General features: G+C 71.3%; 45 protein-coding genes (2 of these 45 cut by a window edge). 30 read left to right on the top strand and 15 right to left on the bottom strand.

Annotation, left to right across the window (positions count from 1 at the left end; all coding sequences use genetic code 11):
• Positions 1 to 610, bottom strand: the 5' portion of a protein-coding gene (locus tag IB242_RS12800; RefSeq protein WP_192279891.1) for a phosphomannomutase. It extends 737 nt beyond the left edge of the window; only the first 610 of its 1,347 coding nucleotides appear in the window; it begins with the start codon at positions 608 to 610; its stop codon lies off the left edge, out of view.
• Between the two features lie 129 nt (positions 611 to 739).
• Between IB242_RS12800 and IB242_RS12795 the strand changes: the two genes are divergently transcribed.
• Both IB242_RS12795 and IB242_RS12790 read left to right on the top strand, forming a co-directional pair.
• A complete protein-coding gene (locus IB242_RS12795; protein ID WP_192279889.1) occupies positions 740 to 1,462 on the top strand; it encodes a CoA transferase subunit A in 723 nt (240 codons plus the stop codon).
• A gap of 141 nt (positions 1,463 to 1,603) precedes the next feature.
• Complete coding sequence (locus IB242_RS12790; protein WP_192279887.1) at positions 1,604 to 2,233, top strand: CoA transferase subunit B; 630 nt, start codon at positions 1,604 to 1,606, stop codon at positions 2,231 to 2,233.
• Between the two features lie 53 nt (positions 2,234 to 2,286).
• Here IB242_RS12790 and IB242_RS12785 read toward each other — a convergent pair whose 3' ends face one another.
• A complete protein-coding gene (locus tag IB242_RS12785; protein ID WP_192279885.1) occupies positions 2,287 to 3,939 on the bottom strand; it encodes an electron transfer flavoprotein-ubiquinone oxidoreductase in 1,653 nt (550 codons plus the stop codon).
• A 147-nt stretch (positions 3,940 to 4,086) separates the two neighbouring features.
• Between IB242_RS12785 and IB242_RS12780 the strand changes: the two genes are divergently transcribed.
• On the top strand, positions 4,087 to 4,695 hold the full coding sequence (locus IB242_RS12780) for an alpha-ketoglutarate-dependent dioxygenase AlkB (RefSeq protein WP_192279883.1): 609 nt from the start codon (positions 4,087 to 4,089) through the stop codon (positions 4,693 to 4,695).
• Positions 4,696 to 4,731: 36 nt separating this feature from the next.
• Here IB242_RS12780 and IB242_RS12775 read toward each other — a convergent pair whose 3' ends face one another.
• Genes IB242_RS12775 through IB242_RS12760 form a run of 4 tightly spaced genes read right to left on the bottom strand, consistent with a single transcriptional unit; the run spans position 4,732 to position 8,256 of the window.
• On the bottom strand, positions 4,732 to 5,412 hold the full coding sequence (locus IB242_RS12775; protein ID WP_192279881.1) for an ABC-type transport auxiliary lipoprotein family protein: 681 nt from the start codon (positions 5,410 to 5,412) through the stop codon (positions 4,732 to 4,734).
• Positions 5,409 to 6,332, bottom strand: a complete 924-nt coding sequence (locus tag IB242_RS12770) for an MlaD family protein (RefSeq protein ID WP_192279879.1) — start codon at positions 6,330 to 6,332, stop codon at positions 5,409 to 5,411. Before IB242_RS12770 ends, IB242_RS12775 begins: the two co-directional genes overlap by 4 nt.
• 3 nt (positions 6,333 to 6,335) lie before the next feature.
• Positions 6,336 to 7,136 carry an ABC transporter ATP-binding protein gene (locus IB242_RS12765; RefSeq protein ID WP_192279877.1) on the bottom strand — a complete coding sequence of 267 codons (801 nt, stop codon included), beginning with the start codon at positions 7,134 to 7,136 and terminating at the stop codon, positions 6,336 to 6,338.
• A gap of 1 nt (position 7,137) precedes the next feature.
• On the bottom strand, positions 7,138 to 8,256 hold the full coding sequence (locus IB242_RS12760) for an MlaE family lipid ABC transporter permease subunit (RefSeq protein WP_225540557.1): 1,119 nt from the start codon (positions 8,254 to 8,256) through the stop codon (positions 7,138 to 7,140).
• Positions 8,257 to 8,342: 86 nt separating this feature from the next.
• Here IB242_RS12760 and IB242_RS12755 point away from each other — a divergent pair, with 86 nt between their 5' ends.
• Positions 8,343 to 9,596 carry a threonine/serine exporter family protein gene (locus IB242_RS12755; RefSeq protein ID WP_192279873.1) on the top strand — a complete coding sequence of 418 codons (1,254 nt, stop codon included), beginning with the start codon at positions 8,343 to 8,345 and terminating at the stop codon, positions 9,594 to 9,596.
• A 427-nt stretch (positions 9,597 to 10,023) separates the two neighbouring features.
• On the opposite strand, the gene IB242_RS12750 is transcribed toward IB242_RS12755, so the two are convergent.
• On the bottom strand, positions 10,024 to 10,449 hold the full coding sequence (locus IB242_RS12750) for an H-NS histone family protein (RefSeq protein WP_192279871.1): 426 nt from the start codon (positions 10,447 to 10,449) through the stop codon (positions 10,024 to 10,026).
• A 169-nt stretch (positions 10,450 to 10,618) separates the two neighbouring features.
• The gene (locus IB242_RS12745; RefSeq protein ID WP_192279869.1) at positions 10,619 to 12,313 is read right to left on the bottom strand and encodes a proline--tRNA ligase; all 1,695 of its coding nucleotides are present in this window, start codon (positions 12,311 to 12,313) and stop codon (positions 10,619 to 10,621) included.
• Positions 12,314 to 12,510: 197 nt separating this feature from the next.
• Between IB242_RS12745 and IB242_RS12740 the strand changes: the two genes are divergently transcribed.
• The gene (locus IB242_RS12740; protein WP_192279867.1) at positions 12,511 to 12,651 is read left to right on the top strand and encodes a hypothetical protein; all 141 of its coding nucleotides are present in this window, start codon (positions 12,511 to 12,513) and stop codon (positions 12,649 to 12,651) included.
• Positions 12,652 to 12,685: 34 nt separating this feature from the next.
• On the opposite strand, the gene IB242_RS12735 is transcribed toward IB242_RS12740, so the two are convergent.
• Positions 12,686 to 12,961: a DUF4124 domain-containing protein gene (locus IB242_RS12735; RefSeq protein ID WP_192279865.1), complete on the bottom strand. Its 276-nt coding sequence runs from the start codon at positions 12,959 to 12,961 to the stop codon at positions 12,686 to 12,688.
• A gap of 5 nt (positions 12,962 to 12,966) precedes the next feature.
• On the bottom strand, positions 12,967 to 13,347 hold the full coding sequence (locus tag IB242_RS12730) for a DUF4124 domain-containing protein (RefSeq protein WP_192279863.1): 381 nt from the start codon (positions 13,345 to 13,347) through the stop codon (positions 12,967 to 12,969).
• 101 nt (positions 13,348 to 13,448) lie between these two features.
• Between IB242_RS12730 and pssA the strand changes: the two genes are divergently transcribed.
• Genes pssA through rimI form a run of 3 tightly spaced genes read left to right on the top strand, consistent with a single transcriptional unit; the run spans position 13,449 to position 15,183 of the window.
• Complete coding sequence (gene pssA / locus IB242_RS12725; protein ID WP_192279861.1) at positions 13,449 to 14,222, top strand: CDP-diacylglycerol--serine O-phosphatidyltransferase; 774 nt, start codon at positions 13,449 to 13,451, stop codon at positions 14,220 to 14,222.
• A 5-nt stretch (positions 14,223 to 14,227) separates the two neighbouring features.
• Positions 14,228 to 14,680 carry an alanine acetyltransferase gene (locus tag IB242_RS12720; protein WP_192279859.1) on the top strand — a complete coding sequence of 151 codons (453 nt, stop codon included), beginning with the start codon at positions 14,228 to 14,230 and terminating at the stop codon, positions 14,678 to 14,680.
• The gene (gene rimI / locus IB242_RS12715; protein WP_192279857.1) at positions 14,677 to 15,183 is read left to right on the top strand and encodes a ribosomal protein S18-alanine N-acetyltransferase; all 507 of its coding nucleotides are present in this window, start codon (positions 14,677 to 14,679) and stop codon (positions 15,181 to 15,183) included. Before IB242_RS12720 ends, rimI begins: the two co-directional genes overlap by 4 nt.
• 202 nt (positions 15,184 to 15,385) lie before the next feature.
• On the opposite strand, the gene IB242_RS12710 is transcribed toward rimI, so the two are convergent.
• The 4 genes from IB242_RS12710 to IB242_RS12695 form a co-directional block, all read right to left on the bottom strand.
• Complete coding sequence (locus tag IB242_RS12710; RefSeq protein ID WP_192279855.1) at positions 15,386 to 15,925, bottom strand: isoprenylcysteine carboxylmethyltransferase family protein; 540 nt, start codon at positions 15,923 to 15,925, stop codon at positions 15,386 to 15,388.
• Positions 15,926 to 16,153: 228 nt separating this feature from the next.
• The gene (locus IB242_RS12705; RefSeq protein WP_192279853.1) at positions 16,154 to 19,000 is read right to left on the bottom strand and encodes a valine--tRNA ligase; all 2,847 of its coding nucleotides are present in this window, start codon (positions 18,998 to 19,000) and stop codon (positions 16,154 to 16,156) included.
• 277 nt (positions 19,001 to 19,277) lie between these two features.
• Complete coding sequence (locus IB242_RS12700; protein ID WP_192279851.1) at positions 19,278 to 19,703, bottom strand: DNA polymerase III subunit chi; 426 nt, start codon at positions 19,701 to 19,703, stop codon at positions 19,278 to 19,280.
• Positions 19,704 to 19,801: 98 nt separating this feature from the next.
• Positions 19,802 to 21,286 (bottom strand): leucyl aminopeptidase, encoded by a 1,485-nt coding sequence (locus tag IB242_RS12695; protein ID WP_192279849.1) that lies wholly within the window; start codon positions 21,284 to 21,286, stop codon positions 19,802 to 19,804.
• 111 nt (positions 21,287 to 21,397) lie between these two features.
• Here IB242_RS12695 and lptF point away from each other — a divergent pair, with 111 nt between their 5' ends.
• Positions 21,398 to 22,480 (top strand): LPS export ABC transporter permease LptF, encoded by a 1,083-nt coding sequence (gene lptF, locus IB242_RS12690; protein WP_192279847.1) that lies wholly within the window; start codon positions 21,398 to 21,400, stop codon positions 22,478 to 22,480.
• Complete coding sequence (gene lptG, locus IB242_RS12685; protein WP_192279845.1) at positions 22,477 to 23,577, top strand: LPS export ABC transporter permease LptG; 1,101 nt, start codon at positions 22,477 to 22,479, stop codon at positions 23,575 to 23,577. Before lptF ends, lptG begins: the two co-directional genes overlap by 4 nt.
• 342 nt (positions 23,578 to 23,919) lie before the next feature.
• Here the strand turns inward: lptG and IB242_RS12680 are convergent, their stop codons facing one another.
• Positions 23,920 to 24,402 (bottom strand): RDD family protein, encoded by a 483-nt coding sequence (locus IB242_RS12680; RefSeq protein WP_192279843.1) that lies wholly within the window; start codon positions 24,400 to 24,402, stop codon positions 23,920 to 23,922.
• 39 nt (positions 24,403 to 24,441) lie between these two features.
• Here IB242_RS12680 and xerD point away from each other — a divergent pair, with 39 nt between their 5' ends.
• The 20 genes from xerD to IB242_RS12580 form a co-directional block, all read left to right on the top strand.
• Complete coding sequence (xerD, locus tag IB242_RS12675; protein WP_192279841.1) at positions 24,442 to 25,419, top strand: site-specific tyrosine recombinase XerD; 978 nt, start codon at positions 24,442 to 24,444, stop codon at positions 25,417 to 25,419.
• Between the two features lie 598 nt (positions 25,420 to 26,017).
• Positions 26,018 to 26,815: a DsbC family protein gene (locus tag IB242_RS12670; RefSeq protein ID WP_192279839.1), complete on the top strand. Its 798-nt coding sequence runs from the start codon at positions 26,018 to 26,020 to the stop codon at positions 26,813 to 26,815.
• Positions 26,816 to 26,992: 177 nt separating this feature from the next.
• The gene (purL, locus tag IB242_RS12665) at positions 26,993 to 30,961 is read left to right on the top strand and encodes a phosphoribosylformylglycinamidine synthase (RefSeq protein WP_192279837.1); all 3,969 of its coding nucleotides are present in this window, start codon (positions 26,993 to 26,995) and stop codon (positions 30,959 to 30,961) included.
• 252 nt (positions 30,962 to 31,213) lie between these two features.
• Positions 31,214 to 32,380 (top strand): UDP-N-acetylglucosamine 2-epimerase (non-hydrolyzing), encoded by a 1,167-nt coding sequence (gene wecB / locus IB242_RS12660; protein WP_192279835.1) that lies wholly within the window; start codon positions 31,214 to 31,216, stop codon positions 32,378 to 32,380.
• A gap of 7 nt (positions 32,381 to 32,387) precedes the next feature.
• Positions 32,388 to 34,553, top strand: coding sequence for a cellulose biosynthesis cyclic di-GMP-binding regulatory protein BcsB (locus IB242_RS12655; protein ID WP_192279833.1), 2,166 nt, complete (start codon positions 32,388 to 32,390; stop codon positions 34,551 to 34,553).
• A gap of 5 nt (positions 34,554 to 34,558) precedes the next feature.
• Complete coding sequence (locus IB242_RS12650) at positions 34,559 to 36,691, top strand: glycosyl transferase family protein (protein ID WP_192279830.1); 2,133 nt, start codon at positions 34,559 to 34,561, stop codon at positions 36,689 to 36,691.
• On the top strand, positions 36,688 to 38,826 hold the full coding sequence (locus tag IB242_RS12645; RefSeq protein WP_192279828.1) for a hypothetical protein: 2,139 nt from the start codon (positions 36,688 to 36,690) through the stop codon (positions 38,824 to 38,826). Before IB242_RS12650 ends, IB242_RS12645 begins: the two co-directional genes overlap by 4 nt.
• 21 nt (positions 38,827 to 38,847) lie before the next feature.
• A complete protein-coding gene (locus tag IB242_RS12640) occupies positions 38,848 to 39,708 on the top strand; it encodes a hypothetical protein (protein ID WP_192279826.1) in 861 nt (286 codons plus the stop codon).
• 97 nt (positions 39,709 to 39,805) lie between these two features.
• Complete coding sequence (locus tag IB242_RS12635) at positions 39,806 to 40,672, top strand: glycosyltransferase family 2 protein (protein ID WP_192280565.1); 867 nt, start codon at positions 39,806 to 39,808, stop codon at positions 40,670 to 40,672.
• The gene (locus IB242_RS12630; RefSeq protein WP_192279824.1) at positions 40,669 to 41,511 is read left to right on the top strand and encodes a glycosyltransferase family 2 protein; all 843 of its coding nucleotides are present in this window, start codon (positions 40,669 to 40,671) and stop codon (positions 41,509 to 41,511) included. Before IB242_RS12635 ends, IB242_RS12630 begins: the two co-directional genes overlap by 4 nt.
• A 52-nt stretch (positions 41,512 to 41,563) precedes the next feature.
• On the top strand, positions 41,564 to 42,742 hold the full coding sequence (gene pncB, locus IB242_RS12625; RefSeq protein WP_192279822.1) for a nicotinate phosphoribosyltransferase: 1,179 nt from the start codon (positions 41,564 to 41,566) through the stop codon (positions 42,740 to 42,742).
• Positions 42,743 to 42,761: 19 nt separating this feature from the next.
• On the top strand, positions 42,762 to 43,184 hold the full coding sequence (locus IB242_RS12620; protein ID WP_192280563.1) for an OsmC family protein: 423 nt from the start codon (positions 42,762 to 42,764) through the stop codon (positions 43,182 to 43,184).
• Positions 43,181 to 43,732, top strand: a complete 552-nt coding sequence (locus IB242_RS12615; RefSeq protein ID WP_192279820.1) for an NADPH-dependent FMN reductase — start codon at positions 43,181 to 43,183, stop codon at positions 43,730 to 43,732. The genes IB242_RS12620 and IB242_RS12615 overlap by 4 nt, the downstream gene beginning before the upstream one ends.
• Positions 43,733 to 43,975: 243 nt before the next feature.
• On the top strand, positions 43,976 to 44,434 hold the full coding sequence (locus IB242_RS12610) for a cellulose biosynthesis protein BcsD (protein ID WP_192279818.1): 459 nt from the start codon (positions 43,976 to 43,978) through the stop codon (positions 44,432 to 44,434).
• A 14-nt stretch (positions 44,435 to 44,448) separates the two neighbouring features.
• Positions 44,449 to 44,886 carry a hypothetical protein gene (locus IB242_RS12605; RefSeq protein WP_192279816.1) on the top strand — a complete coding sequence of 146 codons (438 nt, stop codon included), beginning with the start codon at positions 44,449 to 44,451 and terminating at the stop codon, positions 44,884 to 44,886.
• Between the two features lie 104 nt (positions 44,887 to 44,990).
• Positions 44,991 to 47,138 (top strand): UDP-forming cellulose synthase catalytic subunit, encoded by a 2,148-nt coding sequence (gene bcsA, locus IB242_RS12600; RefSeq protein WP_192279815.1) that lies wholly within the window; start codon positions 44,991 to 44,993, stop codon positions 47,136 to 47,138.
• 44 nt (positions 47,139 to 47,182) lie between these two features.
• Entirely contained in the window at positions 47,183 to 49,492 is a 2,310-nt protein-coding gene (gene bcsB / locus IB242_RS12595; protein WP_192280560.1) for a cellulose biosynthesis cyclic di-GMP-binding regulatory protein BcsB, read from the top strand.
• A 2-nt stretch (positions 49,493 to 49,494) separates the two neighbouring features.
• Complete coding sequence (bcsZ, locus tag IB242_RS12590) at positions 49,495 to 50,664, top strand: cellulose synthase complex periplasmic endoglucanase BcsZ (RefSeq protein ID WP_192279813.1); 1,170 nt, start codon at positions 49,495 to 49,497, stop codon at positions 50,662 to 50,664.
• On the top strand, positions 50,646 to 55,133 hold the full coding sequence (locus tag IB242_RS12585) for a cellulose biosynthesis protein BcsC (protein WP_192279811.1): 4,488 nt from the start codon (positions 50,646 to 50,648) through the stop codon (positions 55,131 to 55,133). Before bcsZ ends, IB242_RS12585 begins: the two co-directional genes overlap by 19 nt.
• Positions 55,134 to 55,995: 862 nt before the next feature.
• Positions 55,996 to 57,671 carry the 5' portion of a TonB-dependent receptor gene (locus IB242_RS12580; RefSeq protein ID WP_192279809.1) on the top strand. Its footprint extends 1,462 nt past the window's final position, so 1,676 of the gene's 3,138 nt are visible here — the first part of the coding sequence; it begins with the start codon at positions 55,996 to 55,998; its stop codon lies beyond the right edge, outside the window.

Below are 57,671 nucleotides of genomic sequence, written 5' to 3'. Positions count from 1 at the left end.
TGCCGTCGGCCTCGTGGAAGACGCGGACGAACTCGAACGGCAGGTGCGGTGCGAGCAGGTCGACGATGGCGCCGGCGCCGCCGTTGCCGGCGTTGACCACCAGCTTCAACGGCTTCAGCGCGGCCACGTCGACGTAGCCGAGCAGGTGGGCGATGTAGGCGGACTTGTCGGTCTGCGCGCGCTCGCCGGCGGCCAGCGGCGCGGGCGGGGCGGTGTCGGCCTCGGCCACGTCGGAGATCGCGAACAGGCCGGTGTCCGAGGAGATCGGCCGGGCCTGTTCCTTGACCAGCTTCATCCCGTTGTAATCCATCGGGTTGTGGCTGGCGGTGACCATCACGCCACCGGCTGCGCCCAGGTGATCGACCTGGAAATAGACTTCCTCGGTGCCGCACAGGCCGATGTCGAGTACCTCGCGGCCCTTTCCGCGCAGGCCGGCCGACAGCGCCGCCTGCAGCGCCGGGCTGCTCAGGCGCACGTCGTGGCCCAGCACCACCGGGCCGGGGCCGAGCTGGTCGGCCAGGGCCGCGCCGATCCGGCGCGCCAGGTCCTCGTCAAGTTCGTCCGGCACGCGGCCGCGGATGTCGTAGGCCTTGAAGGCGGGCAGCGTCATCGGTTCTTCCTTGCCTGGGCGGATCGGCCGATTCTACCGGGTCCGGACGTGACGGCACTGAATCGGAAACCAGCGGTGCGTGTCGGCGATGGCACTAGAATGGAGCCCAACTTTGCACGGGAGAACAGCATGAGCGAGGCGACGGCGCGTGGTGCGAAGATCCGCCCTGATGCGGCCAGCGCACTGGCCGATGTGGTGGCCGATGGGCAGACCCTGGCGGTGGGGGGGTTCGGCCTGTGCGGCATTCCCGAGGCCCTGATCGGCGCGCTGCGCGATTCGGGGGTCAAGGACCTGACCGTGATCTCCAACAATGCGGGCGTCGACGGCTTCGGCCTGGGCCTGCTGCTGGAGACCCGGCAGATCCGCAAGATGATTTCGTCCTACGTGGGCGAGAACAAGGAGTTCGAGCGCCAGTTCCTGTCCGGCGAGCTCGAGCTGGAGTTCAACCCGCAGGGCACCCTGGCCGAGCGCCTGCGCGCGGGCGGTGCGGGCATTCCGGCGTTCTTCACCGCGACCGGCTACGGCACCGTGGTCGCCGAAGGCAAGGAAACCCGTAAGTTCGACGGCAAGCATTACGTGATGGAGACCGCGCTGGTTGCCGACGTCGCCCTGGTCAAGGCCTGGAAGGCCGACGCGGCCGGCAACCTGGTGTTCCGCCGCACCGCGCGCAACTTCAACCCGGCCTGCGCGATGGCCGGCAAGGTCTGCATCGTCGAGGTCGAGGAGATCGTCGAGACCGGCAGCATCGATCCGGACCAGGTGCACCTGCCCGGCATCTATGTCGACCGCATCGTGCTCAACGCCACGCCCGAGAAGCGCATCGAACAGCGCACCGTCCGACAGGGCGAGTGAATGCGTCTCTCCGGTGCCCTCCGGCACCGGTGGCATTCTCGAGCGCCCGGCCATGGATGGCCGGGCAGGGGCCGGATGCGCCGTGCTGTATCGCCATGGATGGCCGCCACGTCACTAAAACCCCCCTATGGAGATCTGCACATGGCCTGGACCCGCGACGAGATGGCGCAGCGCGCCGCCCGCGAGCTGACCGACGGCGCCTACGTGAACCTGGGCATCGGCCTGCCGACCCTGGTCGCCAACCACATTCCCGACGGCGTCGACGTGTGGCTGCAGTCGGAGAACGGCCTGCTCGGCATCGGCCCGTTCCCGACCGAAGACCAGGTCGACGCCGACCTGATCAACGCCGGCAAGCAGACCGTGACAGCGCGCGCCGGCGCCAGCTACTTCGGCAGCCACGATTCGTTCGCGATGATCCGTGGCGGGCACATCGACCTGGCGATCCTGGGTGCGATGCAGGTCACCGCCTCGGGCGATCTGGCCAACTGGATGGTGCCCGGCAAGATGGTCAAGGGCATGGGCGGTGCGATGGACCTGGTTGCCGGGGTCAAGCGCGTGGTCGTGCTGATGGAGCACACCGCGAAGAACGGCGAGCACAAGATCCTGCCCGAGTGCACGCTGCCGCTGACCGGCGTCGGCGTGGTCGACCGCATCATCACCGACCTGGCCGTGTTCGACGTGACCGCCGATGGCCTGGCGCTGGTCGAGGCCGCGCCCGGCGTGGACATCGCCGAGCTGAAGGACAAGACCGGCGTGCCGTTCGCGCACTGAGCGCGCGCAACGCGGCATGAGGACGGCCGGCTCCCGGAGCCGGCCGTCCCCGATCACATGTTCTGGTAGTTGGGTCCGGCGCCGCCTTCCGGCGTCACCCAGGTGATGATCTCGTACGGATCCTTGATGTCGCAGGTCTTGCAGTGCACGCAGTTGGCGGCATTGATCTGCAGGCGGCGCGCGCTGCCGCCGTCGGCGGTGGTCTCCTCGACGATCTCGTAGACGCCGGCCGGGCAGAAGCGGGTGCAGGGGTTGCCGTACTCGGCGGTGCAGCGTTCGACGCAGATCGAGGTGTCGGCGACCTTCAGGTGCACCGGCTGGTCCTCGTCGTGCTCGGTGGCGGCGAAGTACACGCCCTGCAGGCGGTCACGCGGCGCCAGGCTGCGCTCGATGTAGTCGCGCTTTGGCTGCTCGTGCTCACCGAGCTTGTCCAGCGAAGACCAGTCGGCGGTGTTCTTCAGCGTCCACGGTGAGGCGCCGCCCACCGCGGTTTCCCAGGCCGCGTTGGCCAGTGCGAACCACAGGCCCTTCTTGAAACCGGGCTTGATGTTGCGCACGCGCTTGAGCTCGGTCATCGCGTCGGACGCGCGCAGCTTCGCGTCGAAGCCGGACGGCGACAGCTGGCTGGCGGCCAGATGCTCTGCGGCGAGCATGCCGCTGCGGAACGCCTGGTGCGTGCCCTTGATCTTGGGCACGTTGAGCAGGCCGGCGGTATCGCCGATCAGCAGCGCGCCGGGCATCTCGACCTTCGGCAGCGACTGCCAGCCGCCCGTGACGATCGCGCGCGCGCCGGCCGAGAGGATCGTGCCGCCCTCGAGCAGCGGCTGCATCGACGGGTGGTTCTTCCACTGCTGGAAGGCCTCCCACGGCTTGTAGTCGGGATCTGCGTAGTCCAGGCCGCTGACGTAGCCAAGCGCGACCTGGTTGTTGTCCAGGTGATACAGGAAGCTGCCGCCGTAGGTGCGGCTGTCGGCCGGCCAGCCGATCGCGTGCACGATCTTGCCGGGCGTGGTGCGGCCTTCCGGCACCTGCCACAGCTCCTTGATGCCGATCGAATAGCTCTGCGGATCGCTGTCGGCGTCCAGCCCGAAGCGCTTGACCAGGCGCTTGGTCAGGTGGCCGCGCGCGCCTTCGGCCAGCACGGTGACCCTGGCATGGATGTCGATGCCGGCGGTGAAGCCGGGCTTGTGGCTGCCATCGCGGGCGATGCCCATGTCGCCGATGCGCACGCCGAGCACGGTGCCGTCGTCGGCGTGCAGGGTCTCGGCGGCGGCGAAACCTGGATAGATCTCCACGCCCAGCGCCTCGGCCTGCGGCGCCAGCCAGGCGCACAGGGCGCCGAGGCTGACGATGAAGTTGCCGTGGTTGCGCATGCCCGGCGGCACGATGGGAGCCTTGTAGCCGCCGGTCTTCGTCAGGTACCAGAACTCGTCCTCGCCGGCCGGCACGCAGACCGGAGGCGGCGCGTCGCGCCAGCCCGGCAGCAGCGCATCCAGCGGCGCCGGCTCGATCACCGCGCCGGACAGGATGTGCGCGCCGACGGTGCTGGCCTTCTCGATCACGCAGACCGTCAGTTCCGGGTTGAGCTGCTTGAGCCGGATCGCGAACGCCAGGCCGGCCGGACCGGCGCCGACGGTGACGACGTCGTACTCCATCACGTCACGCTCGATCTGCTCGGTGGCGGGCGCGTGGGCGGTCTCGGTCATCCTGGGCTCCGGTTGGCTCGTCTGGCTGGCTGCATTTTCGGGGTTTGCGCAGGGCGGGGCAAACGCCGCTCCACTGTGCCCGCCGGCGGGTGAGCGGTTCATCACTGCGCGCTGGCCGGCGTGCGCTGCCACCCGTAGCCTGTGCCGATGGACTGGATCGACTACCGCCTGCCCGATGCCGAGGTGCGCCTGCTGCCCGGCTGGCTCGACCGCGACCAGGCCGATGCGCTGCAGGCGAGCCTGCTGCGGGATGTGCCCTGGGGCGTGCACCGGATCCGGATGTTCGGGCGGCAGGTCGATTCGCCGCGGCTGAGCTGCTGGATCGGCGACCCCGGCACGGAGTACTGGTATTCGGGCACCCGCTTCGCACCGCATCCATGGCCGGAGCCGCTGCGCCCGCTGCGCGCACGGCTGGCGTCGGAGCTGGGCGTGGCGTTCGACAGCGTGCTGGCCAACCGCTACCGCGACGGACGCGATGCGATGGGCTGGCACAGCGACGACGAACCGGAGCTGGGGCCGGCACCGACGATCGCCTCGCTCAGCCTCGGCGCCACGCGGCGCTTCGTGCTGCGCCATCGCCACGACCGGACCCGGAAGCTGGGCCTGGAGCTGCCGCACGGCAGCCTGCTGTTGATGGCCGGGCCGACCCAGCGTTGCTGGCAGCACGCGCTGCCGCGCACCGCGCGTCCGGTGGGCGAACGCCTCAATCTCACCTTCCGCCGCGTGGGACCGGTGCCCGCAGGGACCGGCGGCTGAGCCGGCACGAGGTACCGGCGACGCACGGATGCGGCCTCAGTGCGCGCGGTGCTCCAGCGGCGGATGCAGCTGCGCGTCGTTCTGGCCCTGCTGCAGCGTCCAGCCGGCGATGTCGCGGGTGATCGTGGCCAGGGCCTGGTCGAAGGCCATCGCCACGCTGCCGATCTCGGTGCTGTCGGCCGGCTGCACCTGCAGGAAGGTGCGGCTGGCGACCACCCGCTGTTCGGCGTTGTGCAGCAGCTTGGCGTTGATCTCGATCGTCGCCGCCGGCAGCGTGCCGCCGTCGTAGTCGGCCTCGTAGCGGCGCAGGTCCATCGCCAGGCGGTAGTCGGCGCGCAGGCCGGTCGCCAGGCGGCCGACCGCGTCGATCCGGCCGGAGTCCTCCAGCACCCGCAGCACGGTGGCTTCGAGCATGTCGGTCGGCGGTTGCGACCACACCGCGCCGGCATAGACCTGGAGTTCGCCCGGCACCGGACGCACGCCGATCCGCGGGCTGTCGACCAGGCGCGCGGCGCTGGGCTTGGCCACCGCCAGCTGCCAGCGCACCTGCGGCCAGGCCGGATCGGCCTGCACGCGCGGCTGCGGTGCGTAGATGGTCACCGGATCGCGCTGCCCGCCGCCGAGGACCGAGCAGCCGGCCAGCAGCGCGAGCGCACCGGCGCAGAGCAGGGAAGCGATGGCGCGCGGCTGCAGGCGCTGGACGGGAATGAGGCTCATGGCTCGAACTCCTTCGGGCCGTCGCGGCCGAGCAGGTAGCGGGTCGGGTTGTTCTCGAGGCGGTCGCTGATCTGGCGCAGGTCGCGGATCAGGCCGCGCAATTCGGTCAGGGTCGGCCCGAGCTGGGCCAGCCCGTCGTTGGCGAAGCTGTTGATGGCCGCGCGGTTCTCGCCGAGGATCGCGTCGGCGTTGCCGGCCGCCGAGTCGAGCCGGGCCAGGGTGGAATCGAGCTTGGCGATGATCGCCGGCAGCTCGCGCACCAGATTCTGGTCCAGGCGCTGGATCGTGCCGTTGGTGGTCACCAGGGTCGCATCCAGGCTGCGCGCGGCATCGCGCGCGCTGACCAGCAGCGATTCCATGCCCTCGTCCTTGGACGCCAGCGTGGTGCTCATCCGCTCGATGTTGCGCAGGGTGGCGGTGATGCTGGTGACGTTCTCGTCGCTCAGCACCTGGTCCAGGCGCTCGACGATGCGGTTGGCGGTGTCGGTGATGTTCTGCAGCGCCGACGGCGTGGTCTGGATCACCGGGATGTCGCGCTTGTCCACGCTGGTCAGTGCCGGCGTCTCCGGCGAGCCACCGCTGAGCTGGATGATCGACGGCCCGGTCAGGCTGGTGATCGCCAGCTTGGCGCGGGTGTCGGTCTTGACCGGGGCGGTCGCGTCCACGCGGATCAGCGCGATCGCCCGGCGCGGGTCCTGCGGGTCCAGCGACAGGCGCGTGATCGAGCCGATCGCGATGCCGTTGTACTGCACCGGGCTGCCGACCGACAGGCCGGTGACGGCCTCGTCGAACACGATCTGGTACTGCTGCCAGCTGCGTTCGGACGAGTACTTCGCCGCCCACAGGCCGAACAGCAGCAGGGCGACCGAGATCACCAGGGTGAAAGCGCCGATGAGGATGTAGTTGGCCTTGGTTTCCATCGCTCAGTCCGTCTGTGCCGGAGTAGGGGCCTGGCCGCGTGCGGCACGTGCGCGCGGGCCGTGGAAGTAATCCTGGACCCACGGATGGTCGAAGCGCTCGACCTCGTCCAGCGGGGCGTTGACGATCACCCGGCGGTCGGCCAGCACCGCGACGCGGTCGCAGATGGCGTACAGGGTGTCCAGGTCGTGGGTGATCAGGAACACGGTCAGGCCCAGGGCTTCCTGCAGCGTGCGCAGCAGCCGGTCGAACGCGGCTGCGCCGATCGGGTCCAGGCCGGCGGTGGGCTCGTCCAGGAACAGCAGCGGCGGATCCAGCGCGAGCGCGCGGGCCAGGCCGGCGCGCTTGCGCATGCCGCCGGACAGCTGCGAGGGCAGCTTGGTGATCGCGTCGGCCGGCAGGCCGGCCAGCTTGACCTTCAGCAGCGCCAGCTCGTAGCGCAGGCGCTCGGACAGTTCGGGGTGGTGCTCCTTCAGCGGCACCTGCACGTTCTCGCCCACGCTGAGCGAGGAGAACAGGGCGCCGTCCTGGAACAGCACGCCGGTGTTGCGCTCGATGTGCTGGCGCTGGGCGCGGTCGTCGGACAGCGCATCGGCGCCGAGCACCTCGATCGTGCCGTCGACCGGCCGGTTCAGGCCGAGCAGGGTACGCATCAGCACCGACTTGCCGGTGCCCGAGCCGCCGACCACGCCAATGATCTCGCCGCGGCGCACGTCCAGGTCCAGCCCGTCGTGCACGACCTGGCTGCCGAAGCGGTTGACCAGCCCGCGCACCGAGATCGCGATGTCGTTCCCCAGCGTGCCCATCTCACCAGCCCACGTGCATGAACCACAACGCGGCCAGCGCGTCGAGGATGATGACCAGCGAGATCGTCTGCACCACGCTGGACGTGGTGCGTTCGCCGACCGACTGCGCGGTGCCCTCGACCTGCAGGCCCTCCTGGCAGCCGATCAGGCCGATCACCATCGCGAACACCGGCGCCTTGGCCATGCCGACCAGGAAATGCCGGACCTCCATGGTCTCGTGCATGCGCGCCAGGTACATCTGCGGCGGGATGTCCAGGTCGAACGCGCCCACCGTGATGCCGCCGGCCAGGCCGGCCATCATCGCCACGAAGGTCAGCAGCGGCAGCATCACCAGCAGCGCGATCAGGCGCGGGATCACCAGCAGGTCGACCGGGTCCAGGCCCAGGGTGCGGATCGCGTCGATCTCCTCGCGGCTCTTCATCGCGCCGATCTGCGCGGTGAACGCGCTGGCGGTGCGGCCGGCCAGCACGATCGCGGTCAGCAGCACCGCGAACTCGCGCAGGAAGGCGATCGACACCAGCTCCACCACGAAGATCTCGGCGCCGAAGTCGCGCAGGATGGTCGAGCCGAGGAAGGCGATCACCGCGCCGACCAGGTACGACAGCAGCGCGACCAGCGGCACCGCGTCCAGGCCGACCTGCTCCATGTGCGAGACGGTGGCGGTCAGCCGCAGCCGGCGCGGTTCGCGCACCATGCGCACCAGCTTGCTGAGGTTCTCGCCGGTGAAGCTGAGCAGGGCGACGACCTCGCGCGCGTTGGCGTGCACCGCGCGGCCCAGGCGCTCCAGCGCGGCACCCACGCCGTAGTCGCGCCGCCGGGGCGGGCGTTCGTCGGCCACGTCCTCGATCACGCGCACCAGCGCGACGTGCTCGTCGCGGAACGACAGCGCGTCGGGGGCGAGCGAGCGGCGGCCGGCGAACCGGATCAGCTGGAGCACGCCGGCCGAATCCAGGCGCCCGACCCCGGACGCGTCCATCCGCTCGACCGGCTCGGGCAGCTGCTGCAGCTGCTCGGTCACCGCCAGCGCATGCCGCAGCGTCCAGTCGCCGGACAAATGGATCGTCGCCGGAGTGTCCGGGTCCTGTTCCCAGCGTGGCGGCGTGGTGGCGTCGTCGGTCATGGGCATCCGCCGCCGAGGATACAGGCTCGCGGGGTGAGGGCGATGTATGACCTTCGGGACGCCGGCGATCGGGGATACTGTGCGGCATGTCCGTCGCCGCCCTGCACATGTCCAGTGCCACCTACGCCCAGCGCATCGCCTTCGTGTCGGAGATGGCCGCGCGCCTGCATCGTTACGGCACCACCGCGCAGCGCCTGGAGGCGGCGATCACCGCGCTGTCGCAGCGGCTGGACCTGGAGTGCGAGGCCTGGTCGAACCCGACCGGCCTGATCCTGAGCTTCAGCGACCCGGGCAAGACCCTGGGCAGCACCGACACCACCCGGGTGATCCGGCTGGCGCCGGGCGAGAACGACCTGCACAAGCTCAGCGAGGCCGACCGCATCGCCGAGGCCGTGGTCAACGGGCAGATGAGCATCGCCCAGGGCCATACCGCGCTGCGCACGCTCGACCATCCGCCCGCGCGCCGTACCCGGGTCCTGCAGGTGCTGGCGTTCGGCCTGGCCGCGGCCGGCGTCGCCGGCCTGTGGCGCCTGCCGTGGCTGGACATCGGCACCGCGGCGTTCACCGGGGTGCTGATCGGCCTGCTCGACCAGTACACCAGCCCGCGCCCGGCGTTGAAGGAAGCCGGTGACGCGCTGGCCGCGCTGACCGCCGGCGCGGTGGTCAGCCTGATCGCGGCCCTGGCCGGGCCGATGAACCTCAATACCGTGGTCATCGCCTCGCTGGTGGTGCTGCTGCCCGGCATGGCGCTGACCAACGCGATGAACGAGCTGGCCAGCCAGCACTGGGTGTCGGGCACGGTGCGCTTCGCCGGTGCGTTGACCACGGTGATGAAGCTGACGGTCGGCGCGATGGTCGCGGTGATCCTGCTGGACATGCTCGGCCTGCAGCCGCAGGTGCGCGCGCTGCGGCCGCAGCCCGAATGGGTCGAATGGATCGCGATGCTGGTGGCCGCGTTCGCGTTCGCGGTGCTGTTCAAGGCCAGCCGCCGCGATTACCCGTGGGTGATGGGCGCGGCGGTCACCGGCTACCTGATCGCCCGCTATGCGGGCCTGGCCTGGGGCAGCCAGATCGGCATCTTCATGTCGGCGCTGGTGCTGACCGCGGGCGGCAACGCGTTCGGGCGCTGGATCCAGCGCCCGGGCGCGATCATCCGCCTGCCCGGCATCATCATGCTGGTGCCCGGCAGCGCGAGCCTGCGCGGACTGCTGACCATGATCCAGCAGCAGGATGTCGATGCCGGCCAGAGCGCGCTGCTGGGCGTGCTCAACATCATCATGGCGCTGGTGGCCGGCCTGCTGTTCGGCAATCTGCTGTTTCCCGCCCGCAAGAATCTGTAGCCGCATCGGGTGCGACCGCGCGATGCCGGCGCTCCGCCGCGTGCAGTGGGCCGGGCATCGCGGCCGAGGCGCGACCGCTGCGGGGCCGTCGGTGCAGTGGGGGCGGCCGTGCTCCCGTCGAGTGCGTCGCGCATGGCGCGCCGCCGTGCGTGCGTCGATCGCGCGGGCGGGTAGTGATGGCGCGCTGGATGCGGGGTCGCGGGGTTCGTCGTGGAACCGCGTATCGTCACCGCGCGAATCCGCGTGGCGACACCGCCAGACAGCGCGGTGCCGGTATGCCGCGCTGGGCGTGCCGTTGCCCACCCCGGTCCGTCAGACCATCGCACCGCGACGGCACGCATGCGCAACCGGCCGCCCCAGTGATTCCAGTAAAAGAAAACGCCGGCGCAGGGCCGGCGTTCTCAATCGTCGCGGTGGGGCGGGCGGATTACTTCTTCGCCTTCTTGACCACGCGCTTCTTCGTGGCGGGCGCGCTCTTGGGCGTCAGCTTGGCCACGCCCGGAATCACGAACTCGCCCAGGTCGCGGCCCTTGGCGGTGAGAGCGGCCAGCCAGCGCGGCTGCTTGCCGCGGCCGGTCCAGGTTTCCTTCGCATTTTCCGGATTGCGGTACTTCGGCGCGACCTTGCCCAGCTTGCGGGTCGGTCTGGTGGCAGCGGCACTGCGGCTGCGGCCGGCCGGCGCGGCGCCGAACAGTTCCTCGATGGTGTAACCCTCGGCCTTGGCCAGGCGGGTCAGCTTGCTACGGACCTTGGCGATGGGCGCGCGCTTGGCCAGGGTGGCCTGACGCTTCTTTGCAGTGGTGATCAGGCTGCCAAGCTCTTTGGCGGACAGCGAGTTCAGGTCGATCGACATCGGATGGTTCTCCGGGTGGACAGGCAGGGGGCTTGCCTATCCTTGGCATCAAACGCGGCGAAGCGTAATGGAATAAAGATAATCCGGCAAATAAATTCCACGTGAAGAAAAGGGATTATGCCGCCGCATAATCCCCTTTCCCGCCGCGCCGCGATGGAATACCCGCTGCTCAGCCGGTCAGGCGGGCCAGCAGCGTGCCCCGATCCAGCGATTCCGCATCGCCGCCCTGGCGGGCCTTGTATTCGAAGGTTCCGGCGGCCAGGCCGCGTTCGGACACCACCACCCGATGCGGAACGCCGATCAGTTCGATGTCGGCGAACATCGCGCCGGGGCGCAGGCCACGGTCGTCGAGAACGGCATCGATGCCCGACGCGAGCAGCGTTTCCAGCAGTTCCTGCGCCGCCGCGTCGACCGCCGCGTCCTTCTTCGGATTGATCACGCACACCGCGACCGTCCACGGCGCCATCGGCGCCGGCCAGACGATGCCGGCCTCGTCGTGATTCTGCTCGATCGCCGCGGCGACGATGCGCGACACGCCGATGCCGTAGCAGCCCATCGCAGGCACGGCGGCCTTGCCGTTCTCGTCGAGCACGGTGAACTTCATCGCCTCCGAATACTTGCGGCCGAGCTGGAACACATGGCCGACCTCGATGCCGCGCGCCAGGCGGATCTCGCCGCCATCGGCGGCGCGGTCGCCCGGCACCACGTTGCGGATGTCGGCGACCACGTCCGGCTCGGGCAGGTCGCGGCCCCAGTTGACGCCGGCGAGGTGGAAGCCGGGCTCGTTGGCGCCGACCACGAAATCGGCCATGGCCGCGACCTCGCGGTCGGCGACGACGCGGATCGGCTGCTTCGGGCCGACCGGGCCGAGGAAGCCGGGCTGGCTGCCGAGATGTCCGGCGATCTCGGCTTCGGTGGCCGCCCGGTAGTCGGCCAGGCCGGCGACCTTGCCCAGCTTGATCTCGTTGACCATGTGGTCGCCGCGGACCAGCGCCAGCACGAACCCGTCCTCGCCGATCACCGCCACCGACTTGACCGTGCGCTGCAGGGCGATGCCGAGCAGGGCGGCCACCTCCTCGCAGGTCTTCTGGGTGGGGGTGTCGACCTTGCGCAGCGCTTCGCCCGCCGCCGCACGCGGGCCCGGATCGGCGGCCTGCGCGGCTTCCACGTTCGCCGCATAGTCCGAGCCGGTGGAAAAGGCCAGCGCGTCCTCGCCCGACTCGGCCAGCACGTGGAATTCCTGCGAGGCATCGCCGCCGATCGCGCCGGAGTCGGCCTGCACCGCGCGGAATTCCAGGCCCAGGCGGGTGAACACGCGGGTGTAGGCGGCCTTCATGTTCTCGTATTCGCGCGCCAGGTCGGCATCGCTGGCATGGAACGAATAGGCATCCTTCATCAGGAACTCGCGCGCGCGCATCACGCCGAAGCGCGGGCGGATCTCGTCGCGGAACTTGGTCTGCACCTGGTAGAAGTTGACCGGCAGCTGCTTGTAGCTGGACAGCTCCTGGCGCGCGAAATCGGTGATCGCTTCCTCCGCGGTCGGGCTGTAGCAGTACCCGGCTTCCTTGCGGTCGCTGATCTTCAGCAGCTGGCCGCCGAACTTCTCCCAGCGCCCGGTCTCTTCCCACAGCTCGCGCGGCTGGATCGTCGGCAGCTGCAGTTCAACCGCGCCGGCGCGGTTCATCTCCTCGCGGACCACGGTCTCGACCTTGCGCAGCACGCGCAGGCCCAGCGGCGACCAGGTGTAGAGGCCGGCGGCGAGCTTGCGGATCATGCCGGCGCGCAGCATCAGCTTGTGGCTGACCAGCTCGGCGTCGGCAGGGGTTTCCTTGGTGGTATGCAGGTGGAAGCGGGACAGGCGCATTGGATGACGGCCGGCTGGTGACGGAGAAGGGCGGACATTCTGCCAGTACCGGCCGTCCGCTGCCGTTGCCGGTGCGATGCCGCTCCCCGCCCGGCGCGTGGACGGGGCGGCCCACCATGGCCGTCGCGCGGCGCTTGCCGGCGCAGGAAACGCGATCCTCGTCCAGAATGCGCGTCCTATCCATCGCAGGCCAGGGCATGACCGGCAGAAAACCGCCGTTTTCCGGAAAAGGGCAGGGCTACCTGGGCAGCCAGCTGCGCATGACGGCGATGGGGGCAGGCCTGATCCTGCTGCTGGTCGGTCTGTACGAACTGGCCGACTGGCTGGGTCTGGTCTAGAGCACGCCCACGCGTCGCCGCCGCGGAACCGCGTTCAGCGGCTGGCGTCGACCTGGATGCCCGGGGCCGGCTCACGCGCGATGCGCTCGTACGGAACGCCCTTTGGCGGCGTGTCGGTGACCTGCAGGGTGCCGTCCGCATCGCGCCACCGGTAGAGCGCGGGGATGGCGTCGGTGGCCTGCGCCGCGGCTGCGTCGGCGGCGCGCTGGCGTGCCTCGGGCGAGCGCGTCGGCGCCTGGTCGCGGCCCAGCCACCAGGCCAGGCCGCCGCCGATGGCCAGCCCACCCAGGATCGCCCACGCCGCGCGCATGCCGCTCAGCCCGCCGGCGGGCAGTAGGCCTTGATCGCCGCCTCGGCCAGGTCCTTCTGCGCGCTGCGCTCCTCCGGGCTCAGCGTGCGGTCGGGCTTGCCGTCGCCATCGCTGTCCTGCTGGATCGCGCCACTGCCCTGCAGCACGGTCAGGTTGGCGCGCGCGGTGGTGCACTGCGGCGACTCGACCGACGTCGCCGGCGCGGCGGTCGCCGCGGTGCCGGGCTGCTGGTCGATCCGCCGGGTCTGGTAGGCCTGGCCTGCCGGTGGCTTGTCCGAGGAGTGGGTCACGCCGCGGGCGTCCTTCCACTGGTAGACGGTGCCGGCCGCGGCGGTGCCGGCCAGGGAGGCCGCCAGCAGCAGGCAGCAGAGAGGAACGGTGCGCATCGGCGATCTCCGGGCATGGACCGGGCGATTGCAGCACCGCGGCGGCGCAGTGGCAAGCCGGCGGTGTCGCGGCCTGCGGCGTCTGGCCCTACACTGGCGCGATGGACCAAGACCGCCCACCACCGCGCTCGCGCGGGATCTACCTGCTGCCCAACCTGTTCACCACCTGCGGCCTGTTCGCGGGCTTCTACGCGATCATCGCCGCAGCCAACAGCCAGTTCACCGCCGCGGCCATCGCCGTGTTCGTGGCCGGGCTGATGGACGGCATCGACGGCCGCGTGGCGCGCCTGACCGGCACCAGCAGCGAGTTCGGCGTGCAGTACGACTCGCTGGCCGACCTGGTCAGTTTCGGCCTGGCGCCGGCGCTGGTGATGTACCACTGGGCGCTGTCTGCGCTGAAGTTCGACGGCGGCACGATGGGCAGGGTCGGCTGGGCGGTGGCCTTCCTGTATGCGGCCTGCGCCGCGCTGCGCCTGGCCCGCTTCAATACCCAGGTCGGCGTGGTCGACAAGCGCTGGTTCGTCGGCCTGGCCAGCCCGGCTGCGGCCGGCCTGATGATGTCCTTCGTGCTGGCGTTCGCCGATGGCGAACTGGGCTGGAGCGGCGAGGAGCTGCGCTACGTGGCGCTGGCGGTGACCCTGCTGGCCGGCCTGCTGATGGTCAGCCGGATCCGCTACTGGAGCTTCAAGGGCAGCGGTGAGGGCGGCGCGCGCGCCGACCGGATTCCGTTCGCGGTGCTGGCGATCGTGCCGGTGGTGATCGCGGTGCTGTTCATCGATCTGCCGCGCGTACTGTTCGCGATCGGCGTGCTGTACGCGCTGTCCGGCCCGGCGATCGCGCTGTGGCTGCGCTCGCGCAGGTCCGCAGGCGCCTGATGCGCATGCCGGAGGCGACGCTGCTGTGGGCGGCGCAGCAGGGCCAGTGGCTGCAGGCGCTGGGCTATACGGTCTATCGCCTGGGCGATGCGCCGGAGCCCGAGCCGGTGCAGGCCACCTCCGCGCCGCGTGCGGTCGAGCCGGCGATGGACACCCATCCGGTCCGCACCGCCACCGTGCCGGCACCCGAACCGCAGCGGTCGGCGCCGCCCCCGGTCCGTTCCACGCCCGACACCCAGGCCTCGGCGCCGGCGCGCGCAGCTGGCGGCATGCGCCGCCCGGCGCTGCCGGACAGGCTGCAGCTGGCGATGCTGCGTGTGTCCGGGCTGGATCCGTCCGATCCGGCCACCCAGGCCCTGATCGAGCGCTGGCCGATGGCCGAGCTGCGCGGCAACGGCGCGGCCAAGCGCGCGTTCTGGCCGACCCTGCGCGCGCTGCGCAAGGCCGCCAGGCGATGAGCGTCGCGGCCTATCGCGAGGTCGCGCCTGCGTGGCGCCTGCGTCCGATCCGCGAGGGCGACCTCGACGCGGTGATGGCGATCGAGGTGCGCGCGTATCCGTTTCCGTGGACGCGCGGGATCTTCCGCGACTGCCTGCTGGCCGGCTATCCCTCGCTGCTGGCGCTGGAGGACGACCGTCCTGCCGGCTACGGCCTGCTCAGCATCGCCGCCGACGAGGCGCATCTGCTCAACCTGTGCACCGCGCCGGAGCGCCAGTCGCGTGGTCTGGGCCGGCACCTGCTGCGCGCGCTGGTACGCAGTGCGCGCGACCGCGGCGCGCAGCGCATCTTCCTCGAGGTGCGGCCGTCCAATCCCGCGGCCATCGCGCTGTACGACAGCGAGGGGTTCAACGAGATCGGCCGCCGGCCGCGCTACTACCCGGCGCACAACGGCCGCGAGGACGCGATCGTGATGGCGATGGAACTGGTCGCCGACGACGTGCAGCGGATGCCGCCCCTGTAGGGACGGGCTGCATCGCGCGGGTGTTCCAGGCGCTCCGCAGGGAACCGCTCTGACGGCGTCCTTCATGCGTGGTGGGACAGTGTTCAAGGCGACCGCCATCGTTCCATCCCGGCCGGTGTGTCCCTTCAAGCATGGTGGCAGGCAGGGCGTGCTGACCCCTGAAGGCAATACGGGCGCAGGCCTGAAGCCGGGAGCTTGAAGCTCACAGCCAGCGGCGGACGCGTGCGGCGTAGTCCACGTAGCGCCGGCCGAAACGGGCGCGCAGCGCACGCTCTTCGGGAACGATCTGGAAGCGGGTGACACAGGCGACGTACAGAGGGACGGCGGTCAGCGCGACCGCGTTGCGCAGCAGCAGCGCGATGCCGACCAGGATCAGCGCGTGGCCCAGATACATCGGATTGCGCGACCAGCGGTGCAGGCCGTGCACGACCAGCTGCGTGCTGCGTTCCGGGGCCAGCGGGTTGACCGTGGTGCCGGCGCGGCGGAAGGCGAGTTTCGGCAGCAGGTTCAGCGCGAGGCCGGCTGCGACCGCGGCGATGGCGGACCAGGTCAGACCAGCTGACGCGGACACGGCGGCCGCGGCGGCGACGCACGACAGCAGCCACGCCAGCGCCGCGCAGGCCAGCAGCACCAGCGGCGGTGGAATGCGTGCCTCCAGTCGCCGCAGCAGCGCCGGCAGCGATTGCGCCCCAGGTGGCAGCTGCCGGGATGCAGCCAGGTCCGGGGCGTGGTCTCCACGCATGCGGCGGCGGTGTGCCGCATGCGATGACTGCAGAGACGGGGCCCGCCGCGGCTGCGATGCATCCGGCCCGGCCGGTGCACCGACAGATGCCGTGGTCGCTGATGCGGGGATGGCGTCGGCCCGCGACGTCGTGTGCCAGGTCGCAGGCGGGCCATCCGGCACGCCCGCGTCCGCATCAGTGCGTGTCGTCGACTCCGGTGGAATGGACGGCACCCGCGCTCCGTGTGATCAGAGCTTGCCGCGCTGCTCGCGCAGGCCGGTCAGCTGCGCGGTCCAGTCGGCCAGGCGCGCACGCTCCTGCTCGACCACCGCCGCCGGCACCTTGTCGCTGAACCTGGCCAGCTTGGCCTCGCTCTTCTCCAGCTCGGCGGCGACCTTGGCGATCTCCTTGTCCAGGCGCACGCGCTCGGCATCCAGATCGACCAGGCCTTCCAGCGGCACCAGCAGACGCAGCTCGCCGACGATCGCGGTGGCCGCCGGCGGAGTGACCGCATCGGCGGCCAGCCATTCGATCCGTTCCAGCCGCAGCAGGAAGCCTAGCTGTGCGGCGAAGCGTTCGATCCGGCTGCGGTCGCTGTCCTGGCCGCCCTGCAGCAGCAGGCCGACCTGCTTGCCCGGCGACACGCCCAGCTCGCTGCGCACGCGGCGCAGCGCGCTGACCATGGCCTTCAGCCATTCGACGTCGGCCTCGGCGCCGGCATGGCCGCTGCCGCCGAAATCGCCCGGCTGCGGATAGGCCTGCAGCGAGATCGACGCCGCATCGAGGCCCAGGCGCGGGCCGACCTGACGCCACAGTTCCTCGGTGATGAACGGGGTCAGCGGGTGCAGCAGGCGCAGCAGCGCCTCCAGCACGTACAGCAGGGTGTGGCGGGTGCTGGCCGCGGCCGCGGCGTCGCTGCCCTGCAGCGCCGGCTTGGCCAGCTCGACGAACCAGTCGCAGAACTCGTTCCAGGCGAACTCGTACAGCGCCTGCGACAGCAGGTCGAAGCGGTAGCCGGCGAACTGCGCCTGCGCTTCGGCGCTGACCTTCTCCAGCCGCGCCAGGATCCAGCGCTCGGCATCGGTGACCGGCTGCGGCGCGCCGCTGAAACTGGCGCCCTCGGTGTTCATCAGCACGAAGCGGCTGGCGTTCCACAGCTTGTTGCAGAAGTTCTTGTAGCCCTCGGCGCGGCCGAGGTCGAACTTGATGTCGCGGCCGTGGCCGGCCAGCGCGGCGATGGTGAAGCGCAGCGCGTCGGCGCCGTGCGGAATGATGCCGTCCGGGAACTCCTTGCGCGTGGCCTTCTCGATGCGCTCGGCCAGCTTCGGCTGCATCAGGCCGCTGGTGCGCTTGGCCAGCAGGTCGTCCAGCGAGATGCCGTCGATGATGTCCAGCGGGTCCAGCACGTTGCCCTTGGACTTGGACATCTTCTGGCCCTGCGCATCGCGGATCAGGCCGGTGATGTAGACGTCCTTGAACGGCACTTTCCCGGTGAAGCTGTCGGTGGCCATGATCATGCGGGCCACCCAGAAGAAGATGATGTCGAAGCCGGTGACCAGCACGTCCGACGGCAGGTAGCGGTCGAAGCCGCGTTCGGCCATCGCCTGCTCGTTCGGCCAGCCCAGCGTGGAGAACGGCCACAGCTGCGAGGAGAACCAGGTCTCCAGCACGTCGCTGTCCTGGGTGAGCACGACATCGTCGGCGAGCCCGGCGCGCGCACGGGCTTCGGCCTCGTCGCGGCCGACGTAGCAGGTGCCGGCGGCGTCGAACCATGCCGGGATGCGGTGGCCCCACCAGAGCTGGCGGCTGATGCACCAGTCCTGGATGTTCTCCATCCAGTGGCGGTAGGTGTTGATCCAGTTCGGCGGGACGAACTGGATGTCACCCGGCTTTCCATCGACGCCTTCGACCAGCTCCAGGCCGCGCTTCGCCAGCGCGTCCATCTTCACGAACCACTGGTCGGTCAGATACGGCTCGATCACCTGGCCGGTGCGGTCGCCACGCGGCACCTGCAGCTTGTGCGGTTTCGTCTCGACCAGCAGGCCGAGGTCTTCCAGCTCGGCCAGCACCAGCTTGCGCGCGGCATAGCGGTCCAGGCCGCGGAAGCGTTCGGGCGCGTTGTCGTTGAGCGCGGCGACCGGGGTGAACAGGTTGATCATCGGCAGGCTGTGACGCACGCCGACCTGGTAGTCGTTGAAATCGTGCGCCGGGGTCACCTTTACCACGCCGGTGCCGAACGCGCGGTCGACGTAGTCGTCGCCGATCACCGGCACGCGGCGGCCGGTCAGCGGCAGCACGACCTCCTTGCCGATCAGCGACGCGTAGCGCGGATCCTCCGGGTGGACCATCGCGGCGGTATCGCCGAGCATGGTTTCCGGGCGGGTGGTGGCGACGATCAGGTAGTCGCGGGTCTCGCGCAGCGTTTCCACGCCGTCGGCATCGACCTCGACGTGCTCGTAGCTGACGCCATCGGCCAGCGGGTAGCGGATCGACCACAGGAAGCCGTCTTCCTCGACGCTTTCCACTTCCAGGTCGGAGATCGCGGTCTTCAGCACCGGGTCCCAGTTGACCAGGCGCTGGCCGCGGTAGATCAGGCCCTGCTCGTGCCAGCGCACGAAGGCCTCGACCACGGCCTCGGACGGCTGCGGGTCCATCGTGAAGGTGCTGCGCGACCAGTCGGCCGAGGTGCCGAGGCGGCGCATCTGCCGTTCGATGGTGTCGCCGGAGTGCTGCTTCCACTCCCAGACCTTGTTGATGAAGCCTTCGCGGCCCAGCGAATCGCGGGTTTCGCCCTTGCCCTCGATCGCCAGGTTGCGGCTGACCACCATCTCGGTGGCGATGCCGGCGTGGTCGGTGCCGACCTGCCACAGCGTGTCGTAGCCGCGCATGCGGTGGTAGCGGATCAGCGCGTCCATCAGGGTCTGCTGGAAGGCATGGCCCATGTGCAGCGTGCCGGTGACGTTCGGTGGCGGCAGCAGGATGGTGTAAGGCGTGCCGTTGCCCGAGGGACGGAAGCAGCCGCCGGCCTCCCATTCGGCGTACAGCCGGGTCTCGAAGGTCTTGGGGTCGTAGCCGGAGGCGAGGGTGTTGGTCATGGTCTTCTTCTGGTTCCGCGACGGGCGGGACGCTGGTGTTCGGGTGTGTCGACGGTCGGACGGGGCGGGCTGCACGGCGCGGAGTGCGCTCATCCGCCCTTCGGGCACCTTCTCCCGCGTGCGGGCGAAGGGTGGAACCGCCGCGATGTTCGGCGGCGTGGTGCGGAGCGCTTTGCCGGCGAGCGCGCCCTGCCTCGATCCACTTCGCGTCGCGCGCCCGGCGGGCGGGTCGCGCTGCGCGTGGCAGGTGACGCGGCGACGGGCGCGCGACCCGCGATTACATGTCGTGCTTGTTCACGTCGTAGCCAAGCGCCTTGTACTGCTTCCAGCGCTCGCGCAGCGGGTCGCGCGCGGCCGGGTCGGCCGGCACCACTTCCAGCACGCGCTGGCAGTCGGCGGTCCAGGCCGCATCGCGCAGGTTGATCGCCATCGGCCGCGGCGCGGTCTCGGTGCCGGGGACGACGATCAGCACCGGCGCCTCGTCGTCGTCCTCGTCGCTGCCGGCGATCTGGTGCGGGATGTAGGCCTCGTCGTCGAACGACCACAACAGGTCGTCCAGTTCCTCGGCCTGGGCCGCGTCGCGGGCCAGCACCAGGGTGGGCTGGCCGCTGTCGCAGGCACGGCGGGCCAGTTCGCAGACCAGCAGCAGCGGCTGGGCGGCGAAGCGGGGCTTGGCGATCAGGTAGAAGTCGGCTCTTGGCATGGAAGGGTCAAGAGTGAAGCCGCGTGCTGCGCACGCTGTGAAGGGAGAAGGGCGCAGACGCTCCGATCACCGCTTCACAGCCCGCGCAGCGGGCGACGTCACCGTTCGCCGCTCCTGTCCAGCAGCCACTGGCTCAGCAGGCCGACCGGGCGGCCGGTGGCCATGCCGCGCTTGCCTTCGTCGCTGGCCGAGCCGGCGATGTCCAGGTGCGCCCAGCGCTGGCCCTCGGTGAAGCGGGCCAGGAAGCAGCCGGCGGTGATCGCGCCGCCCCAGCGGCCGCCGATGTTGTAGACGTCGGCGAAGCTGGAATCGAGCAGGGTCTGGTACTCGTCCCACAGCGGCAGGCGCCAGGCGCGGTCGAACACGTGCTCGCCGGCGGCCAGCAGTTCGCCGGCCAGGTCGTCGTGCTTGCTCATCAGGCCGGTGGCGAACTTGCCCAGCGCGACCATGCAGGCGCCGGTCAGGGTGGCGACGTCGACCAGCGCGGCCGGCTCGAAGCGCTGCGCGTAGGTCAGCGCGTCGCACAGGATCAGGCGGCCTTCGGCGTCGGTGTTGCCGACCTCGATGGTCTTGCCGGCCATCGAGGTGATCACGTCGGACGGACGGTAGCTGTTGCCGTCGATCGCGTTCTCCACCGCCGGGGCGATGACCACCAGGTTCAGCGGCAGCTTCATCTTCACCGCGGCGACGAAGGTGCCCAGCACGCTGCCGGCGCCGAGCATGTCGTACTTCATCTCCTCGATGCCGCCCTGGGTCTTCAGGTTGACGCCGCCGGTATCGAAGGTGATGCCCTTGCCGACCAGCACGTAGGGCTTGGTCGAGGCATCGGCGGCGCCGTTCCACTTCAGCACCACCAGGTGCGGGCGGTTGGCCGAGCCGCGGGCCACGGCCAGCAGCGAGCCCATGCCCAGCGCGCCCATCTGGTGCTCGTCCAGGATCTCGGCCTCGGCGCCGTCGTGGGCGTCGGCGAACTGCTGCGCCTGCTGGGCCAGGTAGGCCGGGTTGCAGATGTTCGGCGGCAGGTTGCCGAGCTCGCGGGTGAAGGCCACGCCGGCGGCGATCGCCTCGCCCTGGGCCAGCGCGGTGGCGTCCTCGCCAGCGATGGCCAGGCTGCGCAGGCCGGCCTCGTCGGTCTTCTTCTTGCCGAAGGTGGCGGTGTAGCGGTAGGCGGCATGGTCGGCGGCGATCGCGGCCTGGCGGATCGCCCAGGCGGCGTCGCGGCCGGGCACGGCCAGCTCGCTCAGGGTGAAGAGCGCATTGCCGACCGGGCCGGTCTTCAGCGCGCGGACCGCATCGGCGACGGCCTTCAGATACTGCGGGACGGCGAACTTGGCCGGCTCGCCCAGGCCCAGCACCAGCACGCGCGGGGCGGCGACGCCCGGCAGATCGTGCAGGACCACGCTGGCGCCGGTGCGGCCGCTGAGGTCGCCACGCTCGAGCAGGGCGCGCAGGCGGCCGCCGCTGGCGTCGTCGATGGCCTGGCCCGCGGGCGTGAGGGTCTTGTCGGCGTAGGCGCCGACCACGACGCAGTCGAAGGTGGCCGCGGCAGCGGCCTCGCGGTTCAGGGTGAATTGCAGTGCCATTGATCAGATTCCCGGTACAGGTTCCGTACAATCGCGGATCCGCGCTGCCGCGGCCCCTGGCCCCGACGGCGTTCCGCAAGCGAATCCGAGAGTTTAGAACAAGCCCGCCCGATGCCGAAGCTCGACCGATACCTGCTGCGCGATTTCGTCCAGAGCATCCTGGCCACGCTGATCGTGCTGCTGGCGGTCAGCATGGGCGGCGTGCTGGTGGACGTGCTGGGTGAAATCGCCGATGGCGGCATCCCGGCGCGGTTGCTGCTGTCCCAGCTGGGCCTGCAGCTGCTGGTCTACCTGCCGCTGGTGCTGCCGCTGGCGCTGATGCTGGGGCTGATGCTGGCCGTGGCCCGGCTGTACCGGGATTCGGAGATGGCCGTGCTCAACGCGGTCGGGGTCGGTCCGAAGCGCCTGCTGCGCCCGCTGCTGATGGCGGTGCTGCCGGTGGTCGCGCTGGTCGGGCTGTGCTCGCTGTGGCTGGGCCCCTGGGCCGAGCGCACCGGCGTGTCCATGGTCGAGCAGGCCAACCGCAGCCTGATCGTGGCCGGACTGGAGCCGGGCCGGTTCACCTCGCTGTCCGGCGGTGGCGTGGTCTACATCGACGGCATGTCCGAGGACGGCCGCACCCTGCAGCGGATCTTCATGCAGCGCGAGCGCGAGGGGCGGCTGGACGTGGTCACCGCCGCCACCGGTGGCCTGCAGCTGGAAGGCGAGCGCGACCGCTACCTGGAGCTGCGCGATGGCCACCGCATCGAAGGACCGCTGGACCAGGGCCTGGATTTCCGCCTGATGCGCTACGCCACCAACGAGGTCGCGCTGCCGGACCGCGCCGCCAGCCGCGACGAGAACGATCCGGCGCTGGCCTCGACCCTGGACCTGGTCGGTGACGGCCGGCCGGAGGCCGTGGCCCAGCTGCACTACCGCCTGGCGCCGCCGCTGCTGGCGCTGGCGTTCGCGCTGATGACCGTGCCGCTGGCGCGCAGCGCGCCGCGGCAGCAGCGCTACGGGCGGGCGATGCTCGGCTTCCTGGCCTACATGGTCGGCCTGAACATGATGTTCGTCGGTCGCGGCATGCTCGCCGATGGCGACCTGCCGGCCGCGGCGGGCCTGTGGTGGCTGACCGTGCCGCTGCTGGTGCTGGCGGTCTGGCTGTACCGGCGCGATGGCCGCCTGGCCCGTCCGCGGAGGGTCGCGGCATGATCCTGCGTCCGCGCCTGCACGACCTTTACGTCGGCCGCGTCGTCCTGGCCACGGTCCTGCTGACCTGGTCGGTCCTGGTCGGCCTGGACGTGATGCTCACGCTCTCCAACGAGCTGGGCAACATCGGCACGGGCCGCTACGACTTCGGCACCGCGCTGGCGGTGGTCGCCTACTCGGTGCCGCGCCGCGCCTACACGATCTTCCCCTACGCGGCGGTGATCGGCTCGCTGCTCGGCCTTGGCCAGCTGGCGGCCACCTCCGAGCTGACCGCGCTGCGCGCGCTGGGCCTGTCGCGGCGCAGGTTGAGCCTGTCGGTGGCCATCGCGCTGTCGCTGCTGACCGGGGCGATGGTGGTCAATGGCGAGACCCTGGCGCCCTGGGGCCAGCGCCAGGCCGACGGGCTGAAGCTGATGGCCCGCACCAACAACGTGGCCATGGCCCGCTATTCCGGGCTGTGGGCGCGCGAGGGCGACACTTTCCTCAACGCGCAGGACGGCGAGGAGCGGATCGAGGGTGGCAGGCGCGTGCTGGAACTGCGCGACGTGCGCCTGTACCGGATGGATGCCGACGGCCGCCTGCTGTCGCTGACGCGGGCCGCGGTGGCGGTCCATGAGGACGCCGGCTGGATGCTGCGCCAGGTGCGGCAGATCGACTTCGGCGACGAGACCGCCACCGAGCAGCGCCTGGACGAGCAGCGCTGGGAGTCGGAGCTCGACCCCAACGCGCTGGCCGCCGGCGTGACCCGGCCGCGCAACCTGTCGGCCGCCGACCTGCATGCCAGCATCGAATACCGGCAGCGCAACGGGCTGGACGCGCGCGACTACGAGGATACCTACTGGAGCCGCTGGTTCTATCCGCTGAACGTGCTGGCGCTGTGCCTGGCCGCGGTGCCGTTCGCGTTCGGCAGCCTGCGCAGCGGCGGCATGGGCAAGCGCCTGTTCCTGGGCATCCTGTTCTCGCTGGGGTTCCTGCTGCTGCAGATGCAGTTCGGCCGCCTGGCCGGCGCGTTCCGGTTCGACTACCGGATCGCCTACGCGCTGCCGCCGGTCATGATGCTGGCGACCTCGTGGTGGCTGTTCCGGCGCAAGTCGGGCTGAGGGCGGCGCGAAGCGCCTGCCGGCACCGCCTTCCGCGGGCGGCCGGTCGCGTCGGCGGCAGGCTCCGACAGACCGCCGGAATCATGGTGATGTCGAGTGCGGCGGCGGATGCCGCCGGGGCGCGTCCGACGGCGCCGCCATCGGCTCCCTTCCCCGGTTTTCTCGACATGCCGTCGTCGCGGTGACTGCCGTGCCGCGGCGATGTCCTGGCCGCGCCGCGACGCGGCAGGTCGCAGGCACGTCGATCACGGCCGGGCCGACCTGCAGGGCGGTGCCCGGCGCAGCCATCAGGCCGCATCCGACCGGACGATGCAGGCCGCGGGAGCGGACGCTCCGCGCCTGCTACGGTTTGGGGAGGCGTTCGATCCGGGTGCCGCTGAGCCGGTCGTGCCAAGCCAGGCCGTCGCGGTCGATCCAGGCCCACCAGAATCCCAGGCCGCCGGCCAGCAGCGACAGATGGCCGGCCAGGAAGCGCAGCCACAGCCTGCCCAGCGGCGCGGCGCCGCCATCGGGCGCGCGCACCCGCAGCCGCCAGGGCCGCATCCCCAGGGTCTGGCCGCCGCGGCGCCAGCTGGCGGTCGCGTACAGCCCGCTGACCAGCCAGCAGCAGCACCACAGCAGCCAGGCCAGCGCGCTGTAGGGGGCGATGTTCTCGCGCTCCGGGTGCTGGCCCAGATAGGTGTAGCCGACGGTGAACGCCGCGGAGATCAGCAGCCACAGCGCCAGCACCGGCCACAGGTCGTAGAACAGCGCCAGCAGACGGGTCAGGACCAGCACGGGGCTGCGGGCGGGGCGGTCGGACGTGGCGGCGGTGTCGGTCTGCATCGGCACAGGATAGCGGCAGCCGCCGGCTATCCTGTGCCGATGTCCGTTCCCGCCACGCCTGCCGACCGCCGCCGCGCCGCCAACGCCCTGCCTCCGCTGCGCGATGCCGATGCCGCCGCGATCCAGACCTTTCTCGACGGCGCCTGGGCCGAATCGGGCCTGGCCCGGCACAGCCTGGACGCCTACCGCCGCGATCTTGAACTGCTGGCGCGCTGGCGCGACGGGGCCGGTGGCGGACTGGCCGGTGCCGATCGCGCGACGCTGTTCGACTACCTGGCCTGGCGCAGCGCGCAGGGCTACGCGCCACGCAGCACTGCGCGCCTGCGCTCGACCCTGCGCGCCTTCTACGGGCATCTGGTGCGGCGCGGCGTGCGCGGCGACGACCCGGCGGCGCTGATCGACCCGCCCAGGCTGCCGCGCTCCCTGCCCAAGGCGCTGTCGGAGCGCGAGATCGAGGCCCTGCTCGGCGCCCCGGACGTCGAGACCGCCGAGGGCCTGCGCGACCGCGCGATGCTCGAACTGATGTACGCCGCCGGCCTGCGCGTCAGCGAACTGGTCGAACTGCCGGCCAATGCGGTCAACCTGCGCCAAGGCGCGCTGCGGGTGACCGGCAAGGGCAGCAAGGAGCGGCTGGTGCCGCTGGGCGAGGAGTCGCAGCACTGGCTGCAGCGCTATCTGGACGGCGCGCGGCCGCAGCTGGCCGCGGGCCGGCCGGTCCCGGCCGATGCGCAGGGGCGGGTGCCGCTGTTCCTCACCGACGCACGCCAGGCACCGACCCGGCAGGCCTACTGGCTGGCGTTGAAGGGCTACGCCGCTGTGGCCGGGATCGACCCGCGCCGGGTGACTCCGCACGGCCTGCGCCACAGCTTCGCCACCCACCTGCTCAACCACGGCGCCGACCTGCGCGCGCTGCAACTGCTGCTCGGCCACGCCAGCCTGTCGACCACCCAGATCTACACCCTGGTCGCCCGCGAACACCTCAAGCGCCTGCACGCCCACCATCACCCGAGGGGGTGAGCCAGCCCGCTTGCGCGGCACTATCACGCGGGCTGGTGAACGCCGGACCCGGCTGTCCGGGCCGGGCGATCCGGAGGTCAGCCAGGTTGCGTCAGGGATGGCAGCGGGAGGTGCATCGAGGCGCATGCCGCGGATGGGCGAACGCCTGGACATGGGCGATGCCGCGGCGGTGGCGAAGCATCGCCCCGCGCCGCGGAGGAGCGACCGCCGCGCGGCGTCGGGCTGGCGACCGGCCGGGTCCCGCGAAACGCTGCCGGATCGCCCTCCGGGAACGGCTGCGAACGGGATCGCCATCCCGGATGGAGAGGGCGCCGGACAGGACGGATTCGACCGACGCCCCCCTTGAATCGTCGGCCCCGACGATCCGGCACCCCGAGCCAGCGTGCGCCCACCGGCGCAGATGGCGGGGCTCCCGCGTTGCCGTCGGCTGGATCGGGGCGTGGTGACGTCCGTCGGACGCCGGTCCGCCTCCACGGCGCGGCGCGCCGCCGCAGCCATCCGCCCTCGACCGCGCGCCGCGCCACACCGGGACCGCCACGGCCGCTTCGAGCCCAGTGTGCGAAAATGCGCGCCTTCGCCTCCCACCACGGATTCCTGCATGTCCCGCATCGCCGTTGCCGCCCTGCTTGGTGCACTGAGCCTCAGTGCATGCGCCCAGCCTTCGCCGTCGGGGCAGGCGTCCACCCAGGGCAAGGAGGCGCCGGCGAACCAGGCGTCGGGGAAGGAGGGGGCCGACGCGACGGTCCGCGAGGCGCTGCAGGCGCTGGCGCCGGGCATGCAGGCCGACTACGTCGGTGCCGCGCCGTTCGCCGGCTTCCGCGAGGTGCTGGTCGGTGGCCAGGTGCTGTACGTGTCCGACGACGGGCGCTTCCTGATGCAGTCGCAGCCGTTCGACCTGCAGGAGCGTCGGCCGGCGACCAGCGAAGGCCTCAAGGCCTTCCGCCGCGAGCGCATCGCCAGCATCCCCGAGCAGGACCGCATCGTGTTCGCGCCGCCGAATCCGAAGCACACCATCACCGTGTTCACCGACATCGAGTGCGGCTACTGCCGCCGCCTGCACGAGCAGATCGGCGAGATCAACCGCGCCGGCATCGCGGTCGAGTACCTGGCCTTCCCGCGCATGGGCATGGGCAGCGACGACTTCCGCGACATGGTCTCGGTGTGGTGCTCGGCCGACCGCAAGCAGGCGCTGACCAGCGCCAAGGCCGGCAACGGCGTGGCCAAGAAGGACTGTTCCAACCCGGTGGCGATGCAGTACACCCTGGGCCAGCAGGTGGGCGTGACCGGCACCCCGGCGATCTTCGCCGCCGACGGCTCGCAGCTGGGCGGCTACCTGCCGCCGGCGCAGTTGCTGGAAGCGCTGGAGAAGACCGCCGCCGGCGCCGGTTCGCGCTGAGCCACCCCGCGTTGCGCCGGCCGGGCCCAGGGGCCCTGGCCCGGCGTGCGCCGACGGTCCCGTCCGCGCACGGACCGGGCCGTCCGCCTCTGCCGTGACCCGGCGAGGCGGCGCATCCGGCGAAGGGCCGGGCCGCTCCGGTACAATGGACGGCCTTTCCCCAGCGACCCGCCGGACATGATCGTCCTCGAGGGCGTCAGCGCCCTGTCGCCGTTCCGCCTGCAACGGCTCGAAACCCGCCTCCAGTCCGTCGTGCCCGCCCTGCGCATCACCGGCGCCTGGCACGTCTACTTCATCGATACCGACGCCGGCCACGCGCCCGCGCTGCCGACCCTGCGCCGCATCCTGCAGGCCGAGGGCGAGCCGGTCGCTGCCGATGCCGGCACGGTCAGCCGCTTCGTCGTGCCGCGCCTGGGCACGCTGTCGCCGTGGTCGAGCAAGGCCACCGAACTGGTCCGTGGTGCCGGGCAGCCGATCCGCCGGGTCGAGCGCGGTACCCGCATCGATCTGGCCGGCTGGCCGCAGGACGCCGCCAGCCAGGCCGCGCTCGCCAGGCTGCTGCACGACCCGATGACCCAGTCGCTGCTGGAGACGGCCGAGGCCGCGCAGGCGCTGTTCACCGCGCTGGAGCGCGGCCAGCTCGAGCGCATCCCGCTGGCGGATCTGGAAGCGGCCAACGTGCGCCTGGGCCTGGCCCTGGCCCAGGACGAGATCGACTACCTGCGCACCCGCTTCGGCGAGCTCGGCCGCGATCCGGCCGACGTCGAGCTGATGATGTTCGCGCAGGCCAATTCCGAGCACTGCCGGCACAAGATCTTCAACGCCAGCTGGACCATCGATGGCCGCGAGCAGGACCGCTCGCTGTTCCGGATGATCAAGCACACGCACCAGCAGACGCCGGAGCACACGCTCAGCGCGTACAGCGACAACGCTGCGGTGATCGAAGGCCATCCGTCCGCGCGCTACCGCCCCGATCCGCACACCGGCCGGTACCGCAGCGAAGCGGTGGTGCCCAGCGCGTTCCAGATCAAGGTCGAGACCCACAACCACCCGACCGCGATCGCGCCGTTCCCGGGCGCGGCCACCGGCGCCGGCGGCGAGATCCGCGACGAGGGTGCGACCGGCCGCGGCGGCAAGCCCAAGGCCGGTCTGACCGGTTTCTCGGTCTCGCACCTGCGCATCCCGACGCTGCCGCAGCCGTGGGAGGCGCCGCGCGCGCTGAACCCGCGGATGGCCCCGGCGCTGGAGATCATGCTCGACGGCCCGCTCGGCGGCGCCGCGTTCAACAACGAGTTCGGCCGTCCGAACCTGCTCGGCTACTTCCGCAGCTTCGAGCTGGCCGAAGAAGGCATCGCCCGCGCCTACGACAAGCCGATCATGCTGGCCGGCGGCCTCGGCGCGATCGACCGCAACCAGGTCGACAAGATCCGGCTCAAGGACGGCGACGCGGTGATCGTGCTCGGCGGCCCGGCGATGCTGATCGGCCTGGGCGGCGGCGCGGCCAGTTCGGTGGCCTCCGGCGAGAGCGCCGAGGACCTGGACTTCGCCAGCGTGCAGCGCGACAACCCGGAGATGGAGCGGCGCGTGCAGGAGGTCATCGACCGCTGCGTGGCGCTGGGCGCGGACAACCCGATCCAGTTCTTCCACGACGTCGGCGCCGGCGGCCTGTCCAACGCGATTCCCGAGCTGCTGCACGACTCCGACGTCGGCGGCGTGATCGACCTGGCCAAGGTGCCGACCGACGATCCGTCGCTGTCGCCGCTGGAACTGTGGTGCAACGAATCGCAGGAGCGCTACGTGCTCGGCGTGCCGGCCGACCGGCTGGCCGAGTTCGCCGCGATCTGCGAACGCGAGCGCTGTCCGTTCGCCGCGGTCGGCGTGGCCACCGCCGAGGAGCGTCTGGTGGTGGGATACGGTGCGACGGTGGAATCCGTCTACGGCACACGTCCCACGTCGGGTACATCCGGCCCGGCGCAGCACGCCGGGCGTTCGGACGCGCCGCGCGGCAGTGCCGCGCAAGCGGCGCATCCTCACCCAATCGACCTGCCGATGGACGTGCTGTTCGGCAAGCCGCCGAAGATGCACCGCGACACCGCGCATCCGGCCGCGCCGCGCTGGCCGGCGCTGGCCACCGACGGGCTGGACCTGCGGGAGGCCGGCCTGCGCGTGCTCGCGCATCCGACCGTCGCCTCGAAGAACTTCCTGGTCACGATCGGCGACCGTAGCGTCGGCGGCCTGACCGCGCGCGAGCAGATGATCGGCCCGTGGCAGCTGCCGCTGGCCGACTGCGCGATCACCCTGGCCGGCTTCGACGGATTCGCCGGCGAGGCGATGTCGATCGGCGAGCGCACCCCGCTGGCGCTGCTCGATTCGGCCGCGGCCGCGCGCATGGCGGTGGGCGAGGCGATCACCAACCTGTGCGCCGCGCCGGTCGATTCGCTGGACACGGTCAAGCTGTCGGCCAACTGGATGGCCGCCTGCGGCCACCCGGGCGAGGACGCGCTGCTGTACGACGCGGTGCACGCGGTCGGCATGGAACTGTGCCCGGCGCTGGACATCTCGATCCCGGTCGGCAAGGACTCGCTGTCGATGCAGGCGCAGTGGCAGGCCGATGGCACCACGCAGAAGTCGGTGTCGCCGGTGTCGCTGGTGATTTCGGCGTTCGCGCCGGTCGCCGACGCGCGCGGCCAGCTGACCCCGCTGCTGCAGCGCGAGGACGACAGCGAGCTGTGGCTGATCGGCCTCGGCGGCGGCAAGCAGCGCCTGGGCGGCTCGGTGCTGGCCCAGGTGCACGCCGGCGACGAGGCGTTGCCCGCGTTCGGCGGCGAAGTCCCGGACCTGGACGATCCGCAGCGCCTGCGTGCGCTGTTCGACCTGATCTGCGATGCGCGCGAGGCCAACCTGCTGCTGGCCTATCACGACCGCAGCGACGGCGGCGCCTTCGCCGCGCTGTGCGAAATGGCCTTCGCCTCGCGCCAGGGCCTGGACATCACCCTGGACGCCTGGGGCGACGACGCCTTTCGCAGCCTGTTCAACGAGGAACTCGGCGCGATCGTGCAGATCGCCTCCGAGGACCGCGCCGCGTTCGCCGACCTGGTCGAGCGCCATGCGCTGACCGAGTGCGCGCAGCGCATCGCGCGGCCGACCAACCTGCCGCGGATCCGGGTCGGCAATGCCGGCCGGACCCTGGTCGAGTGGCGCTGGGAAGAACTGTTCGATGCCTGGTGGTCGGTCACCCATGCGCTGCAGAAGCTGCGCGACAACCCCGACAGCGCCGACGAGGAGCGTGCGGTCGCGCGCGACTTCGAGGCGCCCGGGCTGAAGCCGAAGCTGGTGTTCGACCCGGCCGAGGACGTGGCCGCGCCGTTCATCGCCACCGGTGCGCGGCCGAAGGTCGCGATCCTGCGCGAGCAGGGCGTCAACGGCCAGATCGAGATGGCCAACGCCTTCGAGCGGGCCGGGTTCGAGGCCTACGACGTGCACATGAGCGACCTGATCGCCGGTCGCGTTGCGCTGGACGGCTTCACCGGCCTGGCCGCCTGCGGCGGCTTCAGCTACGGCGACGTGCTGGGCGCCGGCCGCGGCTGGGCGACCTCGGTGCTGGAGCGCAGCGCGCTGCGCGATGCCTTCGCCGCGTTCTTCGCGCGCAGCGACACGTTCTCGCTGGGCGTGTGCAACGGCTGCCAGATGATGAGCCAGCTCAAGGACATCATCCCGGGTGCCGAGCACTGGCCGCGCTTCCTGCGCAACCGCAGCGAACAGTTCGAGGCGCGCACCGCGCTGCTGGAAGTGGTGGAGTCGCCGTCGGTGCTGCTGCGCGGGATGGCCGGTTCGCGGATCCCGGTGGCGGTGGCGCATGGCGAAGGCCGTGCCGAGTTCGCCAGTGCGGTCGACCAGGCCACCGCGCGCGTGGCGCTGCGCTACGTCGATGGCAACGGAGAGGTCGCCAGCCGCTATCCGCTCAATCCGAACGGGTCGCCCGACGGCATCACCGGCCTGACCAGCGTCGACGGACGCGCGACCATCCTGATGCCGCACCCCGAGCGGGTGGTGCGCAGCATCAGCATGAGCTGGCATCCGTCCGGCTGGGGCGAGGACTCGCCGTGGATGCGGATGTTCCGCAACGCGCGGGTCTGGGTGGGCTGACCTCCTGCGACCGCAGTCCTGAAACGGCGCCCCTCGGGGCGCCGTTTTTCTTTGTGCGCGTGGCCGGCCGGCGGGGTCGCGCCACACCGGCCGGGATGTGACGCGATGCGTCACCTAGCGTCGCACTGCGGCGCGTGAGGATTTGAAATGTGATGAGAGTCATCTTTGAAATGAGGCATTTCGACGGATTGGCCTGATTCTTGTTGCAAGGGAGCCATTGGGGCGCGAGCTCCGCTGGATCCGCGAGCCGCCTTGAAACTTCTCTCCGTGTTCGGAACCCGCCCCGAGGCGATCAAGATGGGGCCCCTGGTGCGCGCGCTCGCGCAGGCGCCCGGCATCGAATCCCGGGTCTGCATCACCGGGCAGCACCGCGCGATGCTCGACCAGGTGATGGACCTGTTCGGGATCGTGCCCGACCACGACCTCGACCTGATGGTCGGCAACCAGACGCTCAACGGCCTGTGCACGCGTCTGCTCGAGACCCTCGATGCGCTCTACGCCCGGGTCCAGCCCGACCGCGTGCTGGTCCACGGCGATACCACCACCGCGATGGCCGCGGCCCTGGCCGCCTTTCATCGCCGGATCCCGGTGGCCCACGTCGAGGCCGGCCTGCGCACCGGCGACCTGCAGCGGCCGTGGCCGGAGGAGATGAACCGGCGCTTCGTCGATGTCGTTTCCGACCTGCTGTTCGCGCCGACCGCCAGCGCGGCGGCGAACCTGTCGGCCGAGCATCTCGGCGGCCGCGTGCTGGTCACCGGCAACACCGTGATCGATGCGCTGGCGCAGACCGTGCGCCGGCTCGAGAGCGATCCGGCGCTGTGCGCGCTGCTGGATGCGCGCTTCCCGTTCCTGGCCGGCAACCGCAAGCTGGTGCTGGTCACCGGCCACCGCCGCGAGAGTTTCGGTCAGGGCTTCGAGGACATCTGCCGCGCGCTGGTCGCGCTGGCCCACCGCGACGACGTGGAGATCGTCTATCCGGTGCACCTGAATCCGAACGTGCAGGCGCCGGTCCACGCCCATCTCGGCGGGCTGGCCAATGTCCATCTGCTGCCGCCACAGGACTACCTGGGATTCGTCCGCCTGATGCAGCGCGCCCACCTGGTGCTGACCGACTCGGGCGGCGTGCAGGAAGAAGCGCCTGCACTGGGCCGCCGCGTGCTGGTGATGCGCGAGGTGACCGAGCGCCCCGAAGCGGTCGCGTCCGGCGCGGTGCGCCTGGTCGGCACCAGCGTCGACAGCCTGCTGGCCGAGGCCGCCGTCGCCTGCGACGCGCCGGTGCGGCCGGCCGTCTTCGATCCCCATGCCAGCCCCTACGGCGATGGGCGCGCCTGCGAGCGCATCGTCGCCGCGCTGACCGGTCAGCCGGTCGACGCCTTCGTCCCCGCGGCTGCCTCGCCGCTGCTTGCCACCGCCTGTTGAGCCCACGATGACGACCTTCTCTTCCCGTTCCGCCGCCCGCCGCTGGCGCTGCCTGCCGCTGGCCGTGGCGCTGTGTGCGTCGTTTGCCGCGTCCGCCGCCGAAACCGTCGCCGGCCAGTTCGCCGAGTGGAGCGGCAGCCGTCCACTGGAGCGTCAGATCAGCCTGCGCGAGCTCGGCTTCGCCCAGCCGCTGGTGCTGGCTGGTCGCGACGATCGCCGCGAGCTGTACCTGCCGGTGCCGGCGGGCGTGCCGACACATGGCGCCGAACTGCAGCTGGAGGCGCGCTACCTGCGCGGCCATCCCGGACGCAGCGCGCTGCAGCTGGCGGTGGACGGCGATCCGGTCGCGGTGCGCGCGATCGCCGACGAACAGGGCGACGCCGGCCAGCTGGTCGGCATCGACGGCCTGCCGCGCGACAGCGGCTTCGTCCGCGTCGGCATCGGCTGGTGGTCGATGGTCTCCGATGACCGCTGCGCCGACCAGAACGCACCGGCCAACACCCTGCGCGTCTCGCCGGACAGCCGCTTCCGCTACAGCGTCGATGGCGCGGCGATCGACACCGTGGCCAAGGCCTGGGGCGCGCTGCCCGGGCAGGTGCGCGTGCTGGTCGCCGGCCGCGGTCTGGCCGCGCCGGCCTACGACGCGGCCTGGCGGGTCGGTGCGGTGATCGAGAAGGCCGGACGGCAGGTGTCCATCGTCGCCCTGCCGGCGGTCGGCGACACGATCGCGGTGCCGGCGCTGGACGTACCGGCGAGCCTGCGCGGCATTCCCGCCTACGCGGCGCTGTCCTCGGCGGGGGCGCATCGCATCGCCGGGCCGGCCGAACTCGGCGCGCTGCTCTCGCTCGGTGCCGCAGGCCCGCTGGCTGCCGACGTGGTGATCGCCGACGACGCACTGCGTACCGCGGTCGCGCAGGCGCTGGACGCGCTGGCCGCCGAGGTCGCCACGGCAGGCCCGGAAGCCACCGCCGCGTTCGCCCGCTGGCGTGCGGCCGGGATGTCGGCGTTCGCCGCCGGCGATGGCGACCTGTCGGTGGCGCAGCTGGGCGGCGGGCCGGTGCTGGTGGTCGCAGCGACGGCAGGCGCGCGCGCGGCGGGCCTGCTCGACGCGCAATGGCGTGCGTACGCGGTGGGCCGCTCGCTGCGGATCGCCAGTGCCGGGCCGGTGCGGCCGGAGCAGGGGCGGATCCTGCTGGACAGGTTCGGCCCGATGTCGGGCAGTGTCGACGTGGCGGTGCGCGCGGACCGCAGCATGGCGTTCGACCTCGGCGCGATCGCGGACGGCGCCGGCCTGCCCGAGGAGCTGGTGCTGGACCTGGCCGGCGCCCCGGACGCGGCCGGCGATGGCGTGGTGGTCTCGGTGTTCCTCAACGATGTGCTGCTGGGCGCGCGCGTGCTCGACCGCAATGCCAGGGCGGAGCGTGTGCGCGTTCCGGTGCCGCGGCACGCGCTGGCTGGCCGCAACGAGGTGCGGGTGAGCTTCCTGCGCCAGCCCACGCGCCAGCACTGCCACGATCCGGTGACCGCCTATCCGGTCACCGTGCTGCCTGGCAGCCACATCCGCCTGGGCCGCGGCCGTGTCGATGGCTTCGCCGCGGCCGCCGTGCAGCTGTCCGGTCCCTATCAGCTGCGCCTGCCGGCGTCCTGGCTGGCCGATGCGCCGGTCTCGCTGTCCAAGGTGATCCGTGTCGCCAACGCGGTCGGCGCGTCGCCGCTGCAGGCCGAACTGGCGGTCGGTGCAGGCGACGCGGCCGGTGCGTCCCTGTCGTTCCTGGAGGCGGCCGAAGGCGGTGCGGACGCGGCGCGCCTGACCCTGGCCGCGGATGGGCGCACCGTGCTCGATCTGGCCGGTCTGCAGGACGCGGCGGTGGTCGAGGTGGTCGAGCAGGGCGGACACACCGGCGTGCGCTATCGCGAGTTCGGAGAGCCGCGCATCGTCTCGCCGCTTCGCCTGGTGCGCGGCAGCGTGGCCCTGCTCGACGCGCGTGGCGTCGTGCAGGACTACGACGTGCGCGATCCGTCCGGCGCACGCCTGGCGCAGGACGCCGACCCGACCCCGGCCGCGCAGCGGCACATGGTCTGGCTGGTGGCGCTGGTGGTGGTGATCGCCCTGATGCTGCTGGCCGCACGCGTGGCCCAGGTACGCCGTCGCCGCGCCGGCAGGGAGCACTGACCCCGGTGGACGCGCTGCAGTGGAACATCCACCTGGCCAACTACTACGCCGCCATCGAGCAGGTGGCGGTGGTGGTCGCGGTGCTGATCCTGATCTCCAGCCTCGACGACCTGTTCGTCGACGCCTGGTACTGGATCCGCGAGACCTGGCGGACGCTGACGCTCAAGCGCCGCCAGGACTATCGCCCGCTCAGCGCGGAGGAACTGCAGCGCCAGCCCGAGCAGCCGCTGGCGATCATGGTGCCGGCCTGGCTGGAGTACGACGTCATCGCGCAGATGATCGAGAACATGGTCGATGTGATGGACTACCGCGACTACGTGGTGTTCGTCGGCACCTACCCCAACGACGCGCGCACCATCGCCGAGGTCGAGCGCATGCGCCGGCGCTACCGCCGGCTGCACCGGGTCGAGGTGCCGCATCCCGGCCCCACCAGCAAGGCCGACTGCCTGAACTGGGTAATCCAGGCGATCTTCGCCTACGAGCAGCGGCATGAGACGGAATTCGCCGGCGTGGTCCTGCACGACAGCGAGGACGTGCTGCATCCGCTGGAGCTGAAGTTCTTCAACTACCTGCTGCCACGCAAGGACATGATCCAGCTGCCGGTGGCCTCGCTGGACCGCGAGTGGTTCGAGCTGGTCGCCGGCACCTACATGGACGAGTTCGCCGAGTGGCACGGCAAGGATCTGGTCGTGCGCGAAAGCGTGTCCAGCACGGTGCCGTCGGCCGGCGTCGGCACCTGCTTCTCGCGGCGCGCGCTGCTGGCGCTGTGCGGGAGCTCGCAGAACCAGCCGTTCAACACCGACAGCCTGACCGAGGACTACGACATCGGCGCGCGCCTGGCGGCGATGGGCATGCGCTCGATCTTCGCCCGCTTCCCGGTGCAGTTCCGGGTGCGGCGCCCGTCGTGGTTCGGCTGGGGGCCGGTGCGCGAGCGCACCCAGCGCATGGCCCTGTGCGTGCGCGAATATTTTCCCGACAACTTCCGCGCCGCCTACCGGCAGAAGGCGCGCTGGACCCTGGGCATCGGCCTGCAGAGCTGGGAGACGCTGGGCTGGCGCGGCCCGCTGACCACCAAGTACCTGCTGTTCCGCGACCGCAAGGGCATCGTGACCGCGTTCGTCAGCATCCTGGCCTATCTGCTGTTCCTGCAGTTCCTGCTGTTCTGGGCGCTGGAGGCGGCGGGGATCTGGACGCTGCGCTTCCCGACCGTGTTCCAGGCCGGCAGCTGGCCGATGGCGGTGGCGCTGTTCACCACGGCTGCGCTGGGGATGCGGGTGGTGCAGCGCGTGTACTTCGTCAACCGCCTGTACGGCTGGGAGCACGCGCTGATGTCGGTGCCGCGCATGGTCGTGGGCAACGTGATCAACTTCATGGCCGCCGCGCGTGCCTGGAAGATCTTCCTGGCCTACCTGCTGCTCGGCCGGCGCATGGTTTGGGACAAGACCATGCACGATTTCCCCTCGCAGGAGCAGCTGGTGCAGACCCGGCGCCGCTTGGGCGAGCTGCTGGCGCTGTGGCAGGCGGTGGAGCCGGACAAGATCGACCGTGCGCTGGAGGAACAGGCCGGCAAGCCGCAGCCGCTGGGGCGGATCCTGCTCGCCCATGGCTGGCTCGACGACGAGACCCTGGCCGAGGCGATCGCCTACCAGTACGACCTGCCGCGCGCGGTGTTCGCGCCGGACTGGCAGGCGACGCTCGCGCGCCCGGCGCTGCCGGACGACCTGTGCGTGGCGGCGCGCGTGCTGCCGTTGCCCGGGCCGGAGGGCGAGCTGCACGTCGCGGTCGGCAGCCCGCTGCCGGAGGCCACGCTGGAGGCGTTGCGGCAGTCGACCGGCGTGGCGCGCGTGCGCCAGTCGGTCGCCCGCGAGAGCGAGATCAGCGCCGGCCTGCGCCAGTTGCGCGGCGGCCGGCCGCTGCCCGCGCATGCGCCGCTGCTGGGCGACCTGCTGGTCGAACTCGGACTGGTGCAGCGCGCCGCCTTCGAAACGGCGATGGCGGCCTACCGCCCACAGCGTCACGGCCGCATCGGCGAGTACCTGGTGCGCGAGGGCGTCGCCACCCACGAGGCCATCGCCGAGGCGGTGGACGAACAACGGCGCCGTGCCCAGGCCGCGCCGCAGACGGTGCTGCCCGCATGACGCCCACTCCCGCCGTGCTCGCCTGCGCCCTGCTGGCGTGCCTCGCCGTGCCGGCCGCCGCGCATGCAACGGACGCGCCGCCGCCGCTCGCCGGCGCGGCCTATCGCATCGCCGAGCAGGCCTACGCCGCGCATGCTCGCGGCGACCATGAACGCGCGCGCGATTACGCGCGAGAGGCGGTGCGGCTGCGCCCGGACCTGCCGCAGCTGCGGACACTGCTGGCCGAGACCGAACGCGCCGCCGCGGCCGTGCCCGCTGCGGCACCGGCGATGCCCGGCGCGCGCAGGGCCGCCATGGCCGGCACGTCCACCGGTGCGGTCGACTGGAACACGCGGCTGCATCGGCTGCAGGCGGCGGGTGCCTGGACCCAGGCCTGGCAGGTCGTGGAACAGGCGCTGCGCGTGCGGCCGGATGATGCGGACCTGCGCGCACGCCGCGGCGTCATCGCCCGCCAGCTGGCGGACGATGCGCTGCGACGCGCCTGGGCGGCCACGGGCGGCGGTGCCGCGGACGTCGCAACGGCCGCGACCGACGAGGCGCTGCGGTTCGCCCCCGATCTGACGGCCGCGCACCTGCTGCGGATCCGCCAGCAGCTGGACCTCGGCGATGTCGACGCGGCGATCGACGCGGCGCGGCGTGCGACCGCGCAGGCCGGGCAGGATCCGGCGTCGTGGCTGGTGCTGGGGGCGCTGCTGCAGCAGCGCGACGGCGACACGAGCCGGGCGCGTCAGGCCTGGCGCGATGGCCTGCAGCAGGTGCCGCCAGCGACCGCTGCGCGCCTGCGGATCGCGTTGGCCGATGCCGCCCTGGTCGATGGCGACCTTCAGCAGGCCCGCCAGTGGCTGCAGCGCGGCGAAAGCGCCGCCGATGCGGCGCTGCAACCGGCCCTGGCGGAACGGGACCGGCTCGTGGAGGCCATCGCCAGCGGCGGCGTCGCACCGGCGCTGGTCGCGTCGTTGCCTGCGGAGCGCGTGGTGATCGCCTGCGGCGAGGACCATTTCGGCATCTACTGTGGACTGCCGTCGCCGGCGCTGCCGTCCTACCGCCTGGCCGAGCAGGCGCAGCGGCAGATGGCGGCCGATCCCGTGGTGGCGCTGGCCCTGCTGGACGGCGCCGCGATGATCGCCGCGGATGGCGCGGCCCCACGTCGCCAGGCCGATGCGCTGCGTGCCGACCTGGCCTACCGCGCGCTCGCCGCCGGCGACGCCCCCGCCGCACTGGCGCTGATCGCCGACCTCGATGCCGCCGGCGCGTTGCCGGACACGATGCTCGCCGATGCCGCCTACGCCTCGCTGCGGGTCGATGCGCGCACGCGCGCGGCCGGCTATTTCCACCGCAGCCTGGATGCGGCCGATGCCGGGACCCTGCCGCTGGCGCCACAGCCGCGCTTCGGCATCCGCCGCGCGCTTTCCGAACTCGAGCGCGACCGTGGCTTCATCGCGTCGGCCAGCTACCGCGGCGACAGCCGCCTGGCCGGCCTGGGCGGCACCCGCCTGCCCGGCGATGCCCTGCAGCTGGGCTGGGAAGGGTATCTGCGTCCGCAGGCGCTGCAGCGGCAGGGCCGATATCTCGAACTCCACGCGCGGCTGACCGGCAATGCGTGGAGCCAGGACGGTGCGGTCACCGGTGGCGACAGCCTGCAGGCCGCCTTCGGCGTGCGCGCACGGCCGCTGCGCAGCCAGAACCTGGTGCTGGCGGTCGAACGGCTGCAGCACGTCGGCGACGCGGCGATCGACGACTGGTTGCTGCGCGCGGCCTGGTCGCACGGTCGCGGCACCGACCTGCGCATGGACGTGCCGGCATGGTGGAGCGGCCAGCTCTACCTGGAGGCCGGACGCTATCTGGACCACGGCTGGACCTACGCGATCGGCGAAGGCCAGGCCGGACGCACCTGGCGGCTGGGCCAGACGACCCTGCTCACTCCGCATCTGGCGATGGTGGTCGAGCACAACGAGGCCTTCGCGCGCGCCGATGCGGCCGGTGCCGGGCCCGGCCTCGGCGTGCGCCGCTGGTTCCGCGAGGACGCCCACCACGCGCCGCGCTCCTGGATCGAGCTGTCGGCGCAGTACCGCCTGCGCCTGGCCGGCGATCCGCGCGCCGAGGGCTGGTTCATCCGCGCTACGCTCGGCTACTGATCCCGCCGCCTCGATCCACGCATGCGCTGTGTGCCGAACCGCCCGCTGATGCGCGCCTGCCTGCTGGGGCTGGCGCTCGCGTCGGCCGCTGCCGCACAGGCGCGCGATGCGGCACGCATCGAGGGCATCTTCTGGCAGCCCGATGCCGCTACCGTGCGCCCGCAGGGCAGCTGGCAGCGGCTCGGCGCACGGACCCTGGTCGTGCAATGGAGCCAGGCCGGCCCGCACGGCTTCGTGGCCGGCTGCGGAACGCCGCCGGTGGACGCGGGCCTGCCCGACTGGGCGCGCATCGCGGACGAACCGTGGGCGCGCCAGGTCATCCTCGGGCTGGCCGGCGACTACGACGAGGCACGCGCGCGCGGCGAGGTCGCCGCACTGGTCGAGCGCTCGCGGTGCGTGATCGCCCACGCGCCGCCGGTCAACGTGGTGGCCTGGTACTTCCCGGTCGAGATCGATCCCGGCTGGACCGATGCGCCGGCCATGGCCGCGCAGCTGGCGGCGCTGCCGCGTCCGTTGTGGGTGAGCGTCTACGACAACCACAACATCGGCGGTGCGGCGCTGGCGGCATGGCTGCAGGCGTGGCTGCCGGACGATGTCGGCGTGCTGTTCCAGGACGGGGTCGGGCTGCATACCCGCCAGCCGCAGGTCGCGGTCGACTACCTGGCGGCGCTGCGGTCGGCGCTGGGCCGGGATCGGGTGCGCCTGGTCGTCGAAGCGTTCCGTCCGGACCCGGCCGGAGGCTTCCGCGCCGCCACCACCGGCGAGCTGGTGGCCCAGTTGCGCGCGTACCGAGGCGAGGGCGTGTACCTGTTCGAGGGCCCGCACTACCTGGACCCGGCCGCGGTCGAGGCGCTGCGGCGGGCGCTGGCGCGCCGCCGCTGAGGCCGGTGTGCGCGTGCCTGCCAGGCGCCGGGCAGGCGGCCGGCCGCATGCCCGGCCCTGATAAAGTCCGCATGTCCGAAGACGAGTCCGCGTCCCCATCGTGAGCGACCTACCCATCGTGCTGCTGCCGCTCGGCGCCGACGAGGATGCACTGGATGCCTGCCTGGCCGCGCTGGAGGCCGGCACGCCGGCGGGCACCCCCGTCTGGCTGGCCGACGACGCCTGCGCGGGCCCGCGCGGCATCGCCATCGTCGAAGGCTGGCTGGCGCGGACCCGGCTGCAGGCCGAGTACACGCGCCGGCCGCGCGGCATCGGCCAGGTCGCGCACCTGCAGGAAATGCTGCTGGCCTGCGGTGGCGCCGACGTCGTGGTGCTGTCGGCCGATGCGCGGCCGCTGCCGGGCTGGCTGGTCCAGCTTGCGGCCTGCCTGGCGCGCGATCCGGCCGTGGCCACGGCGACCCCATGGTGCAACGCCGGCGAAACCGCCGCCTGGCCGCGGCTGGGCGAGGTGATGCCGCCGCCGGCCGAGCCGGCGCTCACCGCGCAGGCCTGCGCGGCCATGCCGCCGCTGCACCCGGAGCTTCCGGCCGCGGTCGCGCACGCGGTCGCCATCCGTGGCAGCGCCCGTCTGCGCGCCGGTGGGCTGGATGTCGACAGCTTCGACTCCTGGTACGCGGCGCTGATCGACCTGTCGCTGCGCCTGAGCGGGCTCGGCTGGCGCAACGTGCTGTGCGAGACCGCCTATGTCGCCCGCGGCGGCGAGGGTGGCCCGTCCGATGGCGACATGGACGCGCTGGCCGCCCGCTGGCCGACCTGGCATGCGCGCCTGGCCCGCTTCCTGATGGACGATCCGCTGCATGCGCAGCGGGGTGAGCTGCAGACGCTGCACCGGAGCCTGCGCCAGGTGGCCCAGGACGACCTGTTCCAGCCGCCGGCCGGCCACGTCGCGGGAGAGTCGGCATGAGCGCGACCGGCATCGCCGCGGTGGTGGTCAGCTACCGCAGCGCCTCCACGCTGGACGACTGCCTGGCGCGGCTGCGCGCCGCCGAGGATGTGGTCCAGATCCGGGTGGTCGACAACGGCTCGGATGACGGCACCCTGGAGATCGTGCAGCGGCACGCGGTGGCCGACCCGCGGCTGCGCTTCATCGCCAATCCCGACAACCCCGGTTTCGCGGTGGCCTGCAACCAGGGTGCCGCCGACTCGGACGCGCCCTGGCTGGCCTTCGTCAATCCGGACCTGCGGGTGCATCCGGATTCGCTGCGGCGCCTGCGCCTGCACGCCGACGCACTGGGTGGCCGTGCACTGGTCGGCGCCGACCTGCGCGACGAGGACGGCATCGCCGACGGCGCCGCGCGCCGGCGCGATCCGGATTTCGCCGCGATGCTGCGCGCGCCCGCGGCCGGCGCGCGGCTGGACGTGGCCGCCGACCCGGCGTGCGTGCTGCAGCCGGTCGAGGCCGTGTCCGGTGCGCTGATGCTGGTGCCGCGCGCGGTGTTCGAGGCGATCGGCGGCTTCGACACCGGCTACCGGCTGCATGCCGAGGACCTGGACCTGTGCCGGCGCGTGCGCGAGGCCGGGGCGGTGGTCGCGGTGGCCAACGACGTCAGCGTCGTGCACATCCGCGGCGTGTCCAGCCGGTCCAGGCCGGTGTTCGTCGAATGGCACAAGCATCGCGGCCTGTGGCGCTATTTCAGCCGATTCGAGGCGGCGCGGCGCGGGCCGGTCACGCGCGGCCTGGTCTTCGCGATGATCTGGGCGCATTTCGGTGCCGTCGTCCTGCGCCGGCACCTGCGCCCGTGAGCCTCCCTTCCGCCTGGCGCCGCACGCGCCGGCCGTGCCCTACGGAACACCGATGATCATCCAGTCCCTGCTCGACACCGACCTCTACAAGTTCACGATGATGCAGGCGGTGCTGCACCAGCACCCCGGCGCGATCGTGCAGTACCGGTTCAAGTGCCGCACGCCCGGCATCGACCTGGCGCGCTGGATCGACCAGATCAACGCCGAGATCGATCATCTGTGCAGCCTGCGCTTCTCGGCCGAGGAGCTGGACTACATCCGCGGCCTGCGTTTCGTGAAGCCGGACTTCGCCGATTTCCTCGGTCTGTTCCACCTGGACCGCAAGTACATCGACCTGCGCCCGTCGTCGACGGTGCCGGGCGAGATCGAGCTGGACATCAGCGGGCCCTGGCTGCACACGATCATGTTCGAGGTGCCGCTGCTGGCGATCATCAACGAGGTCTGGTTCCGCAACACCAGCGCGGCCGACTTCGCCGAGGGCGAGCGCCGGCTGCGGGCCAAGACCGCGTTGCTGCGCGACGCGCCCGGCTTCGAGCAGTGCCGCATCGCCGACTACGGCAGCCGCCGCCGTTATTCGCGGCACTGGCACGGGCACATGCTGCCGTTGCTGCGCGAGCAGCTCGGCGACCAGTTCGTCGGCACCAGCAACGTGCATTTCGCGCGCCTGTACGGCATGACCCCGCACGGCACGATGGCGCACGAGTACCTGCAGGCGTTCCAGGCGCTGGGCCCGCGCCTGCGCGACTCGCAGGTGGCCGCGCTGGAGTCGTGGGCACGCGAGTACCGCGGCGACCTCGGCATCGCGCTGTCGGACGTGGTCGGGCTCGAAGCCTTCCTGCGCGATTTCGACATGTACTTCTGCAAGCTGTTCGACGGCGTGCGGCACGACTCGGGCGACCCGTTCGCCTGGGGCGACCGCATGCTGGCGCACTTCCGCAGCCGCCGGGTCGATCCGGTCAGCAAGATCCTGGTGTTCAGCGACGGCCTGGACATCGACAAGGTGATGCGCCTGTACGACTACTTCCGCGGCCGCTGCCAGACCGCGTTCGGGGTCGGCACGCACCTGACCAACGACCTGGGCCCGACGCCGCTGAACATCGTGATCAAGATGGTCCGCTGCAATGGCCAGCCGGTGGCCAAGCTCAGCGATTCGCCAGGCAAGAGCATGTGCGACGACCCGGGCTATCTCTCCTACCTGCGGCAGGTGTTCGGCCTGCCGCCCGAGCTGTGAGCACGCATCGATGAGGACCATCTCCCGCGTCGGCATCGTCGCCTCCGGCCCCGACCATCGCCACGAGCTTCAGGCCGGTGGCCATGCGCTGGTCGCCGACGAGCCGGCCAGCGCCGGTGGCGGCGATGCCGGTCCCGCGCCCTACGACCTGGTGCTGTCCGGGCTGGCCGCCTGCACTGCGATCACGCTGCGCATGTACGCGCAGCGCAAGGGCTGGGACCTGGGCGGTTTCCGTGCCGAACTGACCCTGTTGAAGGACGCCGACGGCGCGGTCCGCATCGAGCGCGTGCTGCACGCCGGCGGTGCGCTCGACGATGCGCGGTGGGACCGGCTGCTGGACGTGGTCCAGCGCACGCCGGTGACGCTGACCCTGCGCCAGGGCGCGCGCATCGTGTCGCGGCGCGCGGACCGGATCGACCACTGGACGGGAGACACCGCATGACCCGCATCCTCGGCATGTCCGGCAGCCTGCGCGCCGGCTCGCTCAACACCGCGCTGCTGCACGCGGCCGCCGGCCTCGCGCCGGCCGGCATGGAGCTGGAGGTCGTCACGCTGCACGGCATCCCGCTCTACGACGGCGACCTGGAGGCCGGGCAGGGGATTCCGCCGGCAGTCGAGGCGCTGAAGGCGCGGATCCTGGCCGCGGACGGTCTGCTGCTGGCCACGCCCGAGTACAACAACGGCATCCCGGGCGTGTTCAAGAACGCCATCGACTGGCTGTCGCGCCCGGCTGCCGGGATTCCGGCGCTGTTCGGCGGCCGGCCCGTGGCACTGATCGGCGCCTCGCCCGGCAGGTTCGGCACGATCCTCGCGCAGGACGCGTGGCTGCCGGTGCTGCGGACCCTGGGGTGCGACCTCTGGGCTGGGGGCAGGGTGCTGGTGTCGCTCGCGGGGCAGGCGTTCGATGCCGACGGACAACTGCAGGATGCGCGCACCCGCGCGCAGATCGAGGCCTTTCTGGCCGGATTCCAGCAACGGCTGGAACGCTGAGCGGTACAGCGACCGCCTTCCCAGCTTCGCGGTGCGGCCCTTGGAACCGGCCGCAGCCCCCGGTATCGTGGATGACGCAGTGCGTCATTTTTTGACTGGGTGCGCACTTTTCGACTGGAGCGACGGTTCGCGGGAAGCGATATGGGATGGAGTTCTCATATTTTCCCGGGTGTCGATTTTTTGGCACCGATCTTGCTTCCACTTCGATGCCCCCCACGGACCGGTCTGCCTCCGGACACACGGATGACCCCTCCCGACCTGCTCGACTATCACCGTTCCCACGCCTGCGCCGCGCAGTGGCGCGGCTTTCTGCGCGCGCTCGGCGAGGAGTTCGAGCACGCGCTGCCGGAAGCGGACCTGGCCCGGCTGATGGCCCGCATCGGCGAGCGCTTCGCCCAGGCCCAGCCGCTGCCCGGCGCCGCGAGCCTGGACGCGCTGGAAGGCGCGGCCAACACGATGTGGTCGACCCTGGACTGGGGCTTCGTCGCGTTCGAGGAGCGGCCCGACCAGGTGCTGATCCGGCATGCCGCATCGCCGCTGTCGGCGGCGCTCGGCGTCCGCGCCAGCTGGGCGGCCGGATTTCTCGAAGGTGTCTACCGCGGCTGGTTCCGCGCCGCCGGCATGGCGGCCGGGCTCGATGTCCGCATCGCCGACGCCGGGTCGCAGGACCTGACGACCTTCGTCCTTTCACGCGTGTCCTGACCCGTCGAGACGTCATGAGCAAGCACAAGACCCCCTCCACCGCCGACCACGACGACATCGCCGGCCTGTTCCAGCGGCTGGACGGACGTGGCGACAACGGCGGCTACCGCGATTTCTCCGACAGCCAGCTGCAGACCCCGGTCAGCGGCCCGTCGCGGCGCGAGCCGGCCGCTGCACCGCCGCCCCTGCCGGTCGCCGCAGCGCCGACAAGCCCGGCAGCGCCCGAGGCACCGCTGGTGGCGACGCCGGTGGCGGCCGAGGTCGTCGAGCCGGTGCTGGAGAAGCCGGCCGTACCGGTGATCGCCAGCGTAGTCCGGATCGAAGCGAAGGACGCGGCCGGCAAGCCAGCGGCCAAGACCTCGCTGGACCGCCTGTTCCAGCGCCTGGCCGATGCGCCGCTGCCGGCCGACCGGTCCGACGACAGCCCGCTGAGCCGCTTCCGCGCTTCCTGACCGACCTGCCTCGCCGCAGGCGCCGATCCATGACAGGATCGGCACGTTGTTTCCGGTAGATATGCGGAGGCCGCGACCGCGGCCGATCGTTTTAGGGGAGTTTCATGGGTCTGCGGTCCACCCCGGCAGGGGATGCCTTTGTGGCGAAGGTGGCGTTCTGGACGCTGTGCGTGGTCGGGCTGCTGTTCCTGGCGTTCGTGGTGACCGTGCCGCTGGACGTCGGCCAGCAGCTGGCGTTCTCGGCGGTGGTGTTCCTCATCGCCATGGTCCTGCGCAACCGCGAGAGCCGGCTGGTCGTGCTGGTGCTCATGGGGCTGTCGCTGACCATGTCCACCCGCTACATGTACTGGCGCCTGACCGAGACGATGGGCGTGGGCAGCATCGTCGACGTGACCCTGGGCCTGGGCCTGGTGCTGGCCGAGATCTATGCGTTCCTGATCCTGGTGCTGGGCTACTTCCAGATCGCCTGGCCGCTCAACCGCAAGCCGGTGCCGTTGCCCGAGGACCAGTCGCTGTGGCCGACGGTCGACGTGTTCATCCCGACCTACAACGAACCGCTGTCGGTGGTGCGCACCACCGTGCTGGCCGCCACCGTGCTCGACTGGCCGGCCGACAAGCTCAACATCTACCTGCTCGACGACGGCCGCCGCGACGAGTTCCGCGAGTTCTGCGAGCAGGTCGGCGTGCACTACATCACCCGCACCAACAACAACCACGCCAAAGCCGGCAACATCAACGCCGCGCTGAAGAAGACCTGTGGCGAGTTCGTCGCGATCTTCGACTGCGACCACATGCCGACCCGCTCGTTCCTGCAGGTGTCGATGGGCGGCTTCCTGCGCGACGCCGGGCTGGCCGTGGTGCAGACCCCGCACTATTTCTTCTCGCCGGACCCGTTCGAGCGCAACCTCGGCACCTTCGGCAAGGTGCCCAACGAGGGCGAGCTGTTCTACGGCCTGCTGCAGGACGGCAACGACCAGTGGGACGCGACCTTCTTCTGCGGGTCCTGCGCGGTGATCCGGCGCGGGCCGCTGGAGGAGATCGGCGGCGTGGCGGTGGAAACGGTGACCGAGGACGCGCATACCGCGATGCGCCTGCACCGCGCCGGCTACCGCAGCGCCTACCTGCCGATCCCGCAGGCGGCCGGCCTGGCCACCGAGAGCCTGTCGGCCCACGTCGGCCAGCGCATCCGCTGGGCGCGCGGCATGGCGCAGATCTTCCGCGTCGACAACCCCATGTTCGCCAAGGGCCTGGGGATGGCGCAGCGCATCTGCTACAGCAACGCGATGCTGCACTTCTTCTATGGCCTGCCGCGGATCATCTTCCTGACCGCGCCGCTGGCCTTCCTGTTCTTCGGCGCGCACGTGATCCATGCCTCGGCGCTGATGATCCTGGCCTACGCGCTGCCGCACATCATCCAGTCGAGCATCACCAACCTGCGCGTGCAGGGCAAGCACCGCCACCTGCTGTGGAACGAGGTCTACGAGACCACGCTGGCCTGGTACATCCTGCGCCCGACCCTGATGGCGGTGATCAATCCCAAGCTGGGCAAGTTCAACGTGACCGCCAAGGGCGGCCTGGTCGAGCGCAGCTACTTCGATGCGCAGATCGCCAAGCCCTACCTGTTCCTGCTGGCGCTGAACCTGGCCGGCGTCGCCGCCGGCGTGCTGCGCCTGCTGATGGCCGACACCAATGGCGAGGTCAACACGATCTGGCTCAACCTGGGCTGGACGATCTACAACATGATCATCCTCGGCGCGACCATCGCCACCTCCAGCGAGCAGCGCCAGATCCGCCGCGCGCACCGCGTGCCGCTGCAGATGCCGGCGGTGCTGCATCTGCGCGACGGCCAGGCCCTGGCCTGCAGCACGGTCAATTTCTCCACCGGCGGCATGGCGCTGCGGCTGGACGTGCCGCAGCCGATCCATCCGGGGACCGAGGTCGAGATCGAGCTGCGCCACCGCAACCGCAGCCATCGGCTGCCGGCCATCGTGCGCCAGGACCGCGACGACAGCGGGCTGAGCATCCAGTTCGACGAGATGACGCTGGAGCAGGAGCGCTGGCTGGTCGCCTCGACCTTCGCCCGTGCCGACATCTGGGTCTCGCAGTGGGGGCAGCACGATCGCGACACCTTCCTGCGTTCGCTCTCGGGCGTGCTCAAGGCCAGCGCCCGCGGTTTCCAGCGGCTCGGTCGCCACATCGTCACCAGCGGGCGGCAGGGATTCCGCTCGCAGCGTTCCGGAGATTCCGCATGACCGCCCGCGCCACCCGACGCCCGTCCGCCACGCCCCGGTTCCGCATGCGCCTGAAAGCCCCGACCGCCTTCGCCTTCACCTTCCTGTTCGGCCTGGCACACGCCCAGGATCCGCAGGCCACCGCCGCACAGCCCTTGGCCGTGCCGCCGCCCGACGCGGCGGTGGACGCATCGGCCGCCGACCCCGCCGCACTGGCGGCGCCGGTCCCGGCATCGCTGCGGCAGAGCCGCTCGACCCTCAAGCAGCTGGGCATCGACTACGAGATCACGCTGCGCGGCATCCAGGGCACGGCCGGCGTGCCGTTCTCGGTGCGCAACGACCAGGTCGTCGACCGCGCCACCCTGCACCTGAAGTACAGCTACTCGCCCGCGCTGCTGCCGGACCTGTCCCACCTGAAGGTGACGGTCAACGATGTCACCGTGGCCACGATCCCGGTGCCGGTCGAGGATGCCGGGCGCCAGCTGGAGCGCGACATCGACATCGATCCGCGCATGATCATCGACTACAACCGGATCAACCTGCAGCTGATCGGCCACTACACCCGCGACTGCGAGGACCCGGACCACACCAGCCTGTGGGCCAACATCGACAGCGCCAGCTACCTGGAGCTGGGCTGGGCGCCGCTGCAGCTGACCAACGACCTGGCGCTGCTGCCGGTGCCGTTCTTCGATGCGCGCGACACCAGCCGCCTGGAACTGCCGTTCGTGTTCGCCGGCCAGCCCGGCGGCGGCCAGCTGCAGGCCGCCGGCATCGTGTCCTCGTGGTTCGGCGCGCTGGCCGGCTACCGCGGCGCGCTGTTCCCGGCGTCGATCGATGCGCTGCCGCTGGAAGGCAACGCGGTGGTGGTGGCGACCAACCGTCATCCGCCGGCCGGCCTGACCCTGCCGGAGATCAGCGGCCCGACCCTGTCGGTGGTGAGCAATCCGCAGGACCCCAACGGCAAACTGCTGCTGGTGCTGGGCCGCGACGAGGAGGAACTGCGCGTGGCGGCCACCGCGCTGGCGCTTGGCACCCCGCTGACCGGCGCCACCGCGACCATCGGCGAGCTCAAGGACGTGTCGGCGCGTGTGCCGTACGACGCACCCAACTGGATCCCCACCGATCGCGCGGTGCGCTTCTCCGAACTGGTCGACCGCACCGGCGAGCTCAACGTGGTCGGCTACCACCCCGACCTGATCCGGATCGGCCTGCAGCTGCCGCCGGACCTGTTCGTCTGGCGCCGCGACGGCATCCCGGTCGACCTGCGCTACCGCTACACGCTGCCCGAAGGTGCGGACAAGTCGGCGCTGAACATCAGCATCAACGATGCGTTCGTGACCACGCTGCCGCTCAACGGCCGTCCGTACGCGCCGTCGGTGCCGATGCAGCTGATCCACAAGCTCAAGCCACAGGGCGCGATGCCGATCGAGCAGGCGCTGACCCTGCCGACCGGGCCGTTCTCGTCCAACAGCCAGCTGCGGTTCCACTTCTTCTTCGACCGCCCGCAGGCCGGCGCCTGCAAGAACACGTTCCCGGACGTGTCGGCGGCGATCGACGACGACTCCACCATCGACCTGAGCGGCTTCCATCACTACATGGCGATGCCGAACCTGGCCGCGCTGGGCAACGCCGGCTTCCCGTTCACGCGCATGGCCGACCTGTCGGAAACCGCGTTGGTGATGCCGGACAACGCCAGCGGCGAGGATGTCGGCAACGCGCTGACCCTGCTCGGCCGGATGGGCGCATCGACCGGGTACCCGGCGCTGCGCAACAGCATCATCCTGGCGCGGCAGGTCGAGGAATACGCGGACTACGACCTGCTGCTGCTGGGCTCGCGCACCAGCCAGCCCCTGTACGAGCGCTGGGCCGAGCACCTGCCGATCGGCGACGCCGCCAACGCGCGCCGGTTCCGGCTCTCGGACTGGGTCTATGACCACATGCCCGGTTTCCTCTCCCCGGATGCGCGTCGTACCGACCTGCCGACCACGGCCGAGGTGGCGGTCAAGCCCGATGCCGGCGACGTGGTGCTGATGGGCTTCGAGTCGCCGCTGAAGAAGGGCCGCAGCGTGGTCGCGCTGCTCGCCGACGATCCCTCGCAGGCCCAGCGCCTGTTCCAGGCCTGGTTCGATCCGGACAAGCTGCGCGATTTCCAGGGCAGCGTGGTGCTGCTGCAGCAGGACAAGGTGCGCAGCCTGGCCGGCAACCAGACCTACTACGTCGGCCACCTGCCGCCGCTGACGATGATGCGCTGGTTCTTCGGCAACAACCCGATCTGGTTGGGCGTGCTGGTGGGCGTGGTCAGCCTGCTGCTGGCGCTGGTCGCGCGCTGGCTGCTGCGCCGTCGCGCGACCGAGCGGCTGAAGGCGACCCGCTGAGCATGCGCACCGGTCCTGCCATCGATGCGCGCCGTCGCGGCCTGCTGCTCGCATTGGCCGCGGCCGGCGCCGCCGCGGCGCTGCCGCTGCGCGCCCAGGATGCGTCGTGCAGCGCGCCTTGGGCCGAGTGGCGCGCGTTCGTCGACAGGCATGTCGAACAGGACGGGCGGATCGTCGATTTCGTCAACGCCGACCTGCGCAGCACGTCCGAGTCGCAGTCCTACGGCCTGTTCTTCGCCCTGGTCGACAACGACCAGGTCCTGTTCGAACGGATCCTGGGCTGGACCCGCCGCAATCTCAGCGGTGGCCGTCCGGACGTCAACCTGCCCGCTTGGTTGTGGGGCAGGGCCGGCGATGGCAGCTGGCGCGTGCTGGACCCGAACACCGCATCGGACGGCGAGCTGTGGATCGCCTATGCGCTGATCGAGGCCGGCCGGCTGTGGAAGCGCCCGGGCTACACCCATGCCGGCCGCCAGATCCTGGCGCTGATGCGCACTGCCGAGATCGTCGACCTGCCCGGCTTCGGCACGATGCTGCTGCCCGGCAACCAGGGCTTCGTCCAGGCCGATCGCTGGACGCTCAATCCCAGCTACCTGCCGCTGTTCGTGTTCCGCCGCTTCGCCGCGGTCGACAGCAAGGGTCCCTGGGCGAAACTGGCCGAGCGCAGCGTCGAGCTCAACCGCCTGGCCGCGCCGGTCGGCTTCGCGCCGGACTGGATCGCCTGGAACCGGCGTGCCTTCGTCGCCGACCCGGCCAAGGGCGTGATGGGCAGCTACGACGCGATCCGCACCTACCTGTGGGCGGGCATGACCGATGCCGGCGATCCGCTGCGCAGGAAGCTGCTCGACGCGCTGTCGGGCCCGCTGCAGATGCTGCGCACGCAGGGCCGCTTCGCCGAGAAGATCGATACCCGCAACGGCGTGGGCAGCGGCACGCCGCCGCCGGGCTTCGCCGCCGCGCTGCTGCCCTACCTGACCGCGCAGGCCCAGCCCGCGCTGGTCAAGGCGCAGGCCGCGCTGGTGCCGTCGTCCGGGCCCGCCGCCGCCGCACTGACCTATTACGACCGCTGCCTGGTGCTGTTCGGCAAGGGCTGGCTGGATCGCCGCTACCGCTTTTCCGCCGACGGGCGCCTGCAGCCCGCCTGGAGTACCCAATGTTCCGCAAGACGCTGAAGCCCATCTGCCTGGTCGGCCTGCTGGACCTGTGCGTGCTCGCCACGCCGGCCCTGGCCCAGACCGCGGCGACCCAGCAGCTGGTCAACCAGGGCAACTACTGGCACGACCAGGGCCGCGAGGATCTGGCCGCCGACGCCTGGCGCAAGCTGCTGGCGGTCGATCCGCAGCAGCCGGACGCGCTGCTCGGCCTGGGCCTGATCGATCTCAACCAGGGCCGCCGCGCGGAAGCGCAGCGGCGCATGCAGCAGCTGCAGAGCGCGCATCCGGGCGCGCCGCAGACCACGCGGCTGCGGATGGCGCTGGGCGGTGGCGGCAGCAACCAGCTGCAGAACGCGCGGCGCGCGGCCGCGGCTGGGCGCTACGTCGAAGCGGTACGCGCCTACGACGAGGCCTTCGGCAGCGGTGGACCGACCGACGACCTCGCGCTGGAGTATTACCAGGTGCTGGCCGGAACGCCGGATGGCTGGGAGCGTGCACGTGACGGCCTGCGCAGGCTGGCGTCCAGCCGCAACGACGCCGCGACCAACCTGGCTTTGGCCCAGGTGCTGACCTACCGCGAACCGACCCGGCGCGAGGGCATCAACCAGCTGCGGGCGCTCAGCCAGCGCAACGACGTCGGTGGCCCGGCCCGCGCCGCGTGGCGCCAGGCGCTGCTGTGGCTCAACGCCACCAATGCCGACGCGCCGCTGTACCAGGTGTTCCTGGAGGCCCAGCCCAACGATCGCGAGGTCGCCGCCAAGCAGGCGCAGCTGCGCGAGCAGGCGACCGTGCAGGCGGTCCAGCAGGATCCCAACCAGCGCCTGCTGGGCGAGGGCTTCCGCGCGCTGGAGGCCGGCGACGTGGCCGTGGCCGAGGCGCGTTTCGCGCAGGTCCTGCGCGCGCGTCCGCGCGACCCCGAGGCGCTCGGCGGCCTGGGATCGGTGCGCCTGCGCCAGGAGCGTTTCGCCGAGGCCAGCGAACTGCTGCGCCCGGCCGCCGCGGCCAACGGCAAGTGGCGCTCGGCGGCCAACAGCGCCCGCTACTGGCAGACGCTGCAGGAGGTCCGCGACCAGGGCGCCGGCGGCGCCGAGGCGCTGGCGCGGGTCGAGGAAGCGATCCGGCTGCTGCCCAACGAACCCACCGGCCATGTCGCGCTCGGCGATCTGCAGGGGGGCAGCGATCCGGTCGCCGCCGAGCGCAGCTACCGCAGGGCGCTGGAACTGGATGCGGCCAACGCCGGCGCGCTGCAGGGCCTGATCGGGCTGTACGGACGGCAGGGCCGCGCCGACGAGGCCAGCGCGCTGTTCGCGCAGCTGAGCGCCGAGCAGCAGGAACGCGCCGGCGGCGCGTCGGCCCTGCGCGCCACCGTGGCGCGCGCACGTGCACAGCAGGCGCTGGCGTCGGGCGATACCGATGCGGCGCGGATCGAACTGGAGGATGCGCTGCTCGAGCAGCCGCGCGACCCGTGGCTGCGCCTGGAGCTGGCGCGCCTGTACCAGCGCGCCGGTCGGCCGGACCAGGCGCGCGCGATCATGGACGGCCTGCAGGCGCTGGACGCAGACTCGCCGCAGGCGCTGTTCGTCAACGCGCTGTTCGCGCAGGAGCGCGACGACTGGCGCAGCGCCTACGCCAGCCTGGAGCGGATCCCGGCCGGTGCGCGCGATGCCGAGATGGCCGCGCTGCACGACACCGCCTGGATCCACATGCAGGCCGCGCAGGCGCGGGTGCTGATGCAGCAGAACCGCGCCGGCGAGGCGCAGCTGCTGCTCGCGCGCGCCGAGGCCGCACTGGGCGACCGCCTGCAGCGGCCGGCGGCCGCCGCGGCGATGGCCGGCGCCTATGCCGACATCGGCAGCCAGCAACGCGCCCTGGTGCTGGGCCAGCGTCTGGTCGCCGGTCCGTCGCCGGGCATCGACGAGCGGCTCGAATACGCCTCGGTGCTGCTGCGCGCGCGGCAGGACGCCGAGGTCGCCGCGCTGCTGCGGCAGCTGCGCGATGCGCCGATGTCGGCGCCGCAGGCCACCCGTTACCAGGACCTGCGCACCGGCTACGTGCTGCGCCAGGTCGATGCGCTGCGCGAGCTGGGCAACCTGGAAGGCGCCTACGAGGCGCTGGCGCCGGTCCTGGCGCAGCAGCCGCAGGATCCGCGCACCGTGGCGGCGCTGGCACGCCTGTACGGCGCGGCCGGTGATCACCAGCAGGCGCTGGCGCTGTACCAGCAGCAGCTGCAGCTGGCGCCAGGTGACCTGGATGCGATGGTGGCCGCCGCCGGCAGCGCCGCGTCGATGCGCGACCTGGACACCGCCGAGCAGTACCTGCAGGCCGCGCTGGCGCAGGCGCCCGAATCGCCCGAAGTGCTGGCCGCCGCGGGCCGCGTGTACCGCGCCGCCGGCAAGAACCGCAAGGCCGAAAGCTACTTCCGGGCATCGCTGGCCGCGCAGGCGCGCAGTGCCGGCCAGCTCGACCACGGCTATCCGGTCGCCAGCAGCGCGTTCGCCGGCAGCGGTGGCCGTGCATTCAATCCCTTCGCCGGCCTGAACGGGCCGGGCGCGCGCAGCGCCGCGCTGCGTGGCGATCCGATGCCGATGCCGGCGGCCACCGCGCGCCTCGCGGCGGCACCGCTGCCGGCCGCCTATGCCGCACCGGCCGCGCTGCCGGCGACGGCCCATGCGCGTGCACCGTCGGTGGTGCTCGACGCCGATGGCCTGCCGTCGCCGGTGGTCGCCAGCGCGCCGGCCGTCGGTGGGGTGCCGTTGCCCGTGCCCGGCCAGCGCAGCGCCGCGTCGATCGCACCGGTCCAGCCCGCGCCCGCGCCGGCACTGGCCGCCGCGGCCCTGCCGCAGGCGTCGGCCGCGACCGGCGTGCTCGGCGAACTGCGCGATCTGCAGAGCCAGAACAGCAGCAGCCTGGCCGTCGGCGCCGCCTACCGGACCCGTGATGGCGAGGCCGGCCTGGGGCGCCTGGACGATCTGCAGGTGCCGCTGGAAGGCCGCTTCGCCCTCGGCGAAGGCAAGCTGCGGGCGACCGTCACCCCGACCGTGCTCGATGCCGGCAGCCTCGGCGTCGACTATCCGGCCGCCAGCCGTTTCGGCGCGGGGCCGCAGTCGGCGCTGGCCGGTGCGCTGGCCGCCGACCGCACGCCGGTCGACGACCTGGTCGGCTCGGCGCTGTACCAGACCCTGCTGACCCGTGGCGACACCAACGCCACGCGCAACCTGATCTACGACAACGCGCTGGACAGCGGCCGCTACCAGGAGCTGTACAACCAGACCGACGTGCTGCTGACCGCCAGCGAGCGGCGCATCGCGGCCCTGGAGGCGCTGTACGCCGATCCGCTGCCCAGCTACATCCTCAGCCGCGACCTGGCCAACACGCCGATCGGCGACATCGCCGGGCAGATCCTCGGCAACGCGCTGCTGGCGCGCGGCCTGACCACCGAGCAGCAGGCGCAGCTGAAGGCGCTGGCGCGCGGAGGCGCCTCCACCCAGTCGCCGCTGGCCTTCCAGGACACGCTGTACGCGATGGTCGCCAACGCGGCCGGCGCGCGTCCGGTCGGCAGCCAGGACGCCAGCGGCGCCGGCGTGTCGGTGGGGTACGAGATCGGCGGCTTCCGCGCCGACATCGGCAGCACTCCGCTGGGCTTCCAGGACTCGCAGATCGTCGGCGGCCTGGGCTGGCGCGGGCAGGCGGGCGAGCGCCTGACCTGGTCGGCCGACGCGTCGCGGCGCGCGGTCACCGACAGCCTGCTGTCGTTCGCCGGCGTCGAGGATCCACGCACCGGCCTGCAGTGGGGCGGCGTCACCGCCACCGGTGCGAAAGTCGCGGCCACCGTCGACAACGGCCTGCTCGGCGGCTATGCCAGCCTGGCCTGGCATCGCCTGGAAGGCGAGAACGTGGCCGACAACGATCGCCAGGAACTGGGTGTGGGCATCTACGTGCATGCACTGCAGACCACCAACCAGTCGCTGACGGCCGGACTCAACCTCAGCGCGATGAAGTACGACCGCAACCTCAGCGGCTTCACCTACGGCCATGGCGGCTACTTCAGTCCGCAGGAGTATGTGGACGTCGGTTTCCCGGTGCACTGGAACGGACGCGGCCGGCGCCTGACCTGGCAGCTCGACGCCAGCGTCGGCGTCCAGCACTTCAAGGTCGATGCCGCGCCGTACTTCCCCACCGACCCGGCGCTGCAGCAGGCCGCCTACGAGGCAGCGTCGATCGCCGCGCTGCTGGGCCTGACCACCGAGTACGTCGAACCGGTGTTCCTGGGGCAGACCAAGACCGGCATGTCCTACAACGTCAGCGGCGCTGCCGAATGGCAGTTGTCGCCGCAGCTGTTCCTCGGCACACGGTTGGAGCTGAACAACGCGCGCGACTACAAGCAGTTCGGCACCAACCTGTACCTGCGGTTCCTGCTGGACCGCTTCGGCGCCGCGCTGGGCCGGCAGCCGACGCCGCTGCGTTCGCCGTATGCGGCTGGCGAGTAGGGCTGGTCACGCGAACAGCGACGGTTCGATCCGGAAGGCGCCCTCGGGCGCCTTCCGCGTTTCTGCGCACACCCTGGATGGCAGGCAGGCATGCCCGCGTCTTCGTAGGGCGAGTGCTGGAGGTGGAGCCGAGTTCGGTTCGATGTTCGCCCTCTGACCTTGAGCGCGCATTGACTCCCGGTGTCATGTCGCGCTGCTCTTCGCAAATGCATGCGGCACTGCAGCAAATGGATGACAGCGCAGGTCAACGGTGCTGTCACCGGAACGGAAATGCGTGGAGCGGTACGCAGAAGCGCTGTGGATCCGCGTTGCCGTATTCAATTGTAAAAATCCTGTGGTGATGCGGACTTGCCGCGGTCCGCACAGGCATTCCAGACCGGCATGGGCGGTATCGCGATGCGTACCGCGACGGTTGCGTCCGTAACGGCACGCAGCCTGTTGCGCTGCATGGTGACAGTCCAAAAAACGCGTGTTACCTGTGCGCCCCATCTCCGGTGATAGCGCTATCAGATTCCGCAGCTCACCCGCATGGACACGGGGCGGACGCATCACCGACGGCACGTCGCAGTAGACGCAGCATCGTTTCCGGCTTTTGGGTTTTCCGGTGTCCACACGCACCGGTCACTGCAAGGCGGTCGCCACACGGCCGTGATCGTACGGGCAGGCATCGCGCCTGTCGGCTGCCCCTGGGAGGGGGTTTGATCAATCGGAGCAGGGGAGGGAGAGGCGAAATGAGTGGATGCAGGTGTCGATGTCCCACATCGGTGGGACTCGCGGTGACAGCGCTGACATGGCTGGCCGCGACGGATCCAGGGAGCGACGCGCCGATGGCCGTCGGGAGCAAGTGCCGAGGAGCATGCCAATGAAGCACAAGTTGAAGAAGTTCCGGTCCAGGGCGATGTTCACCATCGTCGGTGGCGTCATCATCATCAATCCGGCCTTCGCGCAGGATCCCGCCCAGTCGCGGCAGGACAACGCGACCACGCTCGACACCGTCCAGGTCAGCGGTATCCGCAGCAGCCTCGACCAGGCGATGAACATCAAGCGCGACGCCGCCGGCGTGGTCGATGCGATCAGTGCCGAGGACATCGGCAAGTTCCCCGACACCAACCTGGCCGAGTCGCTGCAGCGCATCACCGGCATCTCGATCGAGCGCCGCGACGGCGAAGGTGCGCAGGTCACCGCGCGCGGCTTCGGCCCGCAGTTCAACATGGTCACGCTCAACGGCCGCCAGATCCCCGGCGCCGATGCGTTCGGCGCCGCCGGACAGGTGCCGATCGGTGGTGTCGAGGCCGGCACGCGTGCGTTCAACTTCGCCCAGCTCGCATCCGAGGCGATCTCCGGCATCGAGGTCTACAAGACCGGCCAGGCCAGCGTGCCCAGCGGCGGCATCGGCGCGACGATCAACATCCTGACCGACCGTCCGCTCAACCATGCCGGCGGCGAGGTTGTCGCCAGCGCGGGTGCCAAGGCGGTCTACGACGACTCGCAGCTGTTCGACAGCGACATCACGCCGGAAGTCTCGGGCATCTTCAGCTACGCCAGCCCGGACAAGGTCTGGGGCGTCGGCGTGGCGGCCAGCTACCAGAAGCGCCATGGCGGTTCGGTCCAGGCCACCGAGAACAACTGGAACGTCGCGCGCTGGAACGGCCCCGACGGCATCCTCCGCCCGGGCGGCACCATCACCAACGCGCCGGCCATCGGCCAGCTCTACTCGCTGCCGGCCGACCTGCGCTATGCGTTCGCCGATTTCGAGCGCGAGCGCGTCAACGGCCAGGCGGTGCTGCAGTTCGCGCCGAGCGATGCGCTGACCCTGACCCTGGACTACACCCACTCGACCAACGAGATCGAGGAAAACCGCGGCGAACAGACCCAGTGGCTGCAGCAGGGCAGCTACACGCACCTGGAGTTCGACGGCGCCGCGGTCGCCACCCCGAAGTACCTGCGCGAGATCGTCGAAACCAAGGATTTCGGCTACGAGCAGCAGCGCAACATGCAGAAGTACAAGCTGGACTCGATCGGGTTCAACGCCGACTGGCAGGCCACCGATCGCCTGCGCCTGGTGTTCGATGCGCACAACACCACCTCCGAGAGCGTGCCGAACGATCCGGTCACCGGTGGCGGCGCCACCTACTTCAGCATGGCCGGCACCAACAACTGCACCAGCGGCCCGTACTGCGGCGGCGCCTGGTCGCAGGAGCTGTACTTCAACAACGGCCTGCCGGTGATGGCGCGGTCCTGGTATCCGACCCTGGGCGACGCGGCGGCCGGCACCAACGGCACGCTCAACCCCGAGTTCCCGGTCGAGCAGATCGGTGCGCAGGTGCTGCGCGTGAACGCACTGCGGCAGAAGACCGAGGTCAAGCAGGGACGCCTGGACGGCATCCTCGACTTCGACGACGGCCGCTTCCAGTTCGGTGTCGACTCGTCGAAGACGACGATGCACCGGCTCCAGTCGGTGGAGCAGTACAGCACGCTGGGCGACTGGAGCGCGTCCAACACCGGCAACGAGCCGGGCATGTACCCGCTGCTGCGGCC

It is taken from the genome of Xanthomonas sp. XNM01, from assembly GCF_014851915.1.
Classification (GTDB): domain Bacteria; phylum Pseudomonadota; class Gammaproteobacteria; order Xanthomonadales; family Xanthomonadaceae; genus Pseudoxanthomonas.
Note: the sequence above shows the minus strand (reverse complement) of the source record. Positions and strands in the feature narration are given on the sequence as shown.

Excerpts from the sequence above, each read along its gene's own strand:
- IB242_RS12680 (WP_192279843.1), bottom strand. The coding sequence starts at position 24,402 with ATGCAGACCGACACCGCCGCCACGTCCGACCGCCCCGCCCGCAGCCCC.
- pncB (WP_192279822.1), top strand. The coding sequence starts at position 41,564 with ATGATCATCCAGTCCCTGCTCGACACCGACCTCTACAAGTTCACGATG.
- IB242_RS12695 (WP_192279849.1), bottom strand. The coding sequence starts at position 21,286 with ATGGCACTGCAATTCACCCTGAACCGCGAGGCCGCTGCCGCGGCCACC.
- IB242_RS12770 (WP_192279879.1), bottom strand. The coding sequence starts at position 6,332 with ATGGAAACCAAGGCCAACTACATCCTCATCGGCGCTTTCACCCTGGTG.
- IB242_RS12780 (WP_192279883.1), top strand. The coding sequence starts at position 4,087 with ATGGACTGGATCGACTACCGCCTGCCCGATGCCGAGGTGCGCCTGCTG.
- lptG (WP_192279845.1), top strand. The coding sequence starts at position 22,477 with ATGATCCTGCGTCCGCGCCTGCACGACCTTTACGTCGGCCGCGTCGTC.
- rimI (WP_192279857.1), top strand. The coding sequence starts at position 14,677 with ATGAGCGTCGCGGCCTATCGCGAGGTCGCGCCTGCGTGGCGCCTGCGT.
- xerD (WP_192279841.1), top strand. The coding sequence starts at position 24,442 with ATGTCCGTTCCCGCCACGCCTGCCGACCGCCGCCGCGCCGCCAACGCC.
- IB242_RS12750 (WP_192279871.1), bottom strand. The coding sequence starts at position 10,449 with ATGTCGATCGACCTGAACTCGCTGTCCGCCAAAGAGCTTGGCAGCCTG.
- pssA (WP_192279861.1), top strand. The coding sequence starts at position 13,449 with ATGGACCAAGACCGCCCACCACCGCGCTCGCGCGGGATCTACCTGCTG.
- IB242_RS12775 (WP_192279881.1), bottom strand. The coding sequence starts at position 5,412 with ATGAGCCTCATTCCCGTCCAGCGCCTGCAGCCGCGCGCCATCGCTTCC.
- IB242_RS12710 (WP_192279855.1), bottom strand. The coding sequence starts at position 15,925 with ATGCGTGGAGACCACGCCCCGGACCTGGCTGCATCCCGGCAGCTGCCA.
- IB242_RS12730 (WP_192279863.1), bottom strand. The coding sequence starts at position 13,347 with ATGCGCACCGTTCCTCTCTGCTGCCTGCTGCTGGCGGCCTCCCTGGCC.
- IB242_RS12700 (WP_192279851.1), bottom strand. The coding sequence starts at position 19,703 with ATGCCAAGAGCCGACTTCTACCTGATCGCCAAGCCCCGCTTCGCCGCC.
- IB242_RS12585 (WP_192279811.1), top strand. The coding sequence starts at position 50,646 with ATGTTCCGCAAGACGCTGAAGCCCATCTGCCTGGTCGGCCTGCTGGAC.
- bcsB (WP_192280560.1), top strand. The coding sequence starts at position 47,183 with ATGCGCCTGAAAGCCCCGACCGCCTTCGCCTTCACCTTCCTGTTCGGC.
- IB242_RS12740 (WP_192279867.1), top strand. The coding sequence starts at position 12,511 with ATGACCGGCAGAAAACCGCCGTTTTCCGGAAAAGGGCAGGGCTACCTG.
- IB242_RS12615 (WP_192279820.1), top strand. The coding sequence starts at position 43,181 with ATGACCCGCATCCTCGGCATGTCCGGCAGCCTGCGCGCCGGCTCGCTC.
- bcsZ (WP_192279813.1), top strand. The coding sequence starts at position 49,495 with ATGCGCACCGGTCCTGCCATCGATGCGCGCCGTCGCGGCCTGCTGCTC.
- IB242_RS12760 (WP_225540557.1), bottom strand. The coding sequence starts at position 8,256 with ATGACCGACGACGCCACCACGCCGCCACGCTGGGAACAGGACCCGGAC.
- IB242_RS12785 (WP_192279885.1), bottom strand. The coding sequence starts at position 3,939 with ATGACCGAGACCGCCCACGCGCCCGCCACCGAGCAGATCGAGCGTGAC.
- IB242_RS12605 (WP_192279816.1), top strand. The coding sequence starts at position 44,449 with ATGAGCAAGCACAAGACCCCCTCCACCGCCGACCACGACGACATCGCC.
- purL (WP_192279837.1), top strand. The coding sequence starts at position 26,993 with ATGATCGTCCTCGAGGGCGTCAGCGCCCTGTCGCCGTTCCGCCTGCAA.
- IB242_RS12745 (WP_192279869.1), bottom strand. The coding sequence starts at position 12,313 with ATGCGCCTGTCCCGCTTCCACCTGCATACCACCAAGGAAACCCCTGCC.
- IB242_RS12670 (WP_192279839.1), top strand. The coding sequence starts at position 26,018 with ATGTCCCGCATCGCCGTTGCCGCCCTGCTTGGTGCACTGAGCCTCAGT.
- IB242_RS12630 (WP_192279824.1), top strand. The coding sequence starts at position 40,669 with ATGAGCGCGACCGGCATCGCCGCGGTGGTGGTCAGCTACCGCAGCGCC.
- IB242_RS12640 (WP_192279826.1), top strand. The coding sequence starts at position 38,848 with ATGCGCTGTGTGCCGAACCGCCCGCTGATGCGCGCCTGCCTGCTGGGG.
- IB242_RS12765 (WP_192279877.1), bottom strand. The coding sequence starts at position 7,136 with ATGGGCACGCTGGGGAACGACATCGCGATCTCGGTGCGCGGGCTGGTC.
- IB242_RS12755 (WP_192279873.1), top strand. The coding sequence starts at position 8,343 with ATGTCCGTCGCCGCCCTGCACATGTCCAGTGCCACCTACGCCCAGCGC.
- IB242_RS12735 (WP_192279865.1), bottom strand. The coding sequence starts at position 12,961 with ATGCGCGCGGCGTGGGCGATCCTGGGTGGGCTGGCCATCGGCGGCGGC.
- IB242_RS12795 (WP_192279889.1), top strand. The coding sequence starts at position 740 with ATGAGCGAGGCGACGGCGCGTGGTGCGAAGATCCGCCCTGATGCGGCC.
- IB242_RS12790 (WP_192279887.1), top strand. The coding sequence starts at position 1,604 with ATGGCCTGGACCCGCGACGAGATGGCGCAGCGCGCCGCCCGCGAGCTG.
- lptF (WP_192279847.1), top strand. The coding sequence starts at position 21,398 with ATGCCGAAGCTCGACCGATACCTGCTGCGCGATTTCGTCCAGAGCATC.
- IB242_RS12645 (WP_192279828.1), top strand. The coding sequence starts at position 36,688 with ATGACGCCCACTCCCGCCGTGCTCGCCTGCGCCCTGCTGGCGTGCCTC.
- bcsA (WP_192279815.1), top strand. The coding sequence starts at position 44,991 with ATGGGTCTGCGGTCCACCCCGGCAGGGGATGCCTTTGTGGCGAAGGTG.
- IB242_RS12610 (WP_192279818.1), top strand. The coding sequence starts at position 43,976 with ATGACCCCTCCCGACCTGCTCGACTATCACCGTTCCCACGCCTGCGCC.
- IB242_RS12720 (WP_192279859.1), top strand. The coding sequence starts at position 14,228 with ATGCCGGAGGCGACGCTGCTGTGGGCGGCGCAGCAGGGCCAGTGGCTG.
- IB242_RS12655 (WP_192279833.1), top strand. The coding sequence starts at position 32,388 with ATGACGACCTTCTCTTCCCGTTCCGCCGCCCGCCGCTGGCGCTGCCTG.
- IB242_RS12705 (WP_192279853.1), bottom strand. The coding sequence starts at position 19,000 with ATGACCAACACCCTCGCCTCCGGCTACGACCCCAAGACCTTCGAGACC.